Consider the following 57,671-nt stretch of genomic DNA (forward strand, 5'->3'; position numbering starts at 1 on the left):
TGTAGATGTAAAGATAGCCTACGAATGGGAATCGGAATCGAGAGATTCATCTAGCAAGGCTGCCTAAATGCTTCCACACATGTTGATGATGCCTCAAAAAAAGCATCGTTTTCCCTAGGGAACAAGAGCTTTCATCTCCTCCGGGAAGTCTCGACTCTCAAAAGTCCTTGATTCCTTCCAGTAAGGCAGCTGAATTTCGGCCTTATAGGCATAAAGCATCTGACTTTTGGAGCCCAGCACGGCGAAATCATCTGCAGAAAGAGCGTCTTCCTGACTTAATTCGCCGCGAGCACGAGCTTCCGCCACCTTATCCGTCATCTTCTCGTAGTACTTTCCATCAAAGCTGTACAGGCGATCACCCAAAATCGGGTATCCCAACTCGGAAAGATGGGCTCGAATCTGATGTTTACGTCCGGTGATCAACTCGCATTCCACCACCGAGTACGCTTCTTCCCGAGATTCACCCGCCTCATTGACCCCGCGGCGCGTTCCGCCAGCGATTTTTCTAAAAATCGTATGGCAGGGTTTTCCATCTTCAAAATGATGCATCCTGATGCGGATACGATCGTTCGGATCCTCACGAAGAGCCATCTGGCAGTCCACCGCCTGGTCAGGAAATTCACCGCGGACCACCGCCATATAGAACTTCTTCAGCAGGATGCGGTCCAGATTCTTCTGGAAACGTGCGGCGGATTCCGCATACTTGGCAAACAGCATAACGCCACCCGTGTCCCTATCCAGACGGTGCATGGGCGTAGCCGTTTCATAGTCCGTGCCCCTGCGGACAATTGAAGTAAAGGTATTGTAGAAGATGCGTCCCGTATGGTGAACAGGAACACCTGCGGGCTTTGCGATAAGCATAAACTCTTCGTCTTCAAAAATCACTTCATAGTTGGTGGGGACTTCCGGCTCGGTGTAATTTTCCACATGATACACCACCTTGTCGTTCTTGTGAGCAATGGTAGATGCATTGGCCACCACCCCATTGACAGATACAAGACCGCGGGAAAGTTTATCCGCCCAGTCCATCTCGCTATGATACGTAAAGCGAGCGCATAAGGATTTCAGCAGAAGCCAGCCTTCGTGTTCCGGCTGGACAACGCTTTCGAAGTACATATCTGAAGGGACGGGCATGGGAGTTATGAGTTATGAGTTATGAGTTATGAATTATGAGATACGAGTTACGAGTTATGAGTTATGAGTTATGAATTATGAGGGATTAGTCGCGGTAGAGGTTGTGTTCCTTGATGTACTCGTATACAGAAGGTTCAAGACCTGCGGGGCATTCGTTATAGTTACACAGCAGAGCCTTTCGAATCGCGGTACTGGAATACTGGCCTTCAAAGCCTTCTTCGGGGCCAAGCCAAAGCAGGTCGGCGTAGCCGTTTGCCTTATGTTTTTTCAAATCAGGCTTTGTATATCCATCACGGGCAAACACAATCAGTTCAATGTCGCGCAGCAGCAGGTGTCCATTGTAATTGGTCCCAAAGAAATTCATGGGGTCACGCCAGTGGGGAATTCCTTCGTAGGTATCGGCTCCAGTCAGCAGGCGGAAATTGATATCCGGGAATTTTTCCTTAAGGCTCATCAAGAATACATAGGAACCGCGGAAGTCCCCCTGCTGGATTTCCAAGTCAGAAAGCACCAGGCGTTTGTCGCCGGAGAATGCAAGTTCCAGCATGGCAAAGCGATCTTCGGGACTGGCATTCAAAGTCTTGTCCCAACGATCGGGGCTAGGCATAAACCACACTTCATCGCAGAAGCCGCGGTCTAGGCAAGTTTTCGCCACCGTCACATGGTCCTTATGGACCGGATCAAATGCACCCCCTAATACAGCAACATTCTTAATACACATATGCAGCAAAGCCAATATTCATCTGCACACGACCACCCTTGATACTCTTATCCTGGAAGGGATCGTAATGCTTTAACACCCAGCGGTAACACACTTCAGCGTACAACATGGTCTTGGAGAAAAACAGCAGCATGGAACCACCGCCCACGCCCCATTCATTCCAGGCCACGTCACCAATATCACTCAACTCGCTTACGCGGGAATACATACCTGTCACGTATACTTCGCCCAGCAAGTGAACGCCTAGCTTAATATCAAGATCGGTATGTTCCACTTCGTACTTGGTGTCTTCGGTCTTGGAGCTATAGTCATAAAAGCCATAGCCCACACGCAAAAAACCAAGATGAGGATACCACAAGCCAATAATGGGTTCCACCTGATAAAGTCCAAGGCCACGTTCTGCGCCAACGCCAGTGCCGGAACCAAAGCCCAGGAAACCACCCACCACCAAGGGAGTACGGATGGAAGGTCCCGAAGATGCAGCCTGCGTTCCGGAAGCGTCTGCAGAATTTGCGGCAGTCGAAGCGGCCCCACCTTTCTGGGCAAAAGCCAAAACGCCCAGCAAAAGACAAAGAGTGAAAACTTTTTTCATGAGATTGTTCATACTACAACACCAGAATTAAAGCCACCGTTAATCCCACCAGAGCATTAGCCAGTTCGTCCAGCTTGCTGATTTTAAAGAAGCCTTTCTCGATGGCGCCATTCTTCAGGATCCGATTCAGTTCCATGTTTGAAAGCATCAGGGACAAGGCAAACTTAAATACCAGTGCACCAAGAATCCAGTAGGCAAAACCACAGAGATACGCAATAGTCACATAGATCATGGACAGGAGGGTGACCAGCACGAAGTTAGAACGTTTTACAGAGCTATCCCCGGAATCCGTTTCCTTGGCGAGCGCCTTAAAATCCTGAACCTTCTTACAAACCGATTCGTAGCTGGCAAGCACCTGAGACAGGTTGTATCCCGCCAGGATTACAGAAGCAACCAGCATGAGTTTTATTGCAACATCCATCATCTACCGTCTAATTTCCAGAATTCAAAATTCGAATGTAACTTGCAAAGCGGGCCTTGGAAATCTTGCCTTCTTCGACTGCGGCACGTACCGCACAACCCGGTTCCTTCACATGGATACAGTTGCTGTACTTGCAGGTGAACAAGTCTCCCTCGAAAAAGCCCGGGAATATTTTCGCCAGAGTTTCCGCATCCATATCCATCAGGCCGATACTGCGAATCCCCGGGGTATCAATCACGATGCCGCCCTTGGGGAAATCTTCCAGCGGGAGATCAAACAAGCTGGAAGACGTAGTCGTATGCCTTCCCTTGCCATCACGTTCACGAACCTCACCCGTTTCCAGTTCGGCGTCCGGAACCAACGCGTTCACCAAAGTAGACTTTCCAACTCCACTCTGACCGCTAAAGACGGAAGACTTACCGTCCAGTTCCGCACGGAGGACTTCCAGGCCTTCTCCAGAACGCACGCTGACCGGAATCACCTTATCCGCGATGGACATAAAGTCACGAATATCCTCGGACAGGTCCGCCTCACCGTTGGGGAGCAAATCCATCTTGGTAAGCACCAGCACAAAGGGAAGGTCATTCAGGTTGGCCGCCAGCAGGAAGCGGTCCATAAAGCCATAGTTAAACTCCGGCTGAGTCACGCTGGCAACAATGACCACCTGGTCGATATTTGCCGCCAGAGTCTGCTGTTTGTAAAAGCTATCTCGAGGGCCCGGGCGCTTCAGTTCGCTCTTTCGCGGGAGGACGCGAACCACACAATACTTCTGAGAGCCCACGCCATCGCCTTCGTCTTCTGCGTCATTGACCTGACCCAGGAGCACGCGGTCGCCTACCGCAGGAAATTCGCCCAAGGTCTTGGACGTGGTGGCGCGGTACATGGCCGTCACCACCTCGCAATTATCGAAACGCACTTCGCAGGTACGACGATGTACTTCCATCACCAGGCCTTCAACGCAGTTTTCTTCACCGATATTTTCGATGGGATTCTTCACTTTCTTGATTTTGGCCTTCTTGAATTCGCGGCTGTAACGTTCCTTAATGGGGCGTTCGTCCACAACCCCACTTTCAAGTTCCTTCATCACGTCAATGCGACGGCTGCGGTGATCGCGACGAGTCGGGCGAACAGAGCGGAGAGGCTTTTCTTCTTCGCCGTCTAAATCCTGATCAAAATCATTTCGCATCAGGTTCACCCTTCTTCAAATTTTTCTTCTCTTCCACACGCTTCTTGGCGGCAAGACCCGCTTCGGAATCGTCCCGTTCCCGAGCTTCATCCAGTTCTGCTTCCGTTACTGGACGATCATGCCGGATGGATTCCATAATGAAGTGAATTGCCTTCAGGCGGCCATTGCACTTTTCGATGCAGTTATCATAGAATCCACGAGTCTTGTAATCCCATTCCGGCACAATGTCGGATGCATACAGGAAATGCTCGATACAAATGGAAAGCTGGTCCGCTTCCCTTCTCAGGTCTTCTATTTTGCTCTTTGTGAAAAATGCCATGAAAAGAAATATAGTTTTTTATTTCCCTACGTCATCCTGAGCGAGCGCAGCGAGTCGAAGGATCTCCCATAGCACAATCTTTCTATATTATCATTATGTTCAAGACCCTGCTCCAAATGACCCGTCCCGTGAATATCGTCATCGCCATCATTACGCTGGTGGTGGGATACTTCCTGCTGGGCGTTCTCCCGGGAGCCTCCAACGGCGTTACCGTTCTGGGCATTAGCTGGATTGCCATTATCCTGCAGTCTCTTGGGTTCGCATTCGCCATCGGTTTCGGCAACATCCAGAACGACGTTCTTGACTTCGAAAGCGACAAGAAGAACCGTCCCGATCGCCCGCTGCCTAGTGGCCGCATTTCCATGAAGGCAGCAAAGACCTCCTGGATCGTAATGCTTATTCTTAGCGTGGGATGCGGTTTTGCAGACAACCTAACTTCTGGAATTTTCTTTGGCGTTTTGGCCCTGCTGTTGGTCGCCTACAACATGAAGCTAAAGCACATTCCCCTGCTGAAAAATATGACGGTAGCATACCTTTGCATGACACCATTGATCCTTACTTTGGTCTACCCCATCGGCATTCCAGAAACGGACATTGTTGGCATGGATATTTCAAGCAAGTTGGGATTTCTTTACCCCGCTATGATGTTCGCATTTCTGCTCACCACCGCCCGTGAGATTTATAAAGATCTGGAAGATGAAACCGGCGACCTGATGGCAGGCATCATGACCTTCCCCCTGATTGCAGGCGCCCCCACCGCACACCGCCTAGCTGGAGCAATCCTCGCCTTCACCTGGATTCTGCTGCCCTTACCCGTTGTTCAAGGATACTACTCCACCCTGTTTTTAATCCTTGCTCTCGTTGCCCTGACGCCCTCATTCATCTACATCATCGTCCAGGCCAAAAAGCAGAATTACCATAAGGCACAAAGCACCGTCAAAATCGCCATGTTCGCCGGCCTCATCGCTCTTGTTGTAAGCACTGCTGTATAAGAGCAACCACATGTCATCTCGAGCGAAGCAACGTAGTTGCGAAGTCAAGAGATCTCTTTGACAGAAAACAACAGTATAGATTCCTCGACTACGGTCCTTCGGACCTACGCTCGGAATGACATGGAACAGAAAATGTAAAACGCATCCTCCAAAAACGTCTGTTTTTACACTAAACGTAAAGAAAATGCCATTTTCAGACAAAAATCGCCAAAAAAATAACAAAAAAAACCCTTAACGGCTCTCATGGCAGAGGCTATTTTCTAGCCGCTTGATTCTCTCGCTTGCACCGGTTCCGGTGAGCTACGGCCCTCGAGGCAGGGAGAATTTCATTTCCAAAGAGGCGTTATGCTCGAAGAAATTCATGAAGAATGCGGCGTCATCGGCATTTTCAATGGCGAGAACGTTGTACGTAATGTTACCATGGGTCTGTACGCACTGCAGCACCGCGGCCAAGAATCCGCAGGTTTCGCAGTAACCGACGGCGACAAGATTCGCGTCCGTAAGTCCATGGGTCTGGTTTCCACCCTCCTGCAAGAACACAACGTTGACGAATGTCCGGGTACAACCTGCATCGGCCACGTCCGTTACAGCACCACAGGCGCAAGCACCCTGGCAAACGCCCAGCCCATTCTAGTGAGCTGCAAATGGGGCCAGTTGGCAGTGGTTCACAACGGTAACATCACCAACGCTACCGAACTGCGCCAGGAGATGGAAAACGAAGGTCACATTTTCCAGACCACCTCAGACTCAGAAATTCTTCTTCATGAAATCGCCCGCACACAAGCCGATGATTTGGGACAAGCAATCAAGAAAGCCATTACCAAATTCACCGGCTGTTTTTGTTTGATCTTCATCAGCAAGGACACCATGTACGTTGCCCGCGATGGTTTCGGTTTCCGTCCGCTTTCCATCGCACGTATGGGCAAGTCCTGGTGCGTGGCCTCCGAGACCTGCGCCTTTGACCTGCTGGGAGCCCACTACGTTCGCGACATCCAGCCCGGCGAATTCTTGACCATCACCAACAACGGCCTTCATTCCGAACGCTTCATCCAGAAGGATCGTCTGGCCCACTGCATTTTCGAATACATCTACTTCAGCCGTCCGGACTCCAAGATTTTCGAGCAGTCCTGCGACAAGGTCCGCCGCAAGATGGGCAAGCAGCTGGCCAAGGAATGCCCCGTTGACGCAGACATCGTCATTTCTGTTCCGGACAGCGCCACTACCGCAGCCCTGGGCTACGCACAGGCCAGCGGCATCCGCTTTGAAATCGGGCTGCTCCGTAACCACTATGTGGGCCGCACCTTCATCGACCCCACCCAGAACGTTCGCGAACAAAAAGTTAAGCTGAAGTTCAACCCCATCGAAGGCGTCCTCAAGAACAAGCGCGTCTGCGTGGTGGAAGACTCCATCGTCCGCGGCACCACCCTGAAGATTCTTTCCAAGATGCTCCGCGATGCAGGCGCCCTGGAAGTCCACATCCGCATTGCATCTCCTCCGGTAGCTCACCCCTGCTTCTTCGGCATGGACTTCCCCAGCCAGGGCGAGCTTGCAGCCAGCTCCATGACTCCCGACGAAATCGCAAAGATGCTGGGCGTAGAAAGCCTGGGCTACTTGAGCGTTGAAGGCATGAAGGAATGTACCGGCGACGGTGAAAACTTCTGCGCAGCCTGCTTCGATAACGACTACCCCGATTACATCGGCATCGATTCCAACAAGATGCGTTGCGGTTAAGTTTCAAAAACCTACAAATGTTAAAGAGGCTCATTCCCAACCGGAATGAGCCTCTTTTTCACAAGCGTTGTAATCCAGAAGACTAAACGTGTTCGAAGGTCCACTTCACGTGATCCAGCATGAAGTCGCGAGCATCGAACACTAGGCCAAACTGATCCTTGATCTTGGTAACCTCAAACAAGGTGGGCTCATCAGACCAACCTAAATCGGTTTCCACGATCTTGGTCTTGGTGCCAGGCTTTAGGGAAATCATCATTTCGGCAATTTCCTTCCAGCTCATCCAGGATTCACTAAGACCCAGGTAGATTTCCTCGTTCTTGTCGGATTCCAGAACCTTCATGTAAAGTTCTGCCTGATGGCTAGCATGAATAAACTGGGTTCCATCATTCTTGATGATGTTAATGTCGCGGCCTTCCTTAACGGCCTGAGCCATCGTAAAGAAACGACGGTCCGGTTGGCAACAGCCATCGCTCCAAGCGGGATTACCGAAAGTATACCCCGGGCGAATGATATTGCGAGTCATCTTCACTTCAGGGAACTGAGATCCGTAACCATGAGTGAATCCAAGAACAAAAGCTTCGCCAGCGGCCTTAGTAGCACCATAAAGATCCATAGGCAAATTGCTGGTCACTTCACGCATGGTGGGGCGAATACGACCCATGGCAGCTGTACTGGAGGTATAAATAAACTTCTTGCAACCAGCACGGGCTGAAGCTTCCAGCAGGTTCACTGTTGCGCGGGTATCGTTCATGAGCATGGCGGACGGAGTATCGCCCCAGCCCAACGCAACATGAATACAGGCGTCGCAGCCATTGAGACCTTCCGCCATCTTTTCAAAATCGGTAAGAGCACATTCAACAAAGGTAACGCCAGGCTGAGCCTTCATGGAAGGCACCTTGTTCGGATGACGAGTAGCAACAACCACTTCGTGGCCTCGGGCAATCAAAGCCTTAACCACATAATGACCAATAAACCCAGTTCCCCCGGTAACAAAAACCTTCATTTTTTACCTCATCTCAATTTTGCTGATAGAAATATATAATCCTTTTGGTGCAACGGGCAACTTACCGCTAGAATTTACCATTCAACAGCCATTGTTTTAACTACATTATTCACGTAAAAGTTTTTATCAAAGAGGCTTACAATGGCACGTATGCGCGTTCTCGTTTTGATGGGTGGTCCGTCCACCGAACATGATGTTTCTGTTGTCAGCGGCACTGGTGTTGTCCGCGCAATGAATCCCGACAAGTATAACATTCACCCGGTTCTCATCGACAAGGATGGCACCTGGCACTGGTCTTCCCGCGAACTGTCCCCCTACCAGAAGGACAACTTCAGCGTGAACTACTTCCGCGGTCTGGAAGGCACTGCAGCAAACACCAAGAAGAACCCGGCCCTCTCTGAATTGCCGGACGCTGACATCGCATTCCTCGCTCTCCACGGCAAGTGGGGCGAAGACGGCCATGTGCAGGCTCTCCTCGAAAACTGGGGCATTCCCTACACCGGTTGCGGCCTCCTGGCTTCTGCCCTCGCCATGGACAAGATCAAGTCCAAGGAAATCTACCGCGCCAACGGCATTCCTACCCCGCCCTACCGCGTGGTATTCAAGCACGAATTTACAGGCGATGTTCTGGTGAACGTTGCCGACGAACTGGGCTTCCCGCTCGTCATCAAGGACCCGCTGGGCGGTTCCTCCATCGGTATCGGCATCGCCAAGGATATGGACGAAGCCGGCAAGATTGTTCAGGACCTTTACAAGGACACCAACCGCTTGCTGTTCGAAAAGTTCATTGCAGGTGGCGAAGCTAGCTGCGGCTACATCGAAGGCGAAAAGCCCCTGCCGCCGACCGAAATGCGCATGACCACCCGCGAATACTTTGACTACGAAGCCAAGTACAATGGCGAATGTAAGGAAGTGACCCCCGCAGAATTTACTCCGGAACTGACCGAACGTATTCAGGAACTGGTGAAGAAGGCTCACTACGCTCTGGGCGGTGCAGGCTACAGCCGTACCGACGTCCGTATCACTAAGGACGGCGAACTGTTCGCTATCGAAACCAACACCCTGCCCGGCATGACTCCCACCAGCCTCTTGCCCCAGCAGGCTGCTTGCAACGGCATTACCTACAGCCAGCTCATCGATATGATCATCGAAAAGAGCCTGTACATCAAGAGATAAACCTTACGTGTCATCCCCGGCTTGACCGGGGATCTAGCATAAAGATGAACTTAGACTTATTTGTAGATACTTCCCGCAAGGGGATTTCCATGGGATTGTCCGACAGTGTTTCTGGCTTGTACCAGGAAACTGTGGACGTTACCGCCCGTGGCGAAACCGCATCCGCCCTTCTCGACGAGCTGTTGACCCGCGTAGACGCCAAGCTGGATGACATCAAGCGAGTTCTTGTTACCGTTGGTCCCGGCTCCTTTAGCGGTCTCCGTACCGGTGTAGCTTTCTGCCAGGGCTTATGCTTTAGCGGCAAGCGCGAACTTTTTGGAGTCAGCACTCTTCAAGCGCTAGAATGTTTCGGTACTGCAGAATCCGCAAGTAAGGAAAGCGTTGCCGTAGTGATCCGCGCACGTCCTGGTTACTGGTACTTGCGTCAGACCGTCAACGGCAAGGCAGATGAAAGCTTTATTGAAACCGCAGAAGTAGTGGAACGTCTGAAGGCTGCAGCAGACCTGAAGGTTGTAGTGGTGGATGAACCCGCCACCGCAGATGAAACCCTGAAGGTTCTCTTTGAAGAACTGAAGGTGAAACAAGTCCTGGACGCAGGCAAACCCCTTAACTTGTGGGCACCGCTGTTCACCTCCGAACAGGCAAGCCTCATTCAGGAAGCCAACTACATTCAGCCGTCCTATTTTGAGAAGTTGAAGTAACCGCCCGAGAGTAGAATGCCTATTCGCAAAATGGAAATTGCAGACATTCCCGCAGTTCTTGCAATTCAGGAAGAACTGCAGTTTCAGGAATGGAACGAAAAGCAGTTTACCAGCGAGATCAAGGCAACCTACGCCGCCTGTTTCGTCTACGAAAGTGAAGCAACAGCCAGCGAAGCCCCTAAGGAAATCTTGGGTTATTCCATCTTCCACATCATGGGTCCCGACTCAGAACTGCTAAGCATCGCCACACGCAGTAACCAACAGCAAAAAGGCATTGGACAACAACTGCTTGACGCAGGCTTTGCTCTGCTGGACTTTGCAGGCGGGGACTGCTGCTTTCTGGAAGTCCGTGAAGGAAACGCAAAGGCCAGACGCTTCTACGAAAAGAACAAGTTCAAGATTTACAGCACCCGCAAGAAATATTATTCCGATGGCGAAGACGCCGTTCTTTACAAGACGGAACCTTAAACGATCCGGAGATTTACGTGTCCAAAGTTCTCAGTAAAAAGCAAATTCGTGCAAGACGTCTTGCCCAAAGCATCGCTGCAGCAATTGCAGTTCTCGCCATCATCGTTTTTTACTTGATCATGACACAAAGCGGTCACTGGCTTGTGGACGACGACGAATTCGAACACGCCAAGTGGGTTGCCATCCTGGATGGGCAATCCGCAGACTTGGAACGTACGGATTTTGCCGCCAACCTCTTTGCCAATGGGAAGGTAGACTCAGTCTTGATTCTGGGACGTCGCTGTCTGCGCAATCGAAACAACGCTGAATTCTACGCCGACGAATTTATGCAGCAGGGAGCCTTCGACAGTACCGCTGTATTCCTGGCACCTCACGATGATGCATCCACCATCGGCGAAGCATACACGATTATTCCCTGGCTCAAGAAGCATAAGGCAGATACAGTCCTATTGCTCACCAGCGCTCCCGCCACCCATCGAGTCAAGAGGATTTTCGAAACTCTCTCCGGCGAAACGCCAGTATACAAGACTGTAGACATTCATCACTATCAGTTTACTGCAGATAGCTGGTATTCCAATCGCGAGTCCCGCAAAAACTGGCTTCGCGAATGGCTGGCCACCGCAGCATCATTCATTGACCTGTGGCCTGCAGGCGAATTGACCGCAGGCGATTCCGCCTATTACAAGCCTATCGTCTCCCTGAAGGAATACGAACAGCGCAAGAATCCCGTAGTCAATCTCCAATCCTTGATTCCCAAGGTTCAGGAAAAAATCAAGACTACACTATCTGCAGACACCTCTGCAACTGACACCGCAAAGGTCAACACAGAAAAGCTAGACAAGGAAAAAACGGAACCCGCCAAGGATTCCGTAAAAACCGATTCCAAGAAAGAATCCGATAAGAAGGATTCAACAAAGAAAGAATCTTCAGCTAAGAAGTAGCAGCACCGCCGTCAGCGGAGAACTCCAGTTGATGGCAATCTCATTGCTCGCAAAAGAACAACGTTCATCCGTATAGGACAAACCCGGCAAATCGCTGGGATAATGGGGCGCGCGATGACCGTCCTGTCGATCCGCATTGATACCGCCTACCACAAGGCCTGGGATCGGTTCTTCCACTCCATCTGAATGGCTCAGACGATGATGGGGATGCATGGGTGAACTCCAGGCCGCACCAGTGACAAAGCAAGTATTTACCGGATTGCGTCCATACACGAAGTGCATCATTTCAAGACTAGCCGATCTTAACACATCATCCTTTTTCCACTGGTTCACTATCAGCAAAGTCAAGGCATGATTGGCAATTTCGCCATTGCTTCCCCAAATAAACTTGCGGATCGAAAGTCCATAGGCGTCTTCGTTTTGTTTCTTCAGAATTTCACCTGCAACGCCATCCAGCATCCATTGGGCACGCTGTTGCAGTTCGCGATCGTATTCCTGCAAGGCAAGCAAAGCCCACCCCATGTTCTGGGTATCGCGCCAGTCCATTCCAAAGAAAGCCGGATTTTTATCCATATCCGCAGGCAACATCTTGCGGACTTCGCCACAGAGGGAATCGTCACAACGTCCTGCAGCATTTAAGGCACAGAACAAGGCCGCACGAGTCCAGAAGAATTCGTCATCGTAATGTTCATCGCCATAGCCGCCGCTTCCTTCCGTATTGCGAGGCCACCCTACCGCGGGATTTTCAACGGCCCAGCCATAGGCCCTGATGGCGGCGTCCAGACAGCAATCTGCAAAAGCCCTATCATCCTTACGGAAAACGCAAGAAGCCTGCGCCACTGCGCCAGCAAAATTCAAGGTGGATGTGGTGGACTTTCCCAGCACCAAGCGCTTTTGCAGCATGTCAGAATCATGAGGCGAAATAAAGCCATCCCAACGTTCCGGAGTTACCTTAAAGAAAACGCCGCCGTCAAGATACTGCATACGCAGGAAAAATTCCAGTTCAAATCGGGTTTCTTCTTTAAGGCTATAGGGCAAATCAAATGTTCCACCCACATTCACCGCAGCTGCATCAGGTGCCATCTGGCACGCCAGCAAAAGAGTCCCTACGGAAATGCCTCCATTCACGATGTACTTGCCATAGTCGCCAGCATCATACCAACCGCCATGAGCATTCCAGGAGCCGTCTCGCTCCATCATGGGATGAAATCCAATGTTGTCATCCAAATGGGCCGCAGGACGGGCCCAGGGCCCCGCAAATTCCGCCTTAAGTTCCACGCCGGAACGCTGGTAGAAGAAGGATTTGATATTCGCTTTGGCCTGGGCGAGAATCCAGCTGTTTGAGATTTCAAACCGTTCCGTCTTAAACTGGGAACCGTCCTTCCCCACAACCATAATGCGATACGAACCCGGTTCTTTCACAGCAGAAAAATCGCCGGTCCACAAGGTTTCTCCAGAGTAATCGCAAATGCCCTTATGTCCAAAGGAGCCTTCCCTCAGGGAGCCTTCAAAAACAACCTTTCCCTGTTCGTCTAGAATGCTAAAAGAACCTTTGCAGGGAAATGCATTCACATCCACAAAAAAGGTTTTAGAAGCCTCGGGCGTATACCCCAAATGATTGTAGCGAACAGGATAATTCATATCCTAAGAATACATTTTAAGGAGCCCGCCAGGCAGACTCCTTAAGCAAATAAACGTTTACCGCAAGAACCGCGACCGCATCAACTTAATCTCAGCGGCATATCCCGGCAGCTCATTGGGAGTTTCCAAAAAGAACGGCAAATCCCGCAATGACTTATGGTTCACCACCCTTACCAACGCGTCCAACCCAATGAAACCGCCTCCAATGACCTCATGACGGTCCTTGTGGCTGCCCATAGGGTTCTTGCTATCATTCAGGTGAATCGCCTTCAGTTTATTCAAGCCGATGACCTTGTCGAACTGTTCCAGCACATCGTCCAGATGGTCCACAATATCGTAGCCACCGTCAAAAACATGACAAGTATCCATGCAAACGCCCATCTTATCCTTCAATTCCACTCGGTCCAAAATAGCACGAATTTCCTCGAAGTTGCGTCCCACCTCAGAGCCTTTTCCCGCCATGGTTTCCAGCAGGACGGTCGTCTTCTGGGTCGGTTTCAGCAGGCGATTCAGCATGGAAGAAATGAACTCGATGCCCACTTCAGGACCTTGCTTCACATGGCTACCCGGGTGAAAGTTATACATGGCCTCCGCAAAATGATCCATACGGAAAATATCATCCGCCATCACATCTTCCGCAAACTGACGCAGGCCCGGATCTGCGGCGCAGGCGTTCAACGTATAGGGAGCGTGAGCCAGGATAGGAGCGAAGTTGTTCGCCTCCATCAGTTCAGAAAGCTTCGCGGCGTCATTCTTGTCGAAGGGTTTTGCCGCCCCACCACGAGGGTTTCGGGTAAAGAACTGGAAAGTATCCGCACCAATAGAAAGGGCGGTTTTACCCATAGCGAGAAAACCGTCCGTCGAAGATAAGTGACAACCAATATGTAGCATACTAGAAGGAATAATTCAGAGAGAGGATGAAATAGAGGTCCTTGTACTGGTCAGGACGATTGTCCGGTCTGTAGTCCATTACAGTACCCACCGTCCAGTCCGTAAAGAGTGTTGCGGTATGATGCACGCGCAAAGCAACAGAACCAGTAATATCAATTTCCATTTCATCTTCATCCTCACCCTCATCAGAACGATTCATAATATTCTGACGGAAAGATCCATTCAGGGTCATTTCCATAAAGTCCTTCACCAGCGGGAAAGACAGATTATCAGAAATATTCCATTCGAATTCCGTCATGTCATCGCGATTATAAATCTTGTAGCGAGGCATGAAGCTAATGGTATTACGCACATTCTCCAAGGTCGTTGTCAAGGAAATCGGATAACGCTGTTCAAAGTAATCACCACCATGGAAGTAGTAACCCAGAATGCCATAGGTTTCGTCGGAGAAGTTAAAGCCATCCAGCAAGTCATCATCACCGAATTCAGACAAGTCCGTACGATAGACCCATACGCCACCAACCTTCAAGATGTTCTTGGGGAACTTGTAAGTCACGCCCAATTCCACAGTATGCTTCAGCAGCTTTTCTTCGAACATGGAGGCCAGATAGTCTTCATCTTGCAAGGCCTGGTATTTAGCCCATCTAGCAGAGTCAAGCTTGATGGTGTCGCCATTAGCCTCAAAGGAAACATTAGCCTTCCCAGAACGAGGGCTGAACCAGCTATCGTCATAAATACCAGATGCGGCTTCGTAGTTAGCGTGAAGTCTCAAGGAAGTGCTACGAGTACGATAGTTAAAGCCATACTTCACAAACAGGGCCAGATTGTCCATGATCTTGAATTCGTTACTCAAGTAACCATCATGAATATAGAGAGTACGGTTTTCCTTCTGGCTATGAGTTTCCAGCCACTTGTCGTCAGCGCCAGACAGGCCCCACTTATCGCCTTCACCCAAGCCAAAGATATTATAGCCGTTTCCACCATCGTAGGCATTTTCAACATTGATGTCGTAACCGAAATTCAGTTTCCAGAAATCGGTAAATCGATGCTTCAGGTTACCACCATACAAGCGGGTATTCTGGAGCTGGTCCGCAGAGCCTGCACTATAATAACCGGCGCCCACATACTTGAAGTAACCTTCCACAAAGGTATTCTCGTTGGACCATTCAAAGGACCCCGCCATAGCCCAGTTTCTGTGATCCCAGAATTCGCCATGAGAAGGACGTACTTCCGTAGTCTTGTAATCTCTTACGGTAGATTTTGCCAGCGCGAGAAGTTCACTCAGTTTCTTCCTCATGTCGGAAACCGTCATCATGGAATTGTCCCCAAAGATGGTTTCCAATTCAGCCTGGCTCAAGGAATAAACAGCTGAGGGATTTTTCATCAGGCGATTCAACAAGCTGAAATTAGATACATCAAGACCTTCAGCTTCAAACACACTGTTCATTGCTCGGATGGCTGCGGCATTAGCAGTATCAGCAACGCCAATAGCCACCTGGCCATTCAGCTTGATATCGCCCGGATACATGAGCCAATTACCTTCAGCAAACAAGGTTCTAGAAGTCAGAACAGGAGTGGAGGTATTCGCATTTTCAGTCATACCATCTCTCAGGAAGGGATCTTCTAGATAGTCCTTACTCCCTACAAAACCTAAGGCTCCATCAAAACGGCGATGCATATTCCAGAGAACCTTAGCACCAAGAACCATCTTCTGGGCGACAGCCTCACCATCATCGATATATTCGTTATAAATGTCGCGATCCTTAGTGCCCACCACCTTGGGAGCCTGAACTTCGCCACCAAAGGCAGTAACTTCAAACATAGGCATCTTGGCCGCATTCTTGAAAAGCTGAAGTTCATAAGAAGCGCCCAGCATGCTAACGCCAGCCATGGCAAGATCATCACTACTGACAAACTGATGGCCAAGAACCATTTTCTGGAAATCATCAGAATAGGAAGCCAAGAAGGAATGAACGTTAAAGTTGTTCCACTTGTCGCTGGAAATGTCAGAGGCGATTTCAAAGGTGCGGCCATCGTCAGATTCCATCACCACGTCTGCAATCCAGTTTGCAAAAAGACCCGGAGTCTGGAAATAATTCTTGAAGTGATCTCCATGATAAATGGTATCCTCGCCCACAATCATATCTGCATGATAGTTGCGGTAAGTAAGGACTTCATGGTAACCCAAGTCAAGGATTACATTGCCAGAAACCTTCCAGCCCGATTCAGAAGCAACTTCCGCTTCCATAGCGGTCAATTCACTTGCGTAGGAATTTTCAGGTTCCTCACCCAAGGTGGGTTCCAACATTGCCACATTTCTCAGAAGTCGACGGTCATTCTGACGGGTCACGGATTTCTTGAAAGCAGGATCGGGACGTTCAGCAGAAGCGAGACCAATCTTGTTGTCTTCCACCAGCAAGCCATTCTGCACAGTCTGATTTTCACCCTGAATAAAGACACCCACGTCATTCAGACGGATGTTCGTAGAGCGAATGTTCAAAGAGGAACTATCTGTAGCCAGCAAGCCAATGCGGTTCTTTTCCACTCTGGCGCCAGAAAGTTTCAGATTGGAGCCCTTGGATGCCCAGATACCCACATTGGAACTATTGAGCACGTCAATCCATTGCGCATTCACAAAGGCGTTCTTCACATGCAAGCCAATACGTGCAGGATTGTCAATGGTTACACCCATCATCTCAAAGGAACCATTTTCAACGGAGATACCGTACTCCGCATCCTTAATAATCAAATCCTGAACGTCAGCATTGTTATTCCCAGTTACGGAAACACCGTTCCAACGGGAATCCTTGGCCTTGAATACCACGGGGCTATTGGTCTGACCCATAATGGCCAGAGAGCCACCACGAATATCCAGGCCGGTCCCGGTTTCAAATTCCAGAACAGTACCCGCTTCAATGACAAGAGCCTTTCCCTTCGGGACAACAATCGTCTCCTTAACCAGGTAAGGAGAGGTTCCTTTTTTCAAAAAGCCACTTAAAATGCCACCTTTGACATATTCACTATCAACAGCAAAAGCACTCACATGGAGTGCCATTGCAAGTAGTGCTGTTACAGAAACAACTCTTAAAATCATTTCGGCGAGACCTCGTAAAGTTTCTTGGCCTTAGCTCTGAACCCGCTCTTATGAACAACTTCGATTTCCAGGCTGTTGGTCATATTGCGATTCAGTTCCACAGGCAGCTGGTAATCCAGGCTCTGGATCTGGGAAAGGGTCTCTTGTAATATAGTCTTTCCATTCTGTTTGACAACAACCTTGTACAAATATTCGGGGCTATTTTCAGGAATCTTTATTCTAAATTGCAATGTTTTCATCAGGCGAGTATCGCCTTCCGGACGGTTAGGCGGAGCAGTCACTAATTCCTTTGTACCACCAGAAACTTCGACGTTGAAACGCTTCATGGGATAGCAGCCCATCACACGGGAGACTTCCGCCTTGTTGCCCGCCTGGTCTTCCGCCCTCATCACGTATTCGTGACTTCCATTCTTCAGTTTCACGCGCTTCTGGGCGTTACGGGTAATGGCATCCTGGGACACAGGTGCACCATCCACTTCCATGACAAAGATACCCGCATCATTCTGCATGCCACCAATGGAAATATTGGCTGAGCAACGAAGGGAGTCGTAAGAAGTCAGTCCTATAGAAGGAGCCTTGGTGTTCACATCGCCACAGCTCTTATTCACCTTCAGGTCCACCGTCTTGGAAGTCGTCACGCCGCCACCCATAAAGGTAATGGTAGCCTTATCCGCATTCCACAGGCCATTTTCGTCGGACACGGAAATCTTCTGCATAAAGGTATGGGGAACACCGTCGGCAGCAGTCACGAGATTGCTGGACTGATAGCTATTGCCCACCTTCACGGTCAAAGTGGCGTTAGAGTCCGTGGTGCGATAGAGACCGCCCACTTCCAGACCCTGAGAGCAAACTTCAAAGGGAGAAGAGGTTGTCAGCTCAAAGCCATTTTCGGGCAGAGAAGCCTTTGCGGCACTATCGGCTTCATCCTTCAGCTGCTGCTGGAAAGTGGAGTCAGCCTTCTGGACTTCAGCAATCAAGGTGTTCATATCCTTGGAAGGATCGGCAAGCAAGACACTCAACTTCTTGGCAAAGCGAGGATGACCGGAGGAAGCCAACTTCACAACCACCAGGGAATCCTTACCGAAGGTAGTTTCGCCGGCTACGATATTAACGGGAGTATCATGACCTTCGGGGATAATTTCCAACTTACCGGTCTTAAGACCTGCGAAGAACACGCCTTCACCGCCCACATAACCTTCCGTACCGCGAATAGATGCGGTTGCGGTACCCGTCTTGAACTTAAAGGTAGAGTTTTTCTGTTTCAGCTTTTCGACAGCAAAGTTGATGTGGCCCTTCTTGATGTCGATTCGAGTTTCGAAGCCACCCTTGTCGTTGGGTTGCAGCAAAGTTGCCAATTCAACTTCGGCAAATTCAGCAATGGTAATGGAGCTACCATCCGGAAGGTTGAAGATCACTTCGGAAGCTTCACCTGTACGGACCTTGTCGGACTGGAAAACGTTAGCGTTAGCGCGAAGGGCACTCCAGTCATTCTGGCTAATTTTCTGGCGTTCAACAGTGCCCAATACAGAACGAACCTTACCTGCAGCAGGTGCAGAGTAAGCCATTGCGGGAACCAGGGCCAAGACGGCCAAACCATGAAGCAAAGAACACTTTTCGAACATAAGCCCTCATTTCTTTCTATACGGTATAGAAAATAGCCTATTTTCGACCAAAGTGTTTAGAAATTTTTTCAACAGGTGATTTAGAACAACTAGCCGCCAGCCAATTTGACGGTATAGCCCTTCTTTTCCAGTTCCTGCTTTAAAATATTGCGCTTATCACCCTGAATTTCAATGGTAAAGTCCTTCACAGAACCTCCTACACCGCATTTTTGCTTCAGCTGACGGCCAAGTTCCTTCAGTTCATCCTCGTCCAGAGGGATACCCGTTACAACGCTCGCCATCTTGCCGCCACCCAGGCGTTTCAGCTGGATACGTACGGTTCCATCCCCCTTGGGACGTTCGGCCTTGGGCTTTTCCTGCTTCACGCGACCACCCAGTTCAGTAGAATACACAAGCGTAGAACGTTCTTCAATACCCATAATAAAATCCTTTTTTGACCTAATTTACGTTTTTATACGAAAAGAGCTCGGCTTAGCCGAGCTCTTTAATCAAATTTTTCCGCTTATTTCTTAACCGGTCTCTTGTAACCGAAAGGCTTCAGCAGTTCGTCAGACTTCTTGAGAACCTGACCCTTCATCTTGCCAGCGCCGTTGGCCTTAGGTTCGAACGGAGGCAGAGAGCAACGCAGCTTTGCACGGATGTCGGCTTCCACCTTGTAGAGGTATGCACCGGTGGACAGCACGCGGCCATCTTCCGTACGGACTTCGCCATCCTTATCCGGCTTCTGTTCGAAGTACATGTTCAAGACACCAGCCTTGTCCGTGTATTCCGGATCATCAAGATCAATCTTGAAGCCGTAGTAGTCAACGAAGCCACCCAGAGAGGTGTAGATCCAGACCTTAGCATGCATCTTGGTAGTGTACATGTTGATCTTGCTCAGATCGCCACTGATGTCAAAGTCGTCTTCGCAGTACTTTTCAACGTACTGTTCCTGAGTGAACTTCACGCAAACGGTGGTATCCTGAGCCAGGGAATCCACATCCAGACCCATAGCTTCATATTCGTCAGCAGTCTTGCATCGGTCACTGTTCACGCCGCGGCTAGAGATAGTACCATCAGAGAGAACCAAGTCATCGAAGGTTGCAAGGCCAGCCACATCGTTTACCACAGGCAGACGAATTTCCATAGCCACGGTAGGACCAAGGTGGCCATTGCCTTCAACACCCGGATACGGAGTATCGAAGGAACCTTCTTCCTGGCCATAGCTGCCGCCAGTCAGAACCTCCAATTCCTTACCAGTAGAGGGATTTTCAACGCTTATAGCAAAGGTTTCACCCTTCTTCGGCGGATTAGAAGCGTAGTATTCTTCAACCTTTTCCAGATCCATTTCGGTTACCGCTTCGACCACTTCAATATCCATGGACTTAGCATCCTTCACCTGAACAGTGACGGAGTCTGCAGCAACGTTACCAGCCTTGTCGCGGTATTCACGCTTGATCTTCTGGAAGCCCTTCTTGAGGCCCTGGAGGGTCAAGGTATCCTGAACGACACCGTTAACGGTCCAGACAACTTCCACAGAGTTGGCGCGGATCTTTTCCATCATGACCGGGCTTACGATCTTAACAACCGGCGGAGTCTGGTCGAGAACGATGAACACGGACTGAGTTGCGGCATTGCCGAACTTGTTTTCGTAGGTGTAGGAAACATTGTAACCAATGTCGCCGTCTGCATTCTTCACGATGTTACCCTTTTCGTCGACGGTGTAGGTCACAACTACAGTGTTGTGCTTTTCGTCTTCGTATTCGTAGGTCACCTTGAAGGAACCGACGCTCACGTCAGTAGTCTTAGAAACGGTAGTATCGGATTCGCTGGGCTTGCCATCAGGAACGACAGCGACTTCAATCTTGTCGTCGGTGGTCAGGGCGCCATCAGAAGCAACGTTCAGCACCTGGCCGGTAACTGCATCAGCCTGGTAAGAAACAACCACTTCCCTACCGCCAATCTCGGTCTTGTAGGAGACGGTAATCACTTCGATAGAGTCAACCTTACCATCGATAATCACCGGAGTCTTCAGCACTTCACCATTCTTATCGGTGTAGTAGGTCACGGTGACGGTCTTGCCATTCACTTCTTCAGTGTAGTCAACCCTCACTTCGGAACCGTTCACCGGAGTACGGCTTGCGGGAATCTTCGGATTTTCGTTCAGAGTAAGCTTGCCCTGATCCAGCACAGAGGATACGGATTCCAGATCCTTGCTAGAAACGTTCACAGTTTCAAGATCCAGCTTCACAGTGAAGGAAGAATCCTTCTTGTTCACAGGATCCTTGATAGTCACCTTAATGTCGTTCTTGGAGTCCTTCACGTAAATGTTGGTATCACCAGCAATTACGGTTTCATCCAGAGTAAAGATGCCGCCATCACCCAGATCATCTGCCTTGGCAGAGATAATGACCTGCGGAGCAGAAGTGCTGAGCTGGATAACCACAGTATCAGCACCTGCGAAATCCTTCTTCGGATCCTTATAGGTCTTGATAATGGTGTGGATACCTTCGGTCAAAGTAGTATCCTGGCAGTAATCCCTGGCATCTTCAGTCCAGCAAATGGTCACATCAGGACGGTTGGTAAAGACAGAGTCCGGACGGACGAACACGGAGTCACCATCGTCAACCATCTGGATTTCGACCACGGATCTTTCAATCACGTTTTCAACAGCCACGGTAATCTTTGCAGTGTCTGCAAATTCGCCATCGTTGACTTCAACCTTCAGGATATGTTCCTTAGCAGTTTCGTAATCCAGAGAATCCTTCAGGGTAACCACACCAGTCTTCGGATCCACCTTGAACAAGCTGGTATCACCATCAACGATGGTGTAAGTCAGGTCGCGGAATTCCTTCTTCTTGGTATCCGGATCAGTTGCCTTCAGAGTATCAATGTCAGTCTTCGGAGCAGTGTGTTCGGAAACCGTAATGACCTTGTCATCCAGGTTCGGAGCTTCGTTCACATCGGTAATCTTGATGGTCACGGTAGTATCGGAGGAAACCTTCTGCGGGTCGGTCACCTTAACCTTGATGGTAAAGGATTCGATCTTTTCGAAGTCAAACTTATCCTTGTTCACTACAACGATTTCACCATCTTCGGTAACCTTTACGTAGTCGCTAGTACCGATCAAGGTGTAAGTACGCTTTTCTTCGTTCTTCAGGTCATCCATATCTTCGGAAGTCAGAGTGCCAATCACAGCTCTGTCAGCCGGATTTTCAGCAATAGTGAATTCCGTAGAAGTAATCACCGGAGTTTCCAGCACGTTCTTCAGATGGATAATCATGGTTTCGGAAGAACTCAGAGTAGGATCGTTCTTATCCTCAACCTTCACATTCAAGGTGTAGGTGGTATCGTCGGTTTCGTAGTTCAAAGTCTTCTTGACAGTGATTACGCCCATGGAGTCCACATCGAAGACGTCGGTAGCGCCATCCACAGCCACCACGCGGTTGTCGCGGAATGCCGGGTTAGAAACGCCGTCCATATCGCGGTCGTCACCCCATTCGATGGTACCCACCACAGCACCAACCTTGTTGTGTTCATTCAGGTCGAATTCATCCTTCACAATGTAAGGAGGTTCGTTAACGTCAACAATGTTGATGACGCGAACAATCTTGTCAGTCAAACCTGCATCATCCTTAACGGTGATGGTCAGAACATGAACATGGTTCGTCTTTTCGTAGTCCAGCTTATCGCCGTCGGTAACGGTCAGGATGAACTTGAAGCCCTTATCATCCTTAATCAGAGCCGGAGTAATAGTGAACAGAGTGTCAGAGCCAGACTTGTTCATATCCTTGAAGGATACTTCCATAGACTGCAGGTCACCAGCATCTTCATCCTTGACATAGTATTCCAGGATCTTGGTACCCGTTGCGCTATTTTCACGAACGTTCACGTAGACAGTATCGTTCTTGACATAGCCGCAATTTTCGGTGCAGGTAGTGTCAGGAGGATCGTCCGGATCGTCACAATCTTCAATCATTGCGTCGCAAGTGTGACAGATTTCCTTAGCAGGATCACATTCCGGAACAATGATGATTTCAGGAGGTTCTTCCTCGTCGGTCAGTTTCACGTAGACGGTAGCAATATCAGTGAGGCCACCGCCATCCGTTACGCGGACGTCGAAGTAGAATTCAGTTACCTTTTCATAGTTCAAAGCCTTGGAATCAGCAACCACGACCTTGTTGCTATCCATCTTGAACGGAACATCGTCAATCACTTCGTAGCTCAGAGTGCTGAACTTCACGTTCTTGATATCCGGATCAGAAGCCTCGACAGTACCGATGATAGTGCCTGCTGCAATATTTTCCTTCGGATTGAAGGAAGCGTCTTTAGTAGAAGGAATTTCGTTAATATCGATAACGTTCAACTTACGATCAATAGAAACTTCATTACAACCGGTAGCACCAGCCTGGTCCTTCAAAGAAATGGTTACATCATAGGGGAAAGACTTTTCGTCCATATTTGTAGCCAGGTCTTCATAGTTCAGCTTTGCGCTGTCCTTGACAGAAACTACGATAAAGAACTTTCCATCATCATCCTTTTCAATGGAAAGAGCAAACAAATCTTCAGCACTGACCTTACCAGACACCTTCTTGTTATCAGTCAGCGTCGGAACGAAATCAGAAACCTTTGCGTCAGCATTGTCTTCATCCGTAAATTCAATCTTCGTAACAACAGAACCCTTCTTGGAATGTTCCTTAACATCGTAATGATCCTTACCATCATCGGGGATAACAGGAGGTTCATTAACATCAATCAAGTTAACAGTGATTGTTGCAGTATCCTTCAGAGAAGGAGTGCCCTTGTCGCTAACGACAACATCAAAGGTAAAGGACTTCACCTTTTCATAATCCAACTTAGAGCCATCAAGAACCGTAATAGCACCGCTAGAAGTGATTGCGAACGTAGTATTTTCCTCAAGGAAAGCGTATTCCAACTGGCCAAACGGAACAGTCTTACGGTCTGGATCAGTCGCAACTACAGTTCCAACGGGGGTTCCTTTTATGGAATTTTCAGGAATTTCAAAGGACTGAGCATCCATGACCGGCTTTTCATTCACATCCAACATCTGGATGGTAATAATGGTCTTACCAGATTTTGCATCACTCAAATCCGTTGTAGAAGAACTCTTATCAGTAGCAACAACGCGAATTTGCAGGAGGCTATCAGCAGATTCGTAGTTCAACACAGCATCTTCGTGCACAACAATTTTACCCGTCACAGGATCCAGATCATAAAGGCTAGTAACCTTCTTATAATTTTCCTCTGTATTCTCTGCATCAAAGGTATCGTCAAACTTGTAGGTAAATTCATCATCATCCACGTCTTCTATGACAGCACTCAAAGAACCTGTAGCATAGTCGTCCCCATTAACATCACCTCTAACCACATTTTCCTTGATTTTGAAAGTAACAGGACTTAAAACGGGAGCATCGTTCACCGGAGCCACATTAATGGTCATGGTGTAAGTATCTTCAGAAACGATGTTTTCACCACGAACAACCACAAAGGTAAAGGTTGCTCGAGCAGAACCATAATCATTATCTGCAGGTGTGTAAATAAGACCACCAAACAACTTACCATCCAGGATATCCTTGGAAGGAATATTGCGGCCAAGTTCAACGGCCTTTTTATCAATGGTCAAGGCGCCCTTACCAGAAACTTCCAAAATACGGATAGAGTAGTCACCAGTCCAAGTTTCACCCTTTCTTGTCAAAACAGTGAAATCACTCTTACCGAATATGTAAGGAGTGTCTTCCGTCGCATTAATAGATTCATCTTGACCAGAAAGAACATCATCATTATCCTTGATAGAAATGTCAAAGCGACCTTCACGACTCTGGTCAGCCATGACAGCGCCTTCCAAGTCAAAAATGTGAATGGAGAAATGTTCCTCATTTTCAACAAAGCCATCATCAAAAACAGTCAAAACGATTGGTTCGCTCAGTTTGGTACTGCCGGCCTTAAAGGTAGCTGTACCAAAAACACTTTCACCATTACATACGATTCTATTAGCGTCTTTAACGATATCATCTAAACTAGCATAAACATCGTTTTCATCTACAGCATCTCTATTTTCGGTTCCCTTAAATTCAAAGCAATATTTAAAAGACACATCTGTTTCAGGAGCTTTACTCAATACAACAGAAAGAGCCTGGGGAGTTTTAATACCTTCTTCCAAAGTTCCCCAGCTATTGGTTTCGGGGTCACCGAGTTCAGGAGGATCAAACGGAACATAGTGGAAACCAGAACCATCAAAGAAGGCATTAATTGTCACCTTATCAGCAAGCAACTGACCAGCCAATGTCATGGACTGCCTAACGTTAATAGTTCCCGTTGTAATAAAAGAACCCTGGATAGAATCAGTAGAACTCAAAGCATCAAAGTCAATATCCTTATTTGTGTAGAAAAGCAAATTACCTGCGTAGTTCTTGTTATCTACGTAGGTATTGGTTCCAGAAGCCCATTCCTTAGTGGAGTTATTGTACCTAGCATCTTCGCTCATGTACACAACGCGAATTCGTGTATTAGACGTAATGGAAGGAAAACCATTCTTCAGGAAGATTCGCGTAAGGCGGCCCTTATTAGGCATTCTAATATTCAAGTAACTTTTGTTGACAAAATTAATGTAATCGAGATACAAATCATAAGTGCCTTCACCTGCCGGAATGTCAATATTCTTAGTTTCGTTATTGAGATCAATGCCGTTGTCGTAGGATTTCTCGGCATTCAGTAAAGGGATTCGAAGATCCGAGTTAATTACAGGAACAGCCGTCGGACATTCATCATTTGAATAGCTGGAATCAGCCCGCATAATCTTTTTAAACTCGTTGGCAATAGTTCCACCAACACAATGATAACCAGCAGTTACATTTCCAGTACCCCTCCAGTTCGTTTCACTGGGGATAGTAATATTACCCAAAACACGCACAGGTCCAGAAGTGATGCTGTCCGTACCATCACTCATAATCATGTTACCACCGATAAGTACGGGACCACCAATGACATGATGCATATTACCACTGGACATGTCAAAATTACCTGCGGCAGTACCAAACCAACCCGATTTATCCGTGACACGGATACTCTGCCCAAGGAAGTAGATACCTTGGGCACCGAAGATCTTATACTTCATCAAGTCGGTCCAGAAGGCTTCCTGCTTTTCGGAATTGACCGAGTACGACGAGCCGACATTTGCAAAGTACATCGGCGAGACGCTAGCAGCTAGCGCATCACCAGCGGAGACTACCATAGCAAGAGCGATGGCAAGTTTCTTGACTAATCCTATTTCAAATCGCATATTACATCTCCTTGGATGAATAAACGGATTCTACAAAAACTCTTATTCCAACTTGGAATATTCGTCACCTACCAAACAACCGTGCGAAAAAAAATACAAAAAACATACAATGTCCGCAATGATTGCAAGGTCGGAAAGTTGTAAAAGTGTGGTAAAAATTCACATTTTTTCAACACTTTCTTTACCGAAACGAAAATTTTACGTTCTTTTTCAAATTTCGTTGATCCACATCACGTAATTTTATCGTAAGAAAATTGCTACCTGTAAAAAACATTCCTCATTTTGTTTCCAAATTTTTTCTTGTTTTTGTCAACTCATTCATCTAAGTTACACGCCTTTGTTTATTAAAATATACATTGCAGGTCATTTTTCTTGGACAAATCTGCAAAAGAAAAAACGGATTGCTCAGTTTATTGTGATAGAGGTCATCATTCAGACTGCCCACACCTGCTCGTTTGCACAAAAACAGTCTCAAACATGCAGACTTGAAAAAAATTCAAGCTTTTACTATATTGCAGGGTCCTAGGTCCTGCGCAATGACTATTTGCGGGCAAATCGCCAGGGCGAAAGCAGCAACGGACTTGCGAGTTTTTATGTGCTCAGGTAACCTAGGATTCTTTTTAATAACCTGTTGGTCAAGCCAGCGGGTTATTTTTTTATCTTTGGGCCCATGATTTTATGGACAATCCGACACACTAAGCCCTATAATCCTAAGGACGTCTGCTACGGACGCCTGGATTTTGACGTCTCCCCCACTTTTGAAGAAGAAAGCGATGGCGCCCTGAAGGCTCTGGTGGCCGCCGGCGCAAAGCCTACACGACTTTTTTCCAGCCCGCTGCTGCGCTGCCTCCGTCTTTCCGAGAAGGCATCCGCTGTAGTCAACCTCCCCATCGAAAAGCGGGATGAAATCATCGAAATCAACTTCGGATCCTGGGAAGGCCAGAAAATGGACGCCGTTCCCAAGGAAGAAATGGCCGGATGGGCCGCAGATCTTCGCGGATACCGATTCAAGAACGGCGAATGCTTCTACGACATCGACAAGAGAGTGGAATCTCTGCTGGACACCCTGGATGACGATGGAGAATTCCTTTGGATCAGCCACGCTGGTGTCATCGCGTCCCTGCAGCATTTTGCCTGCGGACTTCCCGACAGCGAATTTGTGGAAGGAGCTTTCAGCTACGCCATGGTGACCAAGTTCGAGTTCAAGAGAAATGCCGACGGTCACTACCGCGGCACCTATACCAAGATTCACGACGGCATCCAGATGGTGCCGCTAAAAATTGGCTAAAAGTCAAAGGTAAATAAAGCCTGAGCGCCGCCATTAAACGTGGGCAGGAGCGCCAGGTGAATGGGATTGTCAAAGTCGCTCAGGAGAGCGTCCACTGCGGCATCGCCTAGAGAATACAGATAAAGTAAGGCACTAACCCAAATGTACTGGTTTCGGTTCTTGCGATAGTAGGTGACGCGTTCCTGCAATTTTTCATATTCTTCGGAAGAAGTCCCTTCGCCCGCCTGCAAGTGCTTGCGGTCCAGATAGTATTCCACCATATTCTGGGAAGTCCAGATACTGACAGCGGACCCCATCAGCCCCATATAGAGAAGGCCCGCCTTTCCAAAGTCCCCATTGTACATCTGGCCTGCGCCAGGGATAATGCCCCACAGCACCGCCTTCATCATGCTGCGCTGTTCCACGCTGCGGTGATTGTTGTTCCACCAAATACCGAACGCATCAAACATGCTGTATAGGTGTAGGCCGTAAAGCCAAGCGGTTTCAGCCTTGCGCAAGTCTTCCTGTTCCATCTTCTTGTCGCTGAAGGAACGGACTCGGTTCACGTTTTCACGACGCTTACTCTGATAGAAAGCGATACTATCCCTCGTAGACGCATTGCGGATCAGGTCCGTGTAATGGGAAACGGAATCCCTGAACGGAGCCGCCTGTTCCAGCACGCGGTCATACTGATACGCCTTATTATAGACGACTTCATAAAATAACAGGAGCTCGATACCCGTAATGAAGCCCCCGCGGACGTAATGTTCTGTATAATATTGACCACCGCCAGGCAACACACTGAGCAGCATGGTAAGCGGCAGGGAGTTTCGTTCGGTGGGAATATCCCATTCGTTTACGGTCAGGGTATCAATGGCTTCAATTCCCGTATGCCCCTTGGGAAGCGGACTATCGGCAAAAGCCGACACTGCAACAAGCAGCGCTACCAGCAGGCTATGGATAAAGGAACGGGAAAACATTGGCGCTAATATAGAATTATTCCTAGAAAGAGACCTGCAGGAATACCGAAGCAAGTATTGAATTTTAAGAAAATTTGTATTTTTTCTACGGTCAGTATTGACTGACATTTTTTGACACTAAATGTTTTTATATTTGAGTCATCAAAGGAAACAACAATGAACTTCGAAACCATTAACGATCTTGCTTTGGCCGTCAAGGAAGCCCTGGAAAACAAAGGCGAAATGATGGCAACCGCCGAATCCTGCACGGGCGGCCTCATCGCAAGCTCCATCGTCGATATTCCCGGATCCTCCGCAGTACTTGCCGGCGGCATCGTGGCCTATCAGAACGAAATCAAGGTCAAGTTGCTGGACGTTTCCGCAAGCACTATCGAAAAATACGGCGTGGTCAGCGCAGAAACCGTCAAGGAAATGGCGGAAGGCGCCCGCAAGAAATTCGGTTGTGAATGGGCAGTGGCCACTACGGGAATCGCAGGTCCCGGAGGTGCCGAACCCGGCAAACCCGTGGGAACCGTATGGATCGGTGTCGCCAGCAGTTTGCAAAATGAGGCTTTTTGTAAAAATTTTAGTGGAAATCGCAAAAATGTACGCGAAAAAAGCGTGTATATAGCGTTGCAGCTGCTTTTGGAAAGAATTAACCAAAAAAGCACTTGCACAAAAGTACACTAGTTAGTATATTTGAAAACGAAAAAACAAAAAATGGAGTCAATCATGGCTAAGAAGACAAACAACACCCCCACTAGCAACCTTTCCGCAGATAAGGCAAAAGCTGTCGAAGCAGCAATTGCACAGATTGAAAAGAATTATGGAAAGGGTTCCATCATGGCACTGGGCCAGCAGCCCGTCGAAGATATTCCCGTCATTCCTACCGGCTGCATCCAGCTGGATATGGCTCTTGGCGTAGGCGGTTTCCCCCGCGGTCGTATCATCGAAATCTACGGACCCGAATCCTCCGGTAAGACCACTCTGACCCTCCATGCCATTGCCGAAGCCCAGAAGCTTGGCGGTGTGGCAGCCTTTATCGATGCAGAACACGCATTCGACGCAGTCTATGCCCGCAAGCTGGGTGTGGATATCGAATCCCTCCTGGTTTCCCAGCCGGACACTGGTGAGCAGGCTCTGGACATTGCCGAAACTCTCGTACGTTCCGGAGCAATCGACATCATCGTCATTGACTCCGTGGCAGCACTGGTTCCCCAGGCCGAAATCAACGGCGAAATGGGCGACAACCACGTCGGTCTCCAGGCCCGCCTCATGAGCCAGGCCCTCCGTAAGCTCACCGGTATTCTCTCCAAGTCCAACACCTGCATGTTGTTCATCAACCAGCTGCGTATGAAGATCGGCGTCATGTTCGGCAACCCGGAAACCACTACCGGTGGTAATGCACTTAAGTTCTACGCCACCCAGCGTGTGGATATCCGCCGCATCGCAGCCATCAAGGATGGTGAAGACGTCATCGGTAACCGCACCCGCGTCAAGGTAGTCAAGAACAAGGTGGCAGCACCCTTTACCCAGTGCGAATTCGACATTCTCTACGGTTGCGGCATCTCTCGCGAAGCTTCCATCCTGGATCTGGCAACCGAACTGGACATCATCCAGAAGAGCGGTTCCTGGTTCAGCTACAACAACGAACGTATCGGCCAGGGTCGTGAAAACACCCGTCTGTTCCTGAAGGACAACGCCGAACTCTGCAACGAAATCGAGCAGAAGATTCGCGAAAGCATGAAGGACGTGGAACTGTTCAAGCTGAACGAAGGCGATGCTATCTCCGCTGACGACGAAATCGAACTGAGCACAGACGAAGGCTAATCCGCCTCAGTCGTTCCAACTCACTGTAAGAACAAACTTTCTTCCTTAGATCAAAACTCCGGTCTCTCTTTTTAGCCATTGGGATTGACCGGAGTTTTCTTTTTTTATTTTTGTCATATGCTTAAGTCTACTCTTCTCGTTTGCGGCGTCCTTGCTTCTTTTTCCATCGGTCAAGATTTAGCTCACTGCACCCACCAGGTGGCAGAAATTCCCCTGACCGCAAAATTCAAGGGTGAATACGTCAACATGAAGAAGAACAACGTAACCGTGGACGTGGAATGGCATCACAATCCTGCCGCCCAGGACACCTTCTATGTCATTGCCTCCGGTTCAGAATCCCTGATGTACGTAACCGCGGGGGAATTTCGTCACGTCGTTTACGGGAAGACGAAAGCCAAGCGTCAGATTGGCGCACGCCACCTGCGGGAAAACATCGGCGAGACGCCTCTAAAGTACGACGATCTGGAACTGCTGGCTAACGGCTGGTTCCTGTGTCCGGACTCCGCCAGCGTTCCCAATACGCTGGTAACGGCATTCCCGGAAACTCAGGCAGAGATGACGCTTGATACCATCCCCTTCCCCAAGAACATTTCTGTCAAGAGATGGAACGATGATCGCACCTACGAGATCGAGGAATGGAAGGATTTTTCCGGCGTGCAGCTACCTGCTAAAACAAAAATTACCGGAAAGAACTTTTCCGGCAACATTATATTCTACTGATTTTTATTCCTGATAGCTTCTGTGGAAGGGGAAGGAGAAGTAGCCTTCATATTCCACCTGGAACAGGAATTGCTGAGCCAGACTACCATCATAGAAGCGTTCCTTGAAACGGTTCCAGGCCCCAACCTCAACGGAAATATTCTGGAGGCCATCCTTCCAGGAAAAGTGACCGCCCAAAAGCATCTTGCCGTAACTTAAGGATTCCTTCTGAACAGTATGGCCTTCACGTAAATAGCCCGTTCTGTAATAGGTGGTCCTGTACAGCAATGCAAAATTTTCATTCAAGGGCACACGGCCATAGTTTTCAACCTCAAATAGGAAGTCTCTGCTGAAAACGGGAATGTTTCGCTTGTAATCGTAACTCTTGCCGTTATACCCCGTACTCACATCAGACAGAATGTAGTGGAAAGACAACCCAAGAACGGAACCCCTGGGGAAAGAATAACTTATCAGGGCGCTCATGTCTACCAGCTGGGCATAGTCAAATTCAGCATCATCGCCATACACGTTATTGGTGATATAGTCCGCATTCCAGGTTTCAACAATACGACCCGCGCCTTCTACGTCCGCAGTGACCATTTCCAGGTTAGACTTGAAGTACAGGTAACTTTCATAAGTCATGTTCAGTTCAATCTGCGGGTTGAACTTGAACGGGCGGATGCCGATACCGGCCAGATATCCGCCATAGAACGGAGTAATTTCCACGCCGGCGTCCATGCGCCAGTAAGAAGGGGTTCGGCCCAACTTTTCACCATAGGTCAACAAATCCAGAGGTTCAAGCCAGGTATAGTGGAGAGAACCGTAAGCCTGCGGTAACCACTTGCCCCAGACAAAGGGGGTATTTCCAGACAAAGTCCACGCCATGTTGGGACCATAGCGGAAACCCGTCTGGGCGCTATGATTGAAATCGGACGCAAAGGCATTTGCAACAAGGCAAAAACCAATGACCAAAATGCATGTAAATCGTCTAAAGTGAGCCATTGCAGTGTAAAATTTAAATTATTTTTGTCTTATTCACCATAAAGTTCTTATTTTGTGGTCAACATATTCTGAGGAGATTGTATGAAGTTGTCTCATTTGTGCGTGCTTGGCATTAGCGCCCTGATGTTCTGGGCCTGTGCTAGCCGTTACTCTTCCCCGATTCTTATCGAACGCGGCGAAGGTCGTAAGGAATACGAACGCGAATACTTTGCCGTCAAGGAAAGTATGGGCATCGACAAGCGTCTGAAGGACGTTTTCAAGCAGGGCTATATCGAAGAAGGCATGACCAACGACATGGTGAACCTGCTGTGGGGACCTCCCGATCACGAAAAGACCAACGATAAGACCAGCGTTTGGGAATACTACACCCGCGAAGGCAAGCTGATCACCAAGCTCACCTGGAAGCACCCCGACCAGGCCCGTCTGAAGGGTTACGAAGAAGAATGGATCCTGGAAAAGATCGAAGGCGACCGTTACGGTGGCTCTCCGGCACCCGTTTCCAAGCACAGCTCTAACTACTAGTAGCTCACTTTTACTAACCGCTCACTTTTCATCTAGAGAAGAACCTACGCAACGTTCGCTGTTTTTCAGGATAAAAGTGCGTACTGGATAGATATTTCAGGTTAAATACCGCCCGGACTTCCCCTGGCGGTCTTTTTTTACTAAATTTACGCCGTTAAATTTCAAAACCTCTCAAGGAGTTAATTATGCGTCAGTATATCATTGCTGGTAACTGGAAGATGAACAAGACCGTTAGCGAATCCGTTCAGCTCGCTAAGGACATCGTTGAAGCCGTCAAGGACGTGAAGAAGACCGAAGTGGTCATCGCTCCGACCTACCTCGCTGCTGCAAAGGTTGCAGACGTCGTTAAGGGCACCAACGTGAAGCTCGCTATCCAGGACATCCACTGGAAGGACCAGGGCGCATTCACCGGTAAGGTTTCCGTTGACATGGTTAAGGAAATCGGTGCAGAATACATCATCATCGGTCACTCCGAACAGCGTCAGTACTTCGGCGAAACCGAAGAAACTGTTAACCTGAAGGTTAAGAAGACTCTCGCTGCAGACATCAAGCCGATCATCTGCATTGGCGAAACCCTCGCTGAACGCGAAGGCGGCAAGCTGGAAGCTGTTCTCTCCACTCAGGTTAAGGGCGCTTTCGAAGGCGTTTCCGCTGAAGACGCTGCTAAGTGCGTTCTCGCATACGAACCGGTTTGGGCAATCGGTACTGGCGTTACCGCTACCGACGAACAGGCTCAGGACACTCAGGCATACGTCCGTTCCGTTGTTAAGGAAATCTACGGCGAAGCAATTGCTGAAGGCATGCGCATCCAGTACGGTGGCTCTATGAAGGGTTCCAACGCTGCTGGCCTCCTCGCTCAGAAGGACATCGACGGCGGTCTCATTGGTGGTGCAGGCCTCAAGGCTAACACCTTCATGGAAATCATCGCTGCAGCAGAAGCTAAGTAATTAGCTGATTAAACTTTAAATCTACTCAAGGTAAATAACACTATGACAACTCTCTTTTGGATTGGTATCGTCCTCCACGTGTTCCTCTGCTTGTTCCTCATGCTCCTCGTTCTCGTTCAGAACGACAAGATGGGCGGTCTGGCAGGTCTCGGTGGCATGACTTCTCAGTCTGCTTTCTCCACCGCAGGTGCAGCAACCTTCATCCAGAAGTTGACTCGTATCGTTGCTGTTATCTTCTTCGTCGTGGTTTTCGCCCTCGGCCTTATCACTGCTAAGCAGGATACCGTGGTTGAAGAATCCGCAATGCAGAAGGCTTCTCACGAAGCAGCTGCTCAGCAGGCTCCGGAAATTCCCGCTATGCCTGCTAACTTCGGCGCACCTGCTGCTGAAGCTCCGGCTGCTCCCGCACCTGCCGCTGAGTAGTGGATTTAATCCCGCGGTCGTGGTGGAATTGGTAGACACGCTAGCTTGAGGTGCTAGTGGGAGCGATCCCATGACAGTTCAAGTCTGTCCGACCGCAGTAAAAGGTCCGTTCGAAAGAACGGACCTTTTCTTGTTTTTCATAACAATGATTTTATAGATTTGATGGATAAGGCTCAAGGTTCTATTATGAAGTTTCTTTTTTCCGCAGTCAGCTTAATCGTCATTTGTGTGATCACAACATCCTGCGGCGTTTATTGTTTTGAAGACGAGGAAAAGGACAAAGAAGAATTGGACCTCAAACATAAAATCTGCTACGAAGACGACAAAATTGACACTTGCATTAAAGATCACGAAACAATAGCTTTCACTGAGGAAACGGATATCAGGAGCTACTGCAAGGAAAAGTATTCCTACAAGTGCGAGGATGAACTACCCGACTAGTGTCCTGCATAACACATCTTGCTAAATTTGGAGCTGAGGTTTTTATATGAACAACAATCTTGTAGCTCCCGTTGGTATTCTTGGCTTTGGCGTTGAAGGTCAGAGCACTCTCCGTTACTTGTTCCGTGAAGGTGTAAGGGAAATTGTCGTGATGGACAAGAATCCGGTGAACCTGCCGGAAGCCCCCATCGGCATTAACGTAAAGGTTTTCAGTGGCGAGAATTATCTGGAAGGTCTTCGTGAATGCGTGACCGTGGTTCGCTCCGCCGGCGTCTACCCCATGAGTCAGGACTTGTTCAAGTTCCAGATGAACGGCGGCATGATGACCAGCCAGATTCAGTTGTTCCTGGAACAGACGAAATCCAAGAAAGTCATTGGAGTTACAGGAACCCTAGGCAAGGGCAGTACCGTCAGCATGATCAGCCATATTCTAACAGCTTGTGGCGTCAAGAACGAGATTGGCGGTAACTTTGGCGTGCCGGCGCTGGACCTGCTGGAAGACGAAACTTCCGACAGAGTGAGCATTCTGGAGTTGTCCAGTTTCCAGCTGATGACCTTGTCCCTCTCACCCGACGTAAGCGTAGTCCTGCGAGTTTCTACGGAACATCTGGACTGGCACACCAGCGTGGAAGAGTACCGCGATGCCAAGGCAAACCTTGTTCGCTGGCAGAAGAGTGCAGGCACCTGCGTTTACTTGAAGGACGCCGCCCCCACCGCCAAGATTGCTAGTGAAAGCCCTGCCCGTAACAAGCTGGCAGTAAGCTTCGGCGATGGCGATGCAAACATCGAAGGCTCTGTTCTTACCATCGGCAACGAGAAGTTGTTCTTAAGCGATTGCAAGGTCCGCGGGATCTACCAGCTAGAGAACATGGCTGCAGCAACGCTTGCAGTAAGCGCTCTCGGCATCAAGACTGCAGACGCATTCGAAGCCTTGAAGACTTATGAAACTCTTCCCTTCCGTATGGAATTCAAGGGCGAAAAGAATGGCATCGAATTCTTTAACGACAGCTACGCCACACGTCCGGATGCAACTATCGCAGCCACCGGCAGCATGAAGCGCCCCTTCGCACTGATTCTGGGCGGTTCCGAAAAGAACGCAGACTTTAGCGAACTGTCTCAGATCCTAGTGAAGGAACGCCCCAACCTGAAGCGTGTCGCTTTGATCGGCGCTACCGCAGAACGTATGCTGGACGATTTGAAGAAGGCTGGCGTAGACGCCGCTGGAATCAAGACAGCCATCTTCCCCACTCTCGAAGAAGCTTTTGCAGATAGTCTGAATATTGGCGAAGGCGGAACCGTCATTATGAGTCCCGCCTGTGCAAGCTTCGGCCTGTTCAAGAACTACAAGGTTCGCGGCCAGGTCTTTGATAAGCTGGTCGCTGATCTGGGATAAGACGGATTAACCCATTTGTCAGCGTATATGGCGGTGTCAATCTAGTCCTTTAAACAACGAACAGAGTAACCGCTGTAGTTCTTAGAGAAGGAAACCTCGGAGCCACCAAGGAAGACATAATAATAGACTGTTTCTGAATCAAGCTCAGTACTAGACCAGAAGAAAGCATATTCTCCAACTCCGAGGAATTTGTCACCGCCACTGTAGTAGTGGCCAGCATGGAGAACCGAGAAACCAATCAGATCACTTTCGTCGATGTCACCCAACCCTCCAAAAACATCAAACAACGTATTCCATTCATCCTTACTGGGCAGGTGCCAACCCTCAGGGCAAACGCCACGCACCAAGGTCGCTGAGCCTGTCGAAGCGCAGGTTTTGCCGTAGCCGCAGCCCTTGCCCGCTGCGCTGAAGACCGCAGCAGAGTCCATAGCGGCACTCCACATATACAGACGGCCGTACTTTGCGCAGGAATCGGCACTGTTGTCGTAGCAAAAGCTCTTGGCAGTTCCCTCGTTGTAATCATAATTTAGATTCTCCGCCATCCAAGTTTGAGTACCGATGGTTACGGTCTTGTAGGTTTGGTTATCGCGGGAATCGGTCAATGTTCCGTACGAGATTTCGTTCGGGATGACGTTGGAGGAACTGGTACCTGAATCGTCGCTGCAGGCGACAAACATCGCAGCAACCATTAACATCATAGCTAGATTCATCAACTTCATGCTTCGCATTTCGTTCAAAATGACACGTAGAGAAAAATTTTTCATATAACCTCCTGAAATTTTTCAATCGTAATGTACAAAAAGAGGCTGCGTAAAACACAGCCACTTCTCTTATGTTTTGAGAAATTCTTTATCCGCTAATCTTTAACGCAACGAACGGAGAACCCGTCGTACTTGAGGTTACCGAAAATATTCACGAGCTCGTAATAGTAGATGAAGGTCCACCTGTACGCATTGACGCCGTCGATCTCTGCAGAAGACCAGAAGTGTGCGTCGTCGCCCTCGTCGAAGAAATAGCCATAGTGGCCGCGGTAGCCCGCAGGCAAAACAGCGAAGCCGAAGGAATCCGTTCCATTGCCGCTACTATTCCACCCGCTGCTGGATTTGAGTTTTGTACCGGCGATGCTAGCTCCCCCCACGGCAATGAATAAAGCATTCAATTCATCATCGTTTGGCAGGTGCCAACCCTCAGGGCAAACGCCACGCACCAAGGTCGCTGAGCCAGTCGAAGCGCAGGTCTTGCCGTAGCCGCAGCCCTTGCCTGCGGTGCTGAATACCGCAGCGGAGTCCATAGCCGCACTCCACAAGTACAGGCGACCATACTTATCGCAGTTGCTTGTTTTATCATCGTAGCAATAGCTCTTGGCGGAACCTTCATTATAATTGTAGTTCAGGTTTTCCGCCATCCAGGTCTGAGAGCCGATGGTTACCGTCTTGTAGGTCTGATTGTCGCGGGAGTCCTTCAAGGTGCCGTATGAGATTTCGTTCGGGATGACGTTGGAGGAACTGGTACCGGAATCGTCACCGCAAGCGACAAACATCGCTGCAACAATCAACATCACTGCTAGATTCTTCAATTAGCGACCGCCCACCAAAATCTGGTCTACCTTAATGGAAGGCTGCCCCACCGTCACAGGAACGTGACCAGAAGAGGCGCCACAGACTCCTGCAGCCAATTCCAGATCGGAGCCCACCATGCTGATTCGCGGCATGATTTCGTGGCCCTTGCCAATAAGTGCTGCACCGCGAACGGCTTCGCAAATCTTGCCATTACGGATAACATAACCTTCGTCCACGGCGAAGTTAAATTCGCCCGTAGCCGGGTTCACGGAGCCTCCAGCCATGCGGGCTGCGTACAGACCATAGTCTACGCTTGCGATCATGGAGTCCAGCGTATCCTTGCCCGGGGCAATAAAGGTATTGCGCATGCGGCTTACAGGAGCGTACTTGTAGGATTCGCGGCGAGCGCTACCAGAAAGCTTTACACCCACTTCCGCAGCACCGACGCGGTCAGACATGTAAGTCTTGAGAATGCCATTTTCGATAAGGACGGTGCGTTCTGCAGGTGTACCTTCATCATCGATTTTCAGGCTCCCCCAGACTCCGTCCAGAGTACCATCGTCAATAGCGGTAAGGCAAGGCTGGCCGATAGCCTCCCCCAGCTTGCCGCAGAAAGGACTTGCATTACGGCGGATAGATTCCGTCTCCAGCGGATGTCCGCAGGCTTCGTGGAAAATCACACCGCCAAAGCCATTACCCATAATCACAGGCATCTGACCACCACTGATGTAACCAGCGGAAAGCATACGGACAGCACGTTCACCAGCGGAAGTCGCCATCTCTTCGGGATTGTAATTTTCCAGCAGTTCGTAACCGCCAATAGCGCCCGGACGTTCTGCAGAAGTCAAACGTTCCGTGCCGTCAGTAGCAGTCACGCTAACGCTCAAGCGCACATGAGAGCGGTCCATTTCCAGGTTCACGCCTTCACTGTTCAGCAAATGAATGTGAGTGCAGTCATCCGCAACAGAAACCGCAACCTGAGCCACCTTATCAGAAATAGCACGAGCAGCCTTGTCTGCACGGAAAAGAAAATCCTGCTTCACAGCCTGACCAAGAATGCGGGGATCCTTAAAGGCGGCAACGTTAAAATCAGAAACACGCTTTGCAGGATTCAGCTCGATAGGTTTCTGCTCCATCCCGGCAATGCGACCAAATGCCAGCGTTTCCACCAGCTTTACCAAAGCCTCTTCGGAATCGTCACTAGTGAAGCCATAAAGAACTTCAGTGCCATAAAGCAGACGAATGCCAATACCGTAATCAGTACCAGCAGTGGCAGAATCAATCTGGCTGGACTTTAAGCCCAATACAGAACTGCGTGTTTCTTCTTCAAAAATTTCAACAAAGTCTGCACCAGCCTTACGACCGGCTTCAAAAATCTTGACGGCTACAGACGGATTCATTTAGACCTCACCGTTCATCTTCTTGCGAACGGGAATACCAGCAGCAAGCATTTCGCCCTTGATCTGGGGAACGGTGTAGTCACCGAAATGCACCATGGAAGCCACCAGGGCGGCATCGGCAGAAGTCTTGTTAAACAGGTCCACAATGTGGTCCGGAGTGCCTGCGCCACCGCTTGCGATGACAGGAATCTGCACAGCCTTTGCCACCTGATCCGTGATGTTCAGTTCGTAACCATTACGAACACCATCCGTATCAATTGCATTCAGGCAAATTTCGCCAACGCCCAGTTCTTCGGCCTTCTTGGCCCATTCTACAGCATCCAGACCCATGGCCTGGCGACCACCGCGAATGTACACTTCGTAACCGCTGGGGAATTTTTCGGAGACACCAACAAACTTGGCATCCATACCCAGCACGATGCACTGACGTCCGAAAGCCTTGGCACCTTCGGCAATAATCTCGGGATGAAGAACAGCCAAGCTGTTCACGCTCACCTTTTCAGCACCAGCAAGCAAAGCCTGATGCATGTCTTCCAGATTGCGGATACCGCCACCCACAGCAAAGGGGATAAACACTCGCTTTGCAATCTGGCGGATCATTTCCATGTCACAGGGGCGATTTTCGGCACTGGCAGTAATATCGTAGAACACCAGTTCATCTACACCGTCATCGCTATAGCGGGCGCCCATCTCCACCGGGTCACCGATATCGATATTGCCCTTAAACTTCACACCCTTCGTCACCTTGCGGTCACGGACATCCAAGCACACAATCAAACGTTTAGTAAGCATAATCCAAATGTAGAAAAAGAAAAATCCCCTGTGAGCAACAAAGCCCCTAGTTGTTAACTAGGGGCGGTTGCGAGAGCGAGTGAAAAACAGGAGGTTCATCACTCAACGTACTGAACGAGCGGTCTTTTACAGATTTCTGTCGATGACGGTCTTGACGGTGTTCTTGGGAACTGCGCCAACCACATTACCCACTTCAACACCGTTCTTGAACAGCTTCATGTTGGGAATGTTGGTGATGCCGAAACGAGCGCAAATATCGCCTACGCCAGCTTCGTCCACGTTCATCTTAGCAATGATTGCCTTGCCTTCGTATTCGGTGGCAAGTTCTTCAATCACGGGACCCATCATCATGCAGGGACGGCACCAGGTAGCCCAGAAATCAACAAAAACCAGCTGACCAGAGCTAATCACTTCATCAAACTTATCTGCAGTAAGGTTCAAAGCAGCCATTTATTTTCTCCATTTCCCTAAAAAGGGGATTCTCTACGCTGTAGAATATAGTAAAAATACAATTGCTTTCGCAAGATTGAAGACCGGATTTAGTAGATCAAGCGAACCTCATCCACAATCAAAGTAGCACCGCTCTTGCCGTTATAGTGGTTTCCATCAGCACTAGAAGCGAAAACCACACGAATGTGAGTTACGGTTTCATTGCCAGTTCCCTGAATGACGCCATTGTTAATGGCCTTGGAATCCTTAGAAGACAGCGTTGTCGTGAACACAGAGGAGTTCTCGATGGGAGAGCCTTCCAGAGGAGTTCCATACTTCAGCTTCAGACGGATGGTACGCAAGCCTGCACTATTCTTTTCAGACACAGAAACCACATCCGGATTTTTACGACCAGAGTTATTATCCGTAGTTGAACGATACCAGGCAGAAGCCACCAACTTGTTTACGTCAGAGCTGGAGCGGTTCTGGTTCTTGTCACCTGTACGATTTTCTAGCACAATATAAACGTCACAACTATCACCACTACCATTATAGGAGAAGGTTACATCCATATAGGCCGGACGAGCTCCAAACTTTTTTCCGAAATCAAGAAGTTCATTGCCGTCAGGCCAAGTAGAAGAACTTGCCATGGCAAGAGTACCAACACCCTTGGGGTTGAACTCTGCAGTATAGAGACTGCCGCTGGCAATTTTACCCACAGCACTTCCAGTTTTAATCTGAGCACCAATAACGCCGTTAGAGCTATACTTGGAAGTGGTCGTCAAAATGGTATTGGCGTTACCCCAAACGGAATCTGGTTTCACATCATTACTACTCCAGGTATTGAAGTCACTACCCGGCAGCTGATAACCCGCACGTATTTCGTAATCCACAGATTCACCGCCGTTAGAAACGGACACCTTTACGCCAGTTCCTAAGTCGTAGGAGGAGCCATCCTTAACGCCAGTGATTTCTGCACCATCCGAAAGTTTAATATCGCTCACCTTGAGAGCACTCAAATCCGAACGGAACTCCAGGTCGTCATAGTGAGCCCAATAGACCATCTTACCATTCTCTTCGACGCTATCGACCACAGCATCCTTATCTGCAATTTTCAAAGCGAGAATGCGAGGTGATTCAGTTGGCATGGGATAAGAAGCTACAATAGTCCACTGTTCAGAAGATCCATCTTCAGCCGTAATGGTAAACGTTTTTTCTGACGTGAGATCGATTTTGTCTGTTGTTAAATCATGAGAGGCGGTTTCCGAAACAGTCAGTTCTACAACGGCTTCCGTAGCAGCCTGCTTGGAATCAAAGTCAACAGTCAAGGTCTTCTTATCATGATCAATTTTTACTTCAGCGTCAGCAACCTTTGCTGAAAGCAGTTCCTTTTCATCAGAAGCCGTTTCATCCGCCTCTGCTACAGAAACAACAATGACCCAGTTCTTAATAGACCCGTCTTCAGCAGTCACCTTGAACGCTTGCGGCTTCTCCCAAGATTCGACTTTCTTCGGATCAGGATCAATGGTAGCTCCCTCGGAAATAACAATATCCTTCAACTCAGCCTTAGACAAATCCGCATCGCTATTCAGTTTCACAAAAACGGAATCATCACCACGATTAGATTTCAACTGATTTTCAAAAGTCACCTGCAGCAAGTCCTTGCCAGAAAGCAAGGCTACAGAACTACTGGATGATTCAGGTTCCTTACTGGAAGAAGACATTTCTGCTTCATCATCACCATCATCGGCTTCTGCGGAAGAAGAACTGCTGGCAACTTCTACACCAGGAATTTCAAATTCAATCTTCCAGATGGACGGATCGCCATTTTCCGCAACCACCATAATGTAAACGATCAATCCCTTCGGAATACGAATCCTGTCGCCCTTATGGAGTTTATCCTTCACGTATGAAACTTCATTTGCCAAAGAATCAAGAGCGGCAGAATCCTTAGGAAATTCCTTGAACTTGCCATCCACCAGATGGATGGAGGCCATAGTACTAATGTCATAAGAATCGATTGTTACAGAATCCCAAGTGGATAGAGATTCCGGCGGAGCAATCAGCGTAGCCTTGATCAAATGCTCTTCGGGATAAACAGAAGGGTCACCATCCTGTTCATCAAAGCTAATGCTGTTAAAAGCCTTGTAATGAGACTTACAAAACGTATCGTAGTCCGCCGTACAAGCGGCAAACATCAAAACCACAAAGGCAAAAAGAAAGAACTTCAAAATGTTTTTCATCGTCACCCCTAATAGTTAAACTTAAAGTCATCCAAAATCAGCTGGGAGCCTTCACCACCACGATAATTCGTAGCTGCAACATGGGCATAAGCGGAGGACGCAAACATCACATAAACCGTAGCAACGTCTTCAGTTCCATCACCCAATTCGAGCCCCGCAGGAATTGCAAAGCCTGAATTTAAAAGATCCTCAGGATCCTTTCCATAGGAAAGGACAACGTTCTGAGTCGTCATGGCCACACTGCTTTCCAAAATCAAAGCGCCTGTAGCAACCACCTTATGATCAGCACTTGCGAGAATCACATAGATCAGGCCCTTCTGGGGGAAGTCCTTATTACTTCCATCCACATGTTCATAGGCAAAGGAAACATCAAAGGATGTCGGGCGTCCTGTAAAAGGTTGTCCCATATTCATACCTGCGGAAAAATCGGAATTTTCAAGACCAGGATAATCGCCATTTGCATTATACAAAGAATTGCAGTCTTCACCTTCGAAAGATCCGGCAAAATAAACGCCTGTAGCAAGCTTATGGCCTGCAGTAATAAGTACAGCGGTTCCACCAATGACCCTTGAAGTTAAAGTCAACTTGGACGATTCAAATTCCGCGTTCGCAGCAGCCTTCATCGTCACACCGGATGCAGAAGCACTTGTCGCCATGGCATCGCTAGTAGAACCCCAGAAAGACTTGTCCCAGCTGGTGAAATCAGAGCCCGGCAGCTGCGGTTCATCAGCTTCAGAAGAACTGCTGCTCTCTTCGGCAGGTTCAGAGACCTTTTCTGAGGAACTGCTTTCAATTTCATTAGAGGAACTGGATACTACTTCTGAAGAGCTAGAGACTACCTCAGTGGAACTGCTTTCGATTTTTTCAGAGGAACTAGATTCCGCTTCGGAAGAACTAGAGACCACTTCGGAAGAGCTAGAGATTGCCTCAGAAGAACTACTTTCAATTTCTTTAGAAGAACTGGACTCTTCGGCAGGTTCAGAAGCTTTCTCGGAACTAGAGGAAGATTCGTCAACGCTAGAGCTAGACGCAGGTTCTTTTGCAGGCTTGGTGATGGTCCAAATCTTCACAACGCGGTTATCTGCATCAAGAGCAACCACACGAACTTCGTCTGCATCCTTCAGGAAAATTACATCACCTTCCTCCAAGGGATTATCCCAGTCAAAAGCAGGGTCCACCGGATCATCGTCTGTGGCAATGTAAAGATAAGTTGCACCTAAGGAAGACAAGGAACTAATCACAAGGGAATCCGTACCTTCAGGTAGTTCTATCACACCAGATTCCACATCTACGGATACAGAATCCATATCCTCGAATGCGCCATCCGCATCGGGATTTGAAGGCAGGCTCACCTTATCCGCTTCCGTACAAGACGTCAATGCGAATGCAAGTCCAATCACTAGCATTCCCAACCAACGGACTCTATTTAATCTCTTATTAAACATTTTCCGCCTCCTTAAAAGAAGTACACCAAGGAAAAGTCCAGTGCAAGCAGATTGATGGTGAAGTTCACGATGTTGTAAACCACCTGGCTCTTGGATACGCCGTTTTCTTCCACGTTTATCACGCTGGAGCTAAGGCCCAGCAAGCCCACGGAGGTTTCGAAAGCGAATCGGTTCAGCACCATAACGCAAATACCCGGATTAATACCAGCCTTAATGGTCCAGGCATTATTCAAGGTTTTCTTCATGTCTTCGCCGTTATCGGTCTGGGACATGCCATAAGAATATTCCACAGAGATAGAGGTTTCATTAAAGAAATAGAATGTCTGAGAATCAAAAACCTTTAAGTAATTCTTGAGAGTCGGCTGGAAAAAGAAACCATTGCTTACGTACTTGCGGCGTTCAGACAGGTCCAGTAAATCTTCCAACAGTTCAAACTCAATATCAAACCAAGTACGAGAATACCCAGCACGAAGACCAATGGCCATTGCATCCTTGACGAAATAACCGCCAAAGCCTTCCAGAGTAAAGGTGTAGCCATAAGCATCATAAACATCGCCAATCATGATGTTCAAAGCATCATCATCGGTATTCGCCTGGATCAGGGAAAGGGACACACCGCCATAAATACGTCCCTTAGCAATTGCTTCATCGGGAGATACGGGGTGCAGGCCTTCCAGCAGTCCGCCCTTCTTCTTTACAGGCTCAGTTTCTGCAACCGGTGATTCAACCTGAACCGGAGCAGCATCTGCAACAGGCGATTCAACCTGAACGGGAACAACTTCTGCAACAGGAGCCTTCTCTTCAACAGGTGTTACAATGGGAGCAGGTTCTTGAGCGGGTGGCTCAACAACAACAGAATCGCTAGCAGGCATTTCCTGCGCAAAGCAGGCAAGGGCAAAAAAGAGCGTGATAAGAGCAATCTTTCTCATGCCCTTAAAGATAAAAATTTGTTAACAATTCTGAAACAGCAAAATTCCAGAAATCAGCACAATTGCCCCACCTGTAATGGAGGCGAACATATAGATTTTTGTAGCAAACCTACTGCCAGCGGACCCCTTATCAATTCCCTTACGGAAAGCAACAGCGGCAATTCCAAAAGAGATATTCGTCACCATCATTCCTAGGCAAATGACAATCGCACCAACAAGGGCAAAGAAAACCATTTCATTAAGCAGGCAGAACAATACGATTAAAGCCACTGCAGGACAGGGAACAATGCCGGTTATTGCTGCAAGCCCGATAATTTCCTTCCAGGAGGCTACAGAAGGTCCCTTTTGATGCTCACTCGGGTTCTTTTTTCTGCTTTTGAGATAATCAGAAACACCCAAAACAATCAAAAGGAGGCCTGTAAAGACCAACAAACCATAGCTTGCCTTTTCGACACCTTCACGCCCCATCTCAAAGAAGGGAAAAACCGTGGCCTTGAAAATTCCATACAGAATAAAAAGCAGTAATACAGCACTTAATGTGTGGGCAAATGTAATTCCAGCACCTAAGGCAACGCCCTGCCGCCACCGCCCTCGTCGGGCAAGAAAGAACCCTACCACAATGGATTTTCCATGTCCTGGGCCCAATGCATGAAGCATTCCATACAAGAAACAGATTACCAGATATTTCCAGATGGCGCCGTTATCCCCGCTTTTCATCTGATGGATTTGCCCGGAAACTTTTTCTCGCAGGTATTTTTGCGTACTGGAAATCCACACCAGGATGCTGAAGGAGGATTCATCCTTCCTTACGATAGGCGCGTCCTCCACTACCGCGGGAACATCCGATACAACCGCAGGAGCTGCGGTTTCCTGAATATCAAAACGCTTTTTCTTGACCGCAGCGAAAGAACTTGCCGTCAAAAATAACAGCAGCGTCAATAATGCTACCACATTGAAACGCATCCAGGAAACCATACCTACTGTTTCTTCCTGAATCTTATGTAAAGCCCTTCCACATCAGGCTGAAAAGCCTTAAACATAGTCAAGCCATCAAGCGCATCGTTAAAGAATTCCACATCGATCAGGTCCGGCGCATCCACGTCAGATTTTTCCATATCCGCAGTAATCTGGATATAGTTGGTAGGATCCGCCACAACAGCAACCAACATGGTATATTCATTTTGAATAGGCATCGAGAAACGGGCATCGAAATCCAGAACAAGACGTCCATTCACGACGGAAGCCTTGAAATCCGCAATCTTTTCGACCGGTAGATAATCAACACCCTTTAACACGTAATTGTAATAGTTGGACTTCGCCAGAGGTTCCAGAATCGCATTTTGGAACCATCCGTTTTCATCCGAATCAATTTTCCCATTCTTGTTCTTGTCACCGGAGGCAATCATTGCAGCGCTGTATATTTCGTCGTAGACCCAATGATTGTGAATAGCGGAGAACCCCTTTTCGTTGAAAAGGGCTTTCACCGTGGCGTCCACAAAAACATGAGGATGGGCAAAAGCCAACCCCACAGCAAAAAGGAATAGAATTGAAATCCTAGAAAGCAAGAATAAATCCAGCAGTCAAGAGGCCTAGACCAATGCCTCCCAAGGAAGCGCCAATAGCGAATTTCGTATCACCGCTATCATTCAGGCGATGGTTGTCCTTCACCATCTTGCGGGTATCTTCACTATCGAAAGCGGACAACTTGTTGTAAGCCTTCTTCTTGTCGGCAGCGTCGCTCCAATCACTTTCAGCCAAAGCCCACAGAACACCGCCAGCAATAATGGGTGCGATGGAACTCCAAAGCAATCCACGACCAATACGGCGCTGACTACGTTCCCTGTCAAAAGCCTTCTGTTCCTGGATGAAATCCAGATCATCCAGCACCGGAGTCATTTCCACCATGACTAAGTTAGGCATGTAGGGACGAATTTCCGTCACCACGGAAGTATCGCGGTAGCCCACCTTTCTCAGATAGATGGTAGCAGACAGCTGAGGCTTCACCCCTTCCACAATCACATCCGTAATATAATGAGGCATGACATTTTCGGTAGGTTCTTCATTTACGAAGACTTCCGCATTTTCCGGATTGGAGTTCACCGTCAAGCGGGTGGTGGGATTTCCCATGGGGATTGAAACCTGGTTCGGAATTCCCTCCTTGATTTTCACCACCTGGACACCCCATCTTTCCACGTCCTTCACCACCTTCTTGATAGAGATGGTATACTTACCCGGAAGGATGTTCCTGATGGTATCGGGAGTGACCTTATTCAGCGGGACGCCATTCACAAAGAGAGAACAAGCTTCCGTTTCGCTGGTAACAAACAGATTTGCATTTCCCGGAGGATAAAGTTCAATAGTCTCTTCTTCCTCCACAATTTCGGGAACCACATAGTTGGACAGAGACAAGTCGATCATGACATTGTCTTCCAGGTTAAACAAACGCTTCAATTCATAGCGGTAAATGGTGATGTAAGGATTCTTGGCAGCAGCCTCGAGACTATCCTGAATCTCTCGCTGGCGAATTTCTTCTTCAATCTTTGCAATATCTTCCAGCTTCTGACGCTGAGCTTCCTTGGCCATAGCGGTTTCCAGGTCGTCATAGGCCCCATCATCCTGGGCAACCATAGAAGTATCACTCTGTGCTGCAATAGAATCTTTCACCGCATCCGTCATAATGACTTCCACAGTATCCTTCTTCGGAGCCTCGTCCTCTTCTTCCACGTCTTCAACGTCATCCACTTTCTGACCGTTACTTTCCTGCAGGGCCAAATTTTCCTGGTCCACCAGCTTATCAATCTGCTTCAGCTGGTTTCCTTCCGGATTCTTCAAATAAACCGTATCATTCTGGATCTTAACGAAAATAGCCATCTGCTCTACAGAGTCACCACTAACCCAGTAACGCACAGGAACTTCGCGGCTAGGCGGAGCTGCGGGCTCAGCAACAGGGGGCGGCACAGGAGCGGCAGCGGGAGTAGCCACAGGTGCAGCAGCAGAAACGGAGGCAGGAGCGGCCGTAGAAGAATCAGCAGGGGCAGCATCAAGAGCGGCCTCTTCTGCAAAGGAACAGGCTAACGCACAAAAAACCAAAAAACACAAACGCTTTATCATGCTTTTAAAATACATAAAAATGACCATTTTCAAAAAAACAATCTGAAAAAAGGGCCTTCAGGATGGAACAACTAGAGCTCCTTGACCAACTTAGCGCAGTAAATCGGCCCGCGTCCCTCTGAACGGTCCGGCAAAATATGAACTCCATAATCCGTACGATCCGCACCAGGCAGCAGGTTTTCAATCTCTACCATCTTCATGGAGGGACGTTTCTTCAGGATTTTCTTGACCACGTCGTCATTTTCCATAGGAGAAAGCGCGCAAGTACCATATACAATGGTTCCGCCCGGTTTCAAGGCATCTACAGCAGATGCAAGAAGGGCACCCTGTTCCACAGAAAGACGTTTCACACGCTTCGCAGACCACACCTTCAGATGTTCCGGGGAATTCAGCACATGACGGTCAGAAGAACAAGGAGCATCCAGCAAAATCTTATCGTAAGATTCCTTCTTATGAAGACCGAACTTCATACCGTCATAGCCAGAAACCTTAATATTGCTACGCCAAGCTTCCGGCAAGGAATTTTCAATCACATGACTCAAGCGCAAACGACGATCCGGCGAGCGATCATTACTTTGAAGGGAGCCCTCCCCCTTCAGCGTCGAGGCAATCACCAAAGTCTTACCCCCAGGAGCCGCACACATATCCAGCACATCATCCCCCGGGCAAACGCCCAAGGCATTCGCAGCAAACACAGAGGCTTCATCCAGGAAATAAGGATCCAGCCCCTCACCAAAAGAAAGCTGGATAGCCTTACCCTCACCCTTTAAAGCCTCCAAAAGAGCCGGCCAGCGATCACCAAACAATTCCGAGTAATAATCAAAAAATTCCATCACCCCAAAACATAGAAATCCGCAGCAAACAAGCACCAGGGGCAAGGGGCGGAGCCCCCAAAAAGCAGCACCATCCCGCAGCCACCCAACACCAGGGGGCAAGGGGGCGGAGCCCCCCAAAAGAGCAGCAAACCAGCAGCCACCCAACACCAGGGGGCAAGGGGGCGGAGCCCCCCAAAAGAGCAGCAAACCAGCAGCCATCCCACATCAGGGGGCAAGGGGGCGGGAGCCCCCCAAAAAGCAGCCAACCCGCAGCCAACCCGCAGCCATCCCGCATCAGGGGGCAAGGGGGCGGGAGCCCCCCAAAAAAGCAGCCAACCCGAATTAAACATCCCGAGCAATCCTAGTGACAGGCAAAGCCTGTCGCTAGCAAGGGGGGTCCAGGGGGGAACAGAGTTCCCCCTTGCATCTAAAAAAGCCCCGGTCATTTGACCGAGGCTTTTTGAAGTTGAGTTACCAGGATTCGAACCTAGACAAACAGAGTCAGAATCTGTTGTGCTACCGTTACACCATAACTCATCGTTGTGTGCCAAAGTTAGTTAAACTATTCTTCTTTGGCAAGGGGTTCTTCTAAAATATTTTTGCTTGGAGGCGTATAAGTAAGCCACTGAACCTTCTGTTCTGCATTTTCGGGCAGGTAGACAGCGGTCTCCGTCACATAAGTCCACCTGGGAGCATCAGATTTTTCCTGAGCAGCAATCACCCTAGGATCACCTGAATACAGAATCATTTCCTGTTCACCATCCGGCAGATCATTTAGACTAATCATATCGCAAGTCATGTCGCGAACAAAATGAGATGTACCCTTAAAGCCAACAACCACGCTGTTCACCATACAATTGCTAGACTGATTAGTATCCTGAGAATCAACAGCAAGCCTTACTCCCATCAAGATGGATGCGGGCTTATGCAAAGTGTCTTCACCCACGTCAAGGGTATCCTTGAGGGATTCAATTTCAGAAGCCAGGATATAACGGCTTACACCAGACTGGAACACAATATCATCCTGTACCTTACGGAATTCTACGCGGAAGGAATCTTCCGGCACTTCCTTAGGCAAATTGATAATCCAGCGACCAAGGCTATCCGTCTTAGTAACCGCAACAAATTCAAGAGAATCACCTTCCGTAAACTTCAGGCCATAAAGGTCAGTAATCACAGCAACTTCCACATCTTCACAGGGCTTGCCGTTCTTACAGAAAACCGTACCTGCCAATCTTGCCAAATCCTTAGCAGCTTCTTCAGATTCCTTCACCAGGGAATCCACTTCCACTTCGGTACTCCAGATGAAAGGACCAATATCGAGAGTGTTGCCAGATTCCACTTCCACCGGAATCTCCCAGCTACGGAAAATCAAGCTGTCGGCAACACCAGAACTCTGGAGTTTTGCAACAATCTGAGGATCGCCCGGGAAGAATTCAAGCCACCAAGTACCAGCAGGAATCAGCACGCGGAAGCTATCATTTGCAAATACGCTTTCATAGAACGGAGTACCCGTCAGGTAAACAGTAAAGTGAGAGCCTACAGAAACATCCGCTTCAGCAACATCTTCATAGTAAAGAACACTGCTAAACACGGCAGCCTTTTCAAGCTTGATGCTATCAAGAACAACAGAATCCTTGAACACAACTTGAGGCATGTAGAAGATTCCTTCCGAAGCAGAATCAATCACAGCCAACTGGAACGTATCGGCAATGGCGGAATCGAAGGCGAAAACGCCTGCAGTATCCGTCTTTGCTTCAAACATATCCGGAACGACCAAGGCTTCATCCGCACTTGCAATGCGAGCCATACGGACAATGGCATTGGAAGCAACCTTACCATCAGCATCACGAACGGTACCGCTTACGGCCACGGTATTTCCCGTATCAGTAACCGTACCTGCAGTCTTTTCGGTACAGCCAACAAGGACGCCTACAGAGGCGAGCACAAAAAACAGAGGTACAAGCATATTCTTCATGTACATCATTTTTCATCCTCCTCGGTTTCAGGGGGCAGAGCCACCTTTTCCTTGCTCAGCGGGAAGAACTGAATGTTCATCTGGGCGACCATAGTTTCGCCTTCGTCAGAACGAACAATATCAACCACTTCCTTGCGGAACAAGTCAATCTTGCTAATAATGCGTTCCAGGCCTTCGGCGGAAACGCTCATTGTCATACAAGATACATTTCTTCGTTCGGTGCTGTAGTGATCTAAAGCATCCTTACCAAGATCTATCATCTGCTTTTGGAACTGATGAACGAATAGCGGAGCAATTTCGGAACCGCTGAAGATAGCCTTGTTAACAGAACGATAGCAACCGGTCAGGTCCAGTTCAATAAGGCCGAGAGCCAAGAGCAACTGGATAGCCTGCTTTGCCTGAGGCAAAGAAATACGGGGATTGAGGAACAGAGCAAGTTCCTGGATATTCTTTTCGCCGATGTTCAAAATGGCGAGAGCTTCACGAGCAGCAACATAATACCACTTGCTGTAGTACTCCTGCTGGTTCTTTGTAAGAGACTTGACCGCACTAGGCAGTAGGGCGGACATCTGCTCGAAAATTGCCTGCTTGGAAGCGGCGGTAGTAGCGTGGGTAAAGTCCACCATCAAGGTGAAGTAACGACCTTCCTTCTCAGTCAGACCAAGAGCAGCAATGAACTTGGGCAACATCTGAGGAGTGAGGGACTTTCGGCCACGGATCAAATCCAAATAGAAACCGGAAGAAGAATATCCGGCCTTCTTTGCAAAAGATCTGTAGGAAAAATATCTCTGGACGGACTTACGGTAGTCATAGTAGTCCTGGAGGTACTTCCTGTAATTATAATATGCGTATACGTTCATCAGGAGTAAATATAATTTTTTCGCGCATTTTTGGGAACACTTGAATATGTTAAAACGGGGTAAAAATAGGGGAATTTTAGGCCTTTTAGGCCTAGAAAACAGTAGGAGAACAGCAGAGAACACCTAGAGAACACTTTCGGGAACACCTATCAAAAAAAGTATACCACCCTCAAATTTTTTAGGGTATATTTAGGGAACACCCAATCCCATCCCTCGGACTCTCGCCGACACTCCCGGCGAGAGTCCTTTTTTATACTCAGGGGGTTCCACCCCCTGAAACCCCTAGGCACTTGCATTAGCAAGTGCGACGTACGGATTTGACATCACGATTCCTCTGGTTTTGTAGGGGGCGCACCCCCCTAGACCCCTTGGCACTTGCATTAGCAAGTGCGACGTACGGATTTGACATCACGATTCCTCTGGTTTTGTAGGGGGCGCAGCCCCTGGCTTTTGCAGTTTACATCATTTTATTATCTTTGGGCGCATGGTCAAAGAGTTTTGCTTTCGAGTGCTCCGTTTTATCGGGGTTTTATGCGTGATTTATATTAGCATGGTGTTTTACCTAGCCTTAACGGAAAGGCAAAAGGCATTTCCCCGCGCAATCACTCATACCGAAGCGAACGCAGCTATTGCAGGAAAGGCAAAGGGTGTATCCTGCACCCTGGAAGACGGCACTGTTCTCGGAGGCTGGGTAATGGGCGACGGGACAACCCCCGTCCTGTTATATTATCCCGATGCCGAAGAAGACGCAGCCCAGTTTATCGCAGAAGTGGGCGCCCTCCCCAACGCCACCTTAGTCGCATTCAACTACCGCGGTAGCGCCAACAACAAGGGAAACCCCTCCCAGGAAACATACGAACCCGACGCAAATCAAATCGCACAATGTGCTGCCCAGGTGAACAACGGAATTGCCTATATTGCAGGTCGTGGCACCGGCGCCGTACTCGCAGCAAAGCAGGGACTTATTCCAACTTACAATAATTCAAGTTTGATTTTCATCGATCCCGTCTTCAGCATCGCCGACGCAATCTCCAGCAAGTATGGATTCCTTTATCCCAAGTTTTTGATTCGCGCAAACGTATCCGTGGAACCCGACCAACTGGAAAAAATTGCAGCCAAATCGACCATCATTTACGACCAAAGCCAGTTTGAATTAAGGACAAACGAAAATAGTGTGACCTTCGTCACATCCCGTAGAATCTGGCGTAAAGGCAATCCGCTCAAAGAAGTATTTGCGAATTTGACGAAATAAACGCATATTTTACATACAACTTCTCTTCATATAAAGTTCAGAAGTATTTTTTATACATCACTCGCGCTTACAAAAAGATTATTTCGCATTTCGCTTTATTCTTTTTTTCTCACATCCCTAACAAACTTCGTAAATTTTTGTTAATTTACTTTGAAAACAAAAGGAGTTGTTAAATGGAAAATATCATCGTCAAAATGGACATCCGCGGCTTTCTCCGTTTTCCCCTTCAGGCTATCAAGACTCTGAAGTTGGATAAGCTCGCCAAGCAGGAAACCAATAAGAAGGGTGAAGTCACCGAAATCGGCCCCTATGCAGACATCGAAGTAGACCCCGTTAGCAAGCGCATTGCTATCACTCCCATCAAGGAACCCAAGGCTACTTCTTTCCGTTTCATTCCGGGTGTTAACGGTTCCAAGTCCAAGTTCCTGTATTTCAAGGGCGCTCTGAACGCTATCGGCGAAAAGATCGCTACCGGTTCCTACGAACTGGAAAAAGACGGCAACAAGTACATCTTCACTAACGCAAACTCCAACAAGAAGAAGGGTACCTGGCAGCCTATTGCATGCCGAAATGCGGTTGCAAACAAGACCATGCTCTCCATCGACACTCGCGGAACTATTATATTTGACAGGAACACTAAAAATGGCGTGAACACCGTGGTCAATAAGACTATGGTTGCTGAATTCGACAAGGCCAAGAAGACCTTCACCCTGACCTTCAGCAAGGAAAAGGGATTCATCAACGTTCGCACCATTGCTAGTCACGCAAACGCCTCCTTCATGGGAACACTTTCCTCCCACGGTATTGCTCTTCCCAAGAGCAGCTTCCGTACGGAATGTTCCGTGAACGGCAAAACAGTCACCTTCAACGTTGCCGGACTGGTCACAAACCAGAAGGCAGCCAAAGGCTCCAAGAAGTAATTTGACAGTAGAGGTCAAAAATGGTTGATGTTTTCAAAGTATTTTACGCCACCCATTACAACATCGGTGCAGTAAGTGCATTGCTCCTCTTGTTTCTGATTTTCCTTCTCTCGAAGAAGAATCTCAGGACGGGTGTCGTAATTTTAGCAGTTCTCGTTGCAATCAACGTGGCTGTATACAAGAAGACATTCAACAAAGCTTGGACCATTGAGCTTGAACCCGAAAAGACGGAACAAAGCGACGACGGCTACAATAACGAGTTCGCCGTTGAAAAGGTCACGTTCTCCATCAAGAACTGGTCTTTCGTCGACAAGAAGGGTACAACCCATCATTGGTGCTGGGTCGAAGATTACTGGGATTCTTTTGCAAACACAGATATCGTGGCTAAGCTCTGGGGATCCAACGCAGGCAAGAAGGTCAGAAAGTCGACCGAATCCCGTCTGGACGTAAACGAATCTCAGAATAACGAAAACTAGTCTTTCGTTTTAAATTCTCCCAAGCTTATCTCACCTGCTTCCATCTGGAGGTAGGTGAGTTTTTTTATCCATTCGCCAGAAGACGCTGCAGTACCGTGATCCAGATTCCATATACCGGAAATATGAATATGGCCGAAGATGCAGAAGTCGCAGTTTTCCTTTTTCATAATGCGATCCGCCCAGGCCTGGTATTCCTTAAGATTGATGACACGATCCTCCCCCGCCTTACGGCTGCTACGCCCCACAAAGCGAGCAAGAGCCATCCCCCAGTCCGGATGAATCTGCTTGAATAGGAAACGATTTAAGGGGAAGTCCAGAATACGACGGAACAGACGGTATCCAAAGTCAGATTTGGCCACACCGTCCCCATGTCTAAAGAGGACGCGTTTCCCCTGAATTTCCAGGACAACCTGTTTATGAACATGAACGCCCAGCGATTTCGGGAAAAACGTTCCATAAGCGAAGTCGTGATTTCCCTGGAGCAAATGGACTTCCGTACCGGATTCCACAAGCTTCTTTAGGGCAAAATACAAGTCGAAATGATTACGGCATACATAATCATTGTACTCGTACCAAAATTCAAAAAGATCTCCCACAATGACTACGTGAGAAGCCTTTCCCTGCAAGGATTCCAGGAATTGAATCAGCTGAGATTCCCTGTTCTCTATAGCACCAGGAGGGTTCACCCCTAAATGGGCGTCCGAAATAAAGAAGGCTTTACGATCCATGCCCCCAATCTAAAAAAATCTTTAGCTATTTTTTGTGCAATGGTTATCAAAATGAAAAAAGTCTGGCTATTTTTCGCATCCACAGCGATGCTTCTCATGGGAACATCCTGTTCCATCGACCTTACACGTCTCGGCGGCCTCGACCAGCCAAAGACAATTCCTTTCTTTGAACCCATCGCTATTAACTACGGCGGAGAAGCCTCCTTGCTGGACGTCCAGCTGCAGCGAGCCTACACAGCAGCGGTAGACACTTCCGTCTACCCTATGGAAACCTGCCGCGGAAACATTACCATCGACGCTTCCGTGCAGCAGAATCAAGAAGATAAGGGCAGCGCCTGGGCAGTCCCCCTGACGATTATCCCCATTTGGCCCATCATGCCTGTGGACGAAACCTTAAAGTACCACATGACCACCCACATTTTCTGCAACGGAAGTCTTACCTTCAAGGCAGAATTTGACGAATCAGAACCCGTGAGAGCCTTCTGGTATGGCAAGCTCCGTTCCGACTTGGTCAACAAGGCTTCCGAAGCCATGCACCAGAGATTACTGAATCGTCTAAAATACGAATTGCAACTGAAACGCAATACGGATTTAAATGCAGGCCTTTCCTAATACCATTTTGTAGATTCATCCTATGGCACATACACTTTATATCGTCGCTACGCCTATTGGCAACATGGAAGACATCACCTACCGTGCAGTCCGCATCCTGAAGGAAGTCCCCCTGGTTCTTGCCGAAGACACACGCCATTCCAGAGTTCTTTTTGACGCATACAATATTAGCACCCCCATGGAAGCCTATCATGACTTCAACAAGGAAAAGGTGACCCCAAAGTATGTGGAATTTCTAAAGAACGAAGGGGACATCGCCCTCATTAGCGACGCAGGTACGCCTGGCGTAGCTGACCCCGCATTTAACCTAGTGCGAGAATGTGTTCGCGAGGGCATTGACGTCCGAGCAGTTCCCGGACCTTGCGCCATGATTACCGCACTGATCAGCAGCGGCATGCCCACAGACCACTTTGCATTCCAGTATTTCTCCCCTAAGAAAAGCGCCCAGCGCATCCATCTGCTGGAAAAACTAAAGGACGAGGAAGCAACCCAGATTTTCTATGCAAGCCCCCACAACATTGACAAGTTCGTGGAAGAAATCAAGTTGGTCTTTGGCGACATCAAGATTGCCCTCATGCGAGAATTGACCAAGAAGTTCGAAGAACATCTGATCGGTACGCCTACAGAAATTTCCGCCCATTTCAAGAGTCATCCTCCCAAGGGTGAATTCGTCCTGATTTTTAATCCTCAGGACAAGAGCGGACTGTAATTTAATTAGGAATGCAGATTTGTGCGTCATTCTGAACGAAGTGAAGAATCCAGAAGAGCGAGTATTAAATGATAAAAGATTATTTCTTGAGGAAACTTAAAGGTCTTCCTAAATTTTTCTGGATTTATGCAGCCGTAATTTTTATAACGGAAATTGTCGTGCTTGCACTGCGTCCAGATGAGCCAGGCCTTTATACCTTCTTCCCGCAATTTGCCCCTCTAGTAGCATCCCTCGTATTCCTTCCCTTCAAAAACATCCGGAGGAACTTTTCCCGCTGGCTCTATACATACAGCCTTCTCTCCTTCATTTTTCTTGCGATAGACTACAACACGTTTAACCATAATGGAGCTGGCCACGCAGGTTTAATCCATATCGCCACCACATTCCTACCCGCAGGTCTTTTCTGGATTTTCAAGTTCATCTGCTGGAATGTCCGTCGTGTAAAGGAAAGTGATTCACGTACCGCCCTCATGTTAAGCGTATTTGCCTGGGGATTGTATGCATTCGCGTTTCCTCCCATGCCCTTGGGACCTGCAGCCTTGCTTTTACTGGTACCTTGGTTCATCGTACTAAACCGATTCGGTCGTCAGCAGGCTTTATTCGCAACCTTCTGGTCCGGATTTCTATATAACGCCATCAATTATTACTGGATTTACAACGTGATGAATGTGGAAACAGCCCCTTCAGGCCTCATCCTGTTCGGTCTGTTCCTGCTCATCGCTTATTTCAGCGCCTATAACGTTCTCGCCGCATTTATCTATACCATCGTCAAGAACATCCTCATTAAGGGATATCGAATCCTCCTGTGGATTTACCCGATTTTCTATGCGGGTATTGAAATGACACGCACCCGCGGGGACTTCAGCTTTCCCTGGAGCCATCTGGGATACGTATTCGGTAACCACATTGAATTTTTGCAGTTGCTCCCCTGGGTGGGAATTTTCGGATACACCATCCTGGTAGTAACGTCCAACCAGACCGTAGCCATCGCCTTCGAGAAGCTTTCTGCAAAGGGGCTCAAGGACAAGCAGGAACTGAAAAGAACCGTTCCCGTCTTGAGCATTCCCGCAATCATTCTCCTATCCCTTTTCCTGCAAGGATCCTACGTTCTCTCCAAGCCAGAAGCAGCACCCTTCTATGGGGCTGACAACAAGGAAAATCCCTCCGTCGCTCTGGTACAGCCCAGCATTGCACAAGGCGCCAAGTGGAGTAAGGAACGTTTTGAAAATATCGTCAACAAGACCCTTGGGATGGTGAAGGATAGCGTCGCACCCGAAACCGACTTAATCGTTCTTGCTGAAACCGCCATTCCAGATTATATCCGCAGGCAGCCTAAAGTCATTCGTAGGTTGCACCGCCTTGCAGACGAAATGCAGGGAAGCATCCTCACAGGAACTCTGGACTATAAGCGAAATGATCCCGGATCCATCCGTAAGTACGACATTTACAATTCCGCATTTCTATTTACCCCTCACGACATTTCTTTCCCCCAGCGCTACATCAAGAAACATCTGGTGCCCTTTAGCGAACGAATTCCCTTCGACGACATCTTCCCCATCCTGAACTATGTGGACCTGGGCGAAGGAGACTTTGTTACTGGCAAGGAGACTCCCGTTTACGGTTCCTTCAAGTGGACTCCCTACATCTGCTATGACGCCATCTTCGGCGACTTGATTCGCGAAGCAATCCGCGAAGGATCTCGTCTAATGGTGAACATCACCAACGACGGTTGGTTCGGCAAGAGCACTGCTCCCTACCAGCACATGAACCTCATCCGCTACCGCGCTATCGAAAACGGGATGCCCGTAGCTAGACTTGCAAACTCCGGCGTATCCCTGTTCATTGACCAGTATGGACATTACGACCAGAATACGGATATTTTTGTCGATGCAGTCATACAAAGAAAAATGCCCCTCAAGACAAGGGACACTCTCTATAGTCATATTGGGGATGCTGTGGAAACAGCTTTACTGTGGTTTTTCCTGATTTACGCCATTACAAGCCTTATCTTCTTCTTC

The 57,671-nt window shown here is 48.5% G+C and carries 51 protein-coding genes and 2 tRNA genes (1 of these 53 running past the window's edge); 22 read left to right on the forward strand and 31 right to left on the reverse strand.

The genetic code is table 11. The annotated features are described in order from the left end of the window. Positions 1-114: 114 nt before the first annotated feature. The 6 genes from BUB59_RS04435 to BUB59_RS04460 form a co-directional block, all read right to left on the reverse strand. Positions 115-1,134 carry a pseudouridine synthase gene (locus tag BUB59_RS04435; RefSeq protein ID WP_073226121.1) on the reverse strand — a complete coding sequence of 340 codons (1,020 nt, stop codon included), beginning with the start codon at positions 1,132-1,134 and terminating at the stop codon, positions 115-117. An 85-nt stretch (positions 1,135-1,219) separates the two neighbouring features. Continuing rightward, the gene (locus BUB59_RS04440) at positions 1,220-1,855 is read right to left on the reverse strand and encodes a nicotinate-nicotinamide nucleotide adenylyltransferase (protein WP_234979934.1); all 636 of its coding nucleotides are present in this window, start codon (positions 1,853-1,855) and stop codon (positions 1,220-1,222) included. Continuing rightward, the gene (locus BUB59_RS04445; protein ID WP_143160220.1) at positions 1,845-2,447 is read right to left on the reverse strand and encodes a hypothetical protein; all 603 of its coding nucleotides are present in this window, start codon (positions 2,445-2,447) and stop codon (positions 1,845-1,847) included. Before BUB59_RS04445 ends, BUB59_RS04440 begins: the two co-directional genes overlap by 11 nt. A gap of 13 nt (positions 2,448-2,460) precedes the next feature. Then, positions 2,461-2,871: a hypothetical protein gene (locus tag BUB59_RS04450; protein WP_073226126.1), complete on the reverse strand. Its 411-nt coding sequence runs from the start codon at positions 2,869-2,871 to the stop codon at positions 2,461-2,463. Between the two features lie 7 nt (positions 2,872-2,878). Next, the gene (gene rsgA / locus BUB59_RS04455) at positions 2,879-4,054 is read right to left on the reverse strand and encodes a ribosome small subunit-dependent GTPase A (protein ID WP_073226129.1); all 1,176 of its coding nucleotides are present in this window, start codon (positions 4,052-4,054) and stop codon (positions 2,879-2,881) included. Beyond that, entirely contained in the window at positions 4,044-4,373 is a 330-nt protein-coding gene (locus BUB59_RS04460; protein ID WP_073226132.1) for a hypothetical protein, read from the reverse strand. Before BUB59_RS04460 ends, rsgA begins: the two co-directional genes overlap by 11 nt. A gap of 95 nt (positions 4,374-4,468) precedes the next feature. Between BUB59_RS04460 and BUB59_RS04465 the strand changes: the two genes are divergently transcribed. Together BUB59_RS04465 and purF are read left to right on the forward strand one after the other, a co-directional pair. Beyond that, positions 4,469-5,365 carry a geranylgeranylglycerol-phosphate geranylgeranyltransferase gene (locus tag BUB59_RS04465; RefSeq protein WP_073226135.1) on the forward strand — a complete coding sequence of 299 codons (897 nt, stop codon included), beginning with the start codon at positions 4,469-4,471 and terminating at the stop codon, positions 5,363-5,365. A gap of 345 nt (positions 5,366-5,710) precedes the next feature. Beyond that, entirely contained in the window at positions 5,711-7,096 is a 1,386-nt protein-coding gene (gene purF / locus BUB59_RS04470; protein WP_073226137.1) for an amidophosphoribosyltransferase, read from the forward strand. Between the two features lie 82 nt (positions 7,097-7,178). On the opposite strand, the gene BUB59_RS04475 is transcribed toward purF, so the two are convergent. After that, entirely contained in the window at positions 7,179-8,099 is a 921-nt protein-coding gene (locus BUB59_RS04475) for an NAD-dependent epimerase/dehydratase family protein (protein ID WP_073226140.1), read from the reverse strand. A 141-nt stretch (positions 8,100-8,240) separates the two neighbouring features. Between BUB59_RS04475 and BUB59_RS04480 the strand changes: the two genes are divergently transcribed. Genes BUB59_RS04480 through BUB59_RS04495 form a run of 4 tightly spaced genes read left to right on the forward strand, consistent with a single transcriptional unit; the run spans position 8,241 to position 11,385 of the window. Then, positions 8,241-9,275, forward strand: coding sequence for a D-alanine--D-alanine ligase family protein (locus BUB59_RS04480; RefSeq protein ID WP_073226143.1), 1,035 nt, complete (start codon positions 8,241-8,243; stop codon positions 9,273-9,275). Positions 9,276-9,319: 44 nt separating this feature from the next. Next, on the forward strand, positions 9,320-9,976 hold the full coding sequence (tsaB, locus tag BUB59_RS04485) for a tRNA (adenosine(37)-N6)-threonylcarbamoyltransferase complex dimerization subunit type 1 TsaB (RefSeq protein ID WP_073226146.1): 657 nt from the start codon (positions 9,320-9,322) through the stop codon (positions 9,974-9,976). Between the two features lie 15 nt (positions 9,977-9,991). Continuing rightward, on the forward strand, positions 9,992-10,444 hold the full coding sequence (locus BUB59_RS04490; protein ID WP_073226149.1) for a GNAT family N-acetyltransferase: 453 nt from the start codon (positions 9,992-9,994) through the stop codon (positions 10,442-10,444). A gap of 17 nt (positions 10,445-10,461) precedes the next feature. Continuing rightward, positions 10,462-11,385 carry a YdcF family protein gene (locus BUB59_RS04495; RefSeq protein ID WP_073226152.1) on the forward strand — a complete coding sequence of 308 codons (924 nt, stop codon included), beginning with the start codon at positions 10,462-10,464 and terminating at the stop codon, positions 11,383-11,385. Here the strand turns inward: BUB59_RS04495 and BUB59_RS04500 are convergent. The 6 genes from BUB59_RS04500 to BUB59_RS04525 all read right to left on the reverse strand — a co-directional run bounded on the left by BUB59_RS04500 (position 11,371) and on the right by BUB59_RS04525 (position 25,912). Next, a complete protein-coding gene (locus BUB59_RS04500) occupies positions 11,371-13,026 on the reverse strand; it encodes a glycoside hydrolase family 9 protein (protein WP_073226155.1) in 1,656 nt (551 codons plus the stop codon). The two genes, BUB59_RS04495 and BUB59_RS04500, sit on opposite strands and share 15 nt — an antisense overlap. A 57-nt stretch (positions 13,027-13,083) precedes the next feature. Beyond that, positions 13,084-13,917 (reverse strand): deoxyribonuclease IV, encoded by an 834-nt coding sequence (locus BUB59_RS04505; RefSeq protein ID WP_073226158.1) that lies wholly within the window; start codon positions 13,915-13,917, stop codon positions 13,084-13,086. Position 13,918: 1 nt separating this feature from the next. Then, a complete protein-coding gene (locus BUB59_RS04510) occupies positions 13,919-17,011 on the reverse strand; it encodes a right-handed parallel beta-helix repeat-containing protein (protein WP_083540168.1) in 3,093 nt (1,030 codons plus the stop codon). Next, entirely contained in the window at positions 17,008-18,633 is a 1,626-nt protein-coding gene (locus BUB59_RS04515; RefSeq protein ID WP_073226166.1) for a FecR family protein, read from the reverse strand. Before BUB59_RS04515 ends, BUB59_RS04510 begins: the two co-directional genes overlap by 4 nt. 89 nt (positions 18,634-18,722) lie before the next feature. After that, a complete protein-coding gene (locus BUB59_RS04520; RefSeq protein WP_073226170.1) occupies positions 18,723-19,052 on the reverse strand; it encodes an SUI1 family translation initiation factor in 330 nt (109 codons plus the stop codon). Positions 19,053-19,135: 83 nt separating this feature from the next. Beyond that, positions 19,136-25,912 (reverse strand): cadherin repeat domain-containing protein, encoded by a 6,777-nt coding sequence (locus tag BUB59_RS04525; protein ID WP_083540169.1) that lies wholly within the window; start codon positions 25,910-25,912, stop codon positions 19,136-19,138. Between the two features lie 670 nt (positions 25,913-26,582). Here BUB59_RS04525 and BUB59_RS04530 point away from each other — a divergent pair. Further along, positions 26,583-27,200 (forward strand): histidine phosphatase family protein, encoded by a 618-nt coding sequence (locus BUB59_RS04530; protein ID WP_073226176.1) that lies wholly within the window; start codon positions 26,583-26,585, stop codon positions 27,198-27,200. On the opposite strand, the gene BUB59_RS04535 is transcribed toward BUB59_RS04530, so the two are convergent. Further along, complete coding sequence (locus BUB59_RS04535) at positions 27,197-28,159, reverse strand: DUF5683 domain-containing protein (protein WP_073226179.1); 963 nt, start codon at positions 28,157-28,159, stop codon at positions 27,197-27,199. The genes BUB59_RS04530 and BUB59_RS04535 overlap by 4 nt on opposite strands. Positions 28,160-28,315: 156 nt before the next feature. Between BUB59_RS04535 and BUB59_RS04540 the strand changes: the two genes are divergently transcribed. From BUB59_RS04540 to BUB59_RS04550, 3 genes are all read left to right on the forward strand, one after another. Continuing rightward, on the forward strand, positions 28,316-28,828 hold the full coding sequence (locus BUB59_RS04540; RefSeq protein ID WP_073226182.1) for a CinA family protein: 513 nt from the start codon (positions 28,316-28,318) through the stop codon (positions 28,826-28,828). A gap of 42 nt (positions 28,829-28,870) precedes the next feature. Next, the gene (gene recA, locus BUB59_RS04545) at positions 28,871-29,968 is read left to right on the forward strand and encodes a recombinase RecA (protein ID WP_073226185.1); all 1,098 of its coding nucleotides are present in this window, start codon (positions 28,871-28,873) and stop codon (positions 29,966-29,968) included. A gap of 117 nt (positions 29,969-30,085) precedes the next feature. Continuing rightward, on the forward strand, positions 30,086-30,688 hold the full coding sequence (locus BUB59_RS04550; RefSeq protein WP_073226189.1) for a hypothetical protein: 603 nt from the start codon (positions 30,086-30,088) through the stop codon (positions 30,686-30,688). 3 nt (positions 30,689-30,691) lie between these two features. Here the strand turns inward: BUB59_RS04550 and BUB59_RS04555 are convergent, their stop codons facing one another. Next, positions 30,692-31,669 carry a hypothetical protein gene (locus tag BUB59_RS04555; protein WP_073226192.1) on the reverse strand — a complete coding sequence of 326 codons (978 nt, stop codon included), beginning with the start codon at positions 31,667-31,669 and terminating at the stop codon, positions 30,692-30,694. A gap of 81 nt (positions 31,670-31,750) precedes the next feature. On the opposite strand from BUB59_RS04555, the gene BUB59_RS04560 reads away from it, so the two are divergent. The 6 genes from BUB59_RS04560 to murD all read left to right on the forward strand — a co-directional run bounded on the left by BUB59_RS04560 (position 31,751) and on the right by murD (position 35,395). Then, positions 31,751-32,191, forward strand: coding sequence for a hypothetical protein (locus BUB59_RS04560; protein ID WP_073226194.1), 441 nt, complete (start codon positions 31,751-31,753; stop codon positions 32,189-32,191). 185 nt (positions 32,192-32,376) lie between these two features. Further along, entirely contained in the window at positions 32,377-33,138 is a 762-nt protein-coding gene (gene tpiA / locus BUB59_RS04565; protein ID WP_073226198.1) for a triose-phosphate isomerase, read from the forward strand. A 42-nt stretch (positions 33,139-33,180) separates the two neighbouring features. Then, positions 33,181-33,561 (forward strand): preprotein translocase subunit SecG, encoded by a 381-nt coding sequence (secG, locus tag BUB59_RS04570; protein ID WP_073226201.1) that lies wholly within the window; start codon positions 33,181-33,183, stop codon positions 33,559-33,561. Between the two features lie 13 nt (positions 33,562-33,574). After that, a tRNA-Leu gene (locus tag BUB59_RS04575) sits at positions 33,575-33,658 on the forward strand. Between the two features lie 89 nt (positions 33,659-33,747). Further along, positions 33,748-34,002, forward strand: a complete 255-nt coding sequence (locus BUB59_RS04580) for a hypothetical protein (RefSeq protein WP_143160221.1) — start codon at positions 33,748-33,750, stop codon at positions 34,000-34,002. Positions 34,003-34,048: 46 nt separating this feature from the next. Next, the gene (gene murD / locus BUB59_RS04585; protein WP_073226207.1) at positions 34,049-35,395 is read left to right on the forward strand and encodes a UDP-N-acetylmuramoyl-L-alanine--D-glutamate ligase; all 1,347 of its coding nucleotides are present in this window, start codon (positions 34,049-34,051) and stop codon (positions 35,393-35,395) included. A gap of 41 nt (positions 35,396-35,436) precedes the next feature. Here the strand turns inward: murD and BUB59_RS04590 are convergent, their stop codons facing one another. From BUB59_RS04590 to BUB59_RS04665, 15 genes are all read right to left on the reverse strand, one after another. Beyond that, the gene (locus BUB59_RS04590; RefSeq protein WP_143160222.1) at positions 35,437-36,159 is read right to left on the reverse strand and encodes a fibrobacter succinogenes major paralogous domain-containing protein; all 723 of its coding nucleotides are present in this window, start codon (positions 36,157-36,159) and stop codon (positions 35,437-35,439) included. Positions 36,160-36,251: 92 nt separating this feature from the next. Then, positions 36,252-36,971, reverse strand: a complete 720-nt coding sequence (locus BUB59_RS04595) for a fibrobacter succinogenes major paralogous domain-containing protein (RefSeq protein WP_234979936.1) — start codon at positions 36,969-36,971, stop codon at positions 36,252-36,254. Further along, entirely contained in the window at positions 36,972-38,354 is a 1,383-nt protein-coding gene (locus BUB59_RS04600) for a TldD/PmbA family protein (RefSeq protein WP_073226212.1), read from the reverse strand. Next, a complete protein-coding gene (gene hisF, locus BUB59_RS04605) occupies positions 38,355-39,146 on the reverse strand; it encodes an imidazole glycerol phosphate synthase subunit HisF (protein WP_073226215.1) in 792 nt (263 codons plus the stop codon). It abuts the gene before it with no gap. 126 nt (positions 39,147-39,272) lie between these two features. Beyond that, entirely contained in the window at positions 39,273-39,596 is a 324-nt protein-coding gene (gene trxA, locus BUB59_RS04610; RefSeq protein ID WP_073226218.1) for a thioredoxin, read from the reverse strand. 89 nt (positions 39,597-39,685) lie between these two features. Continuing rightward, entirely contained in the window at positions 39,686-41,818 is a 2,133-nt protein-coding gene (locus BUB59_RS04615; protein ID WP_073226221.1) for a PCMD domain-containing protein, read from the reverse strand. A gap of 8 nt (positions 41,819-41,826) precedes the next feature. Next, complete coding sequence (locus tag BUB59_RS04620; protein ID WP_143160223.1) at positions 41,827-43,263, reverse strand: PCMD domain-containing protein; 1,437 nt, start codon at positions 43,261-43,263, stop codon at positions 41,827-41,829. 11 nt (positions 43,264-43,274) lie between these two features. After that, positions 43,275-44,192: a hypothetical protein gene (locus tag BUB59_RS04625; protein WP_073226228.1), complete on the reverse strand. Its 918-nt coding sequence runs from the start codon at positions 44,190-44,192 to the stop codon at positions 43,275-43,277. A 21-nt stretch (positions 44,193-44,213) separates the two neighbouring features. After that, positions 44,214-45,167 carry a nickel/cobalt transporter gene (locus BUB59_RS04630; RefSeq protein WP_073226231.1) on the reverse strand — a complete coding sequence of 318 codons (954 nt, stop codon included), beginning with the start codon at positions 45,165-45,167 and terminating at the stop codon, positions 44,214-44,216. Between the two features lie 2 nt (positions 45,168-45,169). Then, positions 45,170-45,757 (reverse strand): DUF1007 family protein, encoded by a 588-nt coding sequence (locus tag BUB59_RS04635; protein WP_073226234.1) that lies wholly within the window; start codon positions 45,755-45,757, stop codon positions 45,170-45,172. Then, positions 45,747-47,303: a zinc ribbon domain-containing protein gene (locus BUB59_RS04640; protein WP_143160224.1), complete on the reverse strand. Its 1,557-nt coding sequence runs from the start codon at positions 47,301-47,303 to the stop codon at positions 45,747-45,749. The genes BUB59_RS04635 and BUB59_RS04640 overlap by 11 nt, the downstream gene beginning before the upstream one ends. 71 nt (positions 47,304-47,374) lie before the next feature. Next, a complete protein-coding gene (locus BUB59_RS04645; RefSeq protein ID WP_073226239.1) occupies positions 47,375-48,136 on the reverse strand; it encodes an RsmB/NOP family class I SAM-dependent RNA methyltransferase in 762 nt (253 codons plus the stop codon). 448 nt (positions 48,137-48,584) lie between these two features. Continuing rightward, positions 48,585-48,655, reverse strand: a tRNA-Gln gene (locus BUB59_RS04655). Positions 48,656-48,680: 25 nt separating this feature from the next. Continuing rightward, positions 48,681-50,105, reverse strand: a complete 1,425-nt coding sequence (locus tag BUB59_RS04660; protein ID WP_143160225.1) for a carboxypeptidase-like regulatory domain-containing protein — start codon at positions 50,103-50,105, stop codon at positions 48,681-48,683. Further along, a complete protein-coding gene (locus BUB59_RS04665; RefSeq protein ID WP_073226249.1) occupies positions 50,102-50,956 on the reverse strand; it encodes a TIGR02147 family protein in 855 nt (284 codons plus the stop codon). Before BUB59_RS04665 ends, BUB59_RS04660 begins: the two co-directional genes overlap by 4 nt. 550 nt (positions 50,957-51,506) lie before the next feature. Here BUB59_RS04665 and BUB59_RS04670 point away from each other — a divergent pair. The 3 genes from BUB59_RS04670 (at position 51,507) to BUB59_RS04680 (ending at position 53,604) form a co-directional block, all read left to right on the forward strand. Then, complete coding sequence (locus BUB59_RS04670; protein ID WP_073226252.1) at positions 51,507-52,208, forward strand: hypothetical protein; 702 nt, start codon at positions 51,507-51,509, stop codon at positions 52,206-52,208. A gap of 173 nt (positions 52,209-52,381) precedes the next feature. After that, the gene (locus BUB59_RS04675; RefSeq protein ID WP_073226255.1) at positions 52,382-53,128 is read left to right on the forward strand and encodes a hypothetical protein; all 747 of its coding nucleotides are present in this window, start codon (positions 52,382-52,384) and stop codon (positions 53,126-53,128) included. A 20-nt stretch (positions 53,129-53,148) separates the two neighbouring features. Next, positions 53,149-53,604, forward strand: a complete 456-nt coding sequence (locus BUB59_RS04680) for a hypothetical protein (protein WP_073226259.1) — start codon at positions 53,149-53,151, stop codon at positions 53,602-53,604. On the opposite strand, the gene BUB59_RS04685 is transcribed toward BUB59_RS04680, so the two are convergent. Beyond that, positions 53,601-54,332, reverse strand: coding sequence for a UDP-2,3-diacylglucosamine diphosphatase (locus BUB59_RS04685; protein ID WP_073226261.1), 732 nt, complete (start codon positions 54,330-54,332; stop codon positions 53,601-53,603). The genes BUB59_RS04680 and BUB59_RS04685 overlap by 4 nt on opposite strands. Before the next feature lie 39 nt (positions 54,333-54,371). On the opposite strand from BUB59_RS04685, the gene BUB59_RS04690 reads away from it, so the two are divergent. The 3 genes from BUB59_RS04690 to lnt form a co-directional block, all read left to right on the forward strand. Further along, entirely contained in the window at positions 54,372-54,944 is a 573-nt protein-coding gene (locus BUB59_RS04690) for a hypothetical protein (protein WP_073226264.1), read from the forward strand. Positions 54,945-54,966: 22 nt separating this feature from the next. Continuing rightward, complete coding sequence (gene rsmI / locus BUB59_RS04695) at positions 54,967-55,653, forward strand: 16S rRNA (cytidine(1402)-2'-O)-methyltransferase (RefSeq protein ID WP_073226267.1); 687 nt, start codon at positions 54,967-54,969, stop codon at positions 55,651-55,653. Positions 55,654-55,811: 158 nt separating this feature from the next. Then, positions 55,812-57,671, forward strand: partial view of an apolipoprotein N-acyltransferase gene (gene lnt / locus BUB59_RS04700; protein ID WP_234979937.1) — the 5' portion only. The gene runs 24 nt beyond the window's last position; 1,860 of the gene's 1,884 nt are visible here — the first part of the coding sequence; its start codon is at positions 55,812-55,814; its stop codon lies off the right edge, out of view.

The organism is Fibrobacter sp. UWEL, assembly GCF_900142535.1.
In the GTDB taxonomy this organism is placed as follows: Bacteria; Fibrobacterota; Fibrobacteria; order Fibrobacterales; family Fibrobacteraceae; genus Fibrobacter.

Bases quoted from the DNA above. Each gene is read 5' to 3' on its own strand.
- trxA (WP_073226218.1), bottom strand. From the start codon at position 39,596: ATGGCTGCTTTGAACCTTACTGCAGATAAGTTTGATGAAGTGATTAGC.
- BUB59_RS04480 (WP_073226143.1), top strand. From the start codon at position 8,241: ATGGCACGTATGCGCGTTCTCGTTTTGATGGGTGGTCCGTCCACCGAA.
- BUB59_RS04685 (WP_073226261.1), bottom strand. From the start codon at position 54,332: ATGGATCGTAAAGCCTTCTTTATTTCGGACGCCCATTTAGGGGTGAAC.
- murD (WP_073226207.1), top strand. From the start codon at position 34,049: ATGAACAACAATCTTGTAGCTCCCGTTGGTATTCTTGGCTTTGGCGTT.
- secG (WP_073226201.1), top strand. From the start codon at position 33,181: ATGACAACTCTCTTTTGGATTGGTATCGTCCTCCACGTGTTCCTCTGC.
- BUB59_RS04440 (WP_234979934.1), bottom strand. From the start codon at position 1,855: ATGTGTATTAAGAATGTTGCTGTATTAGGGGGTGCATTTGATCCGGTC.
- BUB59_RS04620 (WP_143160223.1), bottom strand. From the start codon at position 43,263: ATGTTTAATAAGAGATTAAATAGAGTCCGTTGGTTGGGAATGCTAGTG.
- BUB59_RS04510 (WP_083540168.1), bottom strand. From the start codon at position 17,011: ATGATTTTAAGAGTTGTTTCTGTAACAGCACTACTTGCAATGGCACTC.
- BUB59_RS04630 (WP_073226231.1), bottom strand. From the start codon at position 45,167: ATGGTTTCCTGGATGCGTTTCAATGTGGTAGCATTATTGACGCTGCTG.
- BUB59_RS04460 (WP_073226132.1), bottom strand. From the start codon at position 4,373: ATGGCATTTTTCACAAAGAGCAAAATAGAAGACCTGAGAAGGGAAGCG.
- BUB59_RS04690 (WP_073226264.1), top strand. From the start codon at position 54,372: ATGGTTATCAAAATGAAAAAAGTCTGGCTATTTTTCGCATCCACAGCG.
- BUB59_RS04560 (WP_073226194.1), top strand. From the start codon at position 31,751: ATGAAGTTGTCTCATTTGTGCGTGCTTGGCATTAGCGCCCTGATGTTC.
- BUB59_RS04515 (WP_073226166.1), bottom strand. From the start codon at position 18,633: ATGTTCGAAAAGTGTTCTTTGCTTCATGGTTTGGCCGTCTTGGCCCTG.
- tsaB (WP_073226146.1), top strand. From the start codon at position 9,320: ATGAACTTAGACTTATTTGTAGATACTTCCCGCAAGGGGATTTCCATG.
- purF (WP_073226137.1), top strand. From the start codon at position 5,711: ATGCTCGAAGAAATTCATGAAGAATGCGGCGTCATCGGCATTTTCAAT.
- rsgA (WP_073226129.1), bottom strand. From the start codon at position 4,054: ATGCGAAATGATTTTGATCAGGATTTAGACGGCGAAGAAGAAAAGCCT.
- BUB59_RS04580 (WP_143160221.1), top strand. From the start codon at position 33,748: ATGAAGTTTCTTTTTTCCGCAGTCAGCTTAATCGTCATTTGTGTGATC.
- BUB59_RS04445 (WP_143160220.1), bottom strand. From the start codon at position 2,447: ATGAAAAAAGTTTTCACTCTTTGTCTTTTGCTGGGCGTTTTGGCTTTT.
- BUB59_RS04540 (WP_073226182.1), top strand. From the start codon at position 28,316: ATGAACTTCGAAACCATTAACGATCTTGCTTTGGCCGTCAAGGAAGCC.
- BUB59_RS04525 (WP_083540169.1), bottom strand. From the start codon at position 25,912: ATGCGATTTGAAATAGGATTAGTCAAGAAACTTGCCATCGCTCTTGCT.
- BUB59_RS04520 (WP_073226170.1), bottom strand. From the start codon at position 19,052: ATGGGTATTGAAGAACGTTCTACGCTTGTGTATTCTACTGAACTGGGT.
- BUB59_RS04550 (WP_073226189.1), top strand. From the start codon at position 30,086: ATGCTTAAGTCTACTCTTCTCGTTTGCGGCGTCCTTGCTTCTTTTTCC.
- BUB59_RS04645 (WP_073226239.1), bottom strand. From the start codon at position 48,136: ATGGAATTTTTTGATTATTACTCGGAATTGTTTGGTGATCGCTGGCCG.
- rsmI (WP_073226267.1), top strand. From the start codon at position 54,967: ATGGCACATACACTTTATATCGTCGCTACGCCTATTGGCAACATGGAA.
- BUB59_RS04490 (WP_073226149.1), top strand. From the start codon at position 9,992: ATGCCTATTCGCAAAATGGAAATTGCAGACATTCCCGCAGTTCTTGCA.
- BUB59_RS04625 (WP_073226228.1), bottom strand. From the start codon at position 44,192: ATGAGAAAGATTGCTCTTATCACGCTCTTTTTTGCCCTTGCCTGCTTT.
- BUB59_RS04590 (WP_143160222.1), bottom strand. From the start codon at position 36,159: ATGAAAAATTTTTCTCTACGTGTCATTTTGAACGAAATGCGAAGCATG.
- BUB59_RS04465 (WP_073226135.1), top strand. From the start codon at position 4,469: ATGTTCAAGACCCTGCTCCAAATGACCCGTCCCGTGAATATCGTCATC.
- BUB59_RS04600 (WP_073226212.1), bottom strand. From the start codon at position 38,354: ATGAATCCGTCTGTAGCCGTCAAGATTTTTGAAGCCGGTCGTAAGGCT.
- hisF (WP_073226215.1), bottom strand. From the start codon at position 39,146: ATGCTTACTAAACGTTTGATTGTGTGCTTGGATGTCCGTGACCGCAAG.
- BUB59_RS04500 (WP_073226155.1), bottom strand. From the start codon at position 13,026: ATGAATTATCCTGTTCGCTACAATCATTTGGGGTATACGCCCGAGGCT.
- BUB59_RS04450 (WP_073226126.1), bottom strand. From the start codon at position 2,871: ATGATGGATGTTGCAATAAAACTCATGCTGGTTGCTTCTGTAATCCTG.
- BUB59_RS04665 (WP_073226249.1), bottom strand. From the start codon at position 50,956: ATGAACGTATACGCATATTATAATTACAGGAAGTACCTCCAGGACTAC.
- recA (WP_073226185.1), top strand. From the start codon at position 28,871: ATGGCTAAGAAGACAAACAACACCCCCACTAGCAACCTTTCCGCAGAT.
- BUB59_RS04660 (WP_143160225.1), bottom strand. From the start codon at position 50,105: ATGATGTACATGAAGAATATGCTTGTACCTCTGTTTTTTGTGCTCGCC.
- BUB59_RS04435 (WP_073226121.1), bottom strand. From the start codon at position 1,134: ATGCCCGTCCCTTCAGATATGTACTTCGAAAGCGTTGTCCAGCCGGAA.
- BUB59_RS04475 (WP_073226140.1), bottom strand. From the start codon at position 8,099: ATGAAGGTTTTTGTTACCGGGGGAACTGGGTTTATTGGTCATTATGTG.
- BUB59_RS04640 (WP_143160224.1), bottom strand. From the start codon at position 47,303: ATGATAAAGCGTTTGTGTTTTTTGGTTTTTTGTGCGTTAGCCTGTTCC.
- BUB59_RS04530 (WP_073226176.1), top strand. From the start codon at position 26,583: ATGATTTTATGGACAATCCGACACACTAAGCCCTATAATCCTAAGGAC.
- BUB59_RS04535 (WP_073226179.1), bottom strand. From the start codon at position 28,159: ATGTTTTCCCGTTCCTTTATCCATAGCCTGCTGGTAGCGCTGCTTGTT.
- BUB59_RS04675 (WP_073226255.1), top strand. From the start codon at position 52,382: ATGGAAAATATCATCGTCAAAATGGACATCCGCGGCTTTCTCCGTTTT.
- BUB59_RS04505 (WP_073226158.1), bottom strand. From the start codon at position 13,917: ATGCTACATATTGGTTGTCACTTATCTTCGACGGACGGTTTTCTCGCT.
- BUB59_RS04615 (WP_073226221.1), bottom strand. From the start codon at position 41,818: ATGAAAAACATTTTGAAGTTCTTTCTTTTTGCCTTTGTGGTTTTGATG.
- tpiA (WP_073226198.1), top strand. From the start codon at position 32,377: ATGCGTCAGTATATCATTGCTGGTAACTGGAAGATGAACAAGACCGTT.
- BUB59_RS04555 (WP_073226192.1), bottom strand. From the start codon at position 31,669: ATGGCTCACTTTAGACGATTTACATGCATTTTGGTCATTGGTTTTTGC.
- BUB59_RS04680 (WP_073226259.1), top strand. From the start codon at position 53,149: ATGGTTGATGTTTTCAAAGTATTTTACGCCACCCATTACAACATCGGT.
- BUB59_RS04670 (WP_073226252.1), top strand. From the start codon at position 51,507: ATGGTGTTTTACCTAGCCTTAACGGAAAGGCAAAAGGCATTTCCCCGC.